This window comes from Prevotella sp. CAG:255, from assembly GCF_000431195.1.
GTDB classification, from domain to species: domain Bacteria; phylum Bacteroidota; class Bacteroidia; order Bacteroidales; family Bacteroidaceae; genus Prevotella; species Prevotella rara.
In genome coordinates this window covers 57,672-115,342 of record NZ_HF986806.1, presented here as the reverse complement: position 1 = coordinate 115,342, position 57,671 = coordinate 57,672, and the positions used below count along the sequence as shown (strand labels likewise).

Here is a 57,671-nt window from a genome sequence, read left to right as displayed (position 1 = left end):
ATCCCGTATCTGGCAAAGAATGCCGGATTCGACAGGATTGGCGAAAAAGTGGTTCATCACCAGTCGCGCAAATACGGCAAGTCGAAATTCGGCCTCAACCGCTTCTTCAACGGCTATCTCGACCTTATAACATTGTGGTTCCTGAGCAGCTTCGGACGCAAGCCGATGCACGTGTTCGGCTTCCTCGGCACAATAATGTTCTTCATAGGCTTCATTGCAGCAGCCATTATCGGCATAGACAAGCTGGTGGCAGTGTCAAACGGTCAGCAGATGCGCCTCGTAACCGATACGCCTTACTTCTATATATCGCTGACAATGATGATTATAGGCACACAACTGTTTCTTGCCGGATTCCTCGGCGACCTCATCAGCCGCAACTCTTCAGACAGGAACGACTATCAGATATCTGAAGAAATAAGATGTGGCGAAAACAGAAAATAACACATAGAAAACAACAACGCCACATAAAGCTGCTACAAGAACAAGCATGCCATGACAGGAATTAAGATAAAAATGATAAAGTCGGTCACGACAAAGGCAAGCCGCAAGGCACGCAGACTATTGCGTCCCTCACTGGCCGCACTGCCGCTATACTTCATAACGCTGCTGATAACCACCGCAGCGTGTTCGTCTATCGACTGCCCGCTCAACAGCCTTGTTTACACACAATATCAGCTGATGACGCCCGACGGCAAGGTTGACACACTGGCAGACACGCTCACAATATTCACAAACCGTGTTGACGGCAACGACTCTGTGCTGATAAACCGCAGCGTAAAGACCACCGAATTCTCGCTACCGATAAGCTATGCGCAGAACCAGGACGTGTTTTTCATCGAAACGAAGGACACTTTATACAAGACTACAAAACTTGACACAGTGACCGTAGAGAAAGAGAACAAGCCCCACTTCGAGTCGGTTGACTGCGCACCGGCATTCTTCCACAAGATAACATCCGTAAGCTGCACGCACAACGCCATCGACTCGATAACAATAAACAATCAGGACGTGAACTATGACACATCGAAGAAACATTTTTTCATATATTTCAAGCATAGCAATTAGCCTGATGCTCCTACTGGCCTCAACGGCCAACGCGCAGGAAAAGAACGTGGAGAAGAAAGACAGCGTGCCCCTGTTAAGGGGCTTTGCCGTATCAGTAGACCTGGTCGGACCGGCACAGATGTTTCTTGGCGACTACGGACAGTATGAAGCCGCGCTGCGAATAAACCTGCGCGACAAATACTTCCCTGTGTTTGAGCTTGGCCTCGGCAAGGCAGACCACGACAACGACGTCACCAAAATATCATACAAGACAAGCGCACCATACGCAAAAATCGGTATCGACTTCAACCTGCTAAAGAACAAGCACGACATATACAGGCTTTATGCCGGCGCGAGATACGCTTTCACTTCGTTTAAATACGACCTGTCGCATCCAGACATCACCGACCCCGTATGGGGAAGCACTGCCGTATATTCAGCGAAAGGCGTGAAATGCAATTACCACTGGATTGAAGCAGTAATAGGAGTAGACGCAAAGATATGGGGACCTCTGCATCTTGGATGGAGCGTAAGGTACAAGAGCAGAATAGCCTACGATGACGGCGAACTGGGCAACTCATGGTATGTGCCCGGATTCGGAAAGACCGGAGGATCTAACATCGGAGGCACATTCAACGTATCGATAGACATATAAACTTCTGAAAGACAATAGACTAAAACAAGAACAGCGATGAACAGAGAAAAAAGCAAGAAGAAACTGGCCCTGCAGCTGGCTTTTCTCATATTTCTAATCATAGGGACAATAATCATCGTGCGGCAGCAGCGCACAATGCCTTATCAGCACAACACAGGATTCATATTCGGTACGGTGTACAACATCACATACCAAAGCGACAAGAACCTGCAGAAAGAAATTGAGGCAGAGCTGCAGAAGGTTGACGCATCGCTGTCTCCGTTCAACAAAAGTTCAATAATATCACAAGTAAACCGCAACGAGAAGGTTGAAGTGAACAGCATGTTCACAGACGTGTTTAACCTTGCACAAAAAATATCAGAAGAAACAGGCGGAGCCTTCGACATAACAGTGGCTCCACTGGTAAACGCATGGGGCTTCGGATTCAAGAACGACACGAAGCCCACGCCAGCGGCAATAGACAGTCTGAAACAGATTATAGGCTACAAGAAAGTAAGACTTGACGGGAAACAAATAGTAAAGAACGACAAGCGCATAATGCTCGACTGCAGCGCCATTGCCAAAGGCTACGGAAGCGACGCCGTGGCCCGACTGCTGAGGAGCAAAGGCATAGAAAACTTTATGGTAGAAATAGGCGGAGAGATTGTTACACGCGGCATCAACGAGAAAAGACTGCCCTGGAAAATCGGCGTCACCAAGCCCGTTGACGACTCGCTAAACACAAATCAGGAAATACAGACCATACTGAACGTAACCAACAAAGCAATGGCTACAAGCGGAAACTACCGCAACTTCTACTACAAAGACGGCAAGAAATATGCCCACACCATCGACCCCATAACAGGCTATCCTGTACAGCACAACATATTGTCGGCAACTGTTTTGGCCGACAACTGCGCCACGGCCGACGCCTATGCCACAGCCTTCATGGTGATGGGACTTGAAAAGGCAAAAGCCATTCTTGACAGGCATCCCGAACTGATGGTATATTTTATCTATTCAGACAAAAACGGCAAAAATGCCGTATGGTATTCGCCGTCGCTAAAAAACAAGATTGCAGAATAACAACAGCGCATACACATGCACACGGAGCTACAAGAACACCTGCTTGAACTTCCGCTCTTTCAGGGCATGAGCCGGAACGACCTGGAGCAGATACTCTCGGAAACGAAATTCAGGCAACTGTCGTTCGCAAGAGGAAAAGTAATTGTGCATGAAGGCGAAACCTGCAACAAACTCTATTTTCTGGTTAAAGGTCAGATAACAACCACATGCCATTCGGACGACAAGAGCTACTCGATAACCGAAACACTCGCAGCCCCCAACATACTTCAGCCCGAAAGGATTTTCGGACTGATGCAGCGCTATACAAGAACGTTTGCGGCAAAGACAAACTGCGACCTGATATGCCTGGGAAAGAAAGAAGTGATGCTCATGTCTGACAATTACGAAATATTCAGACTAAACCTGCTTAACATCATCTGCACGCTGTCGCAACGCTCAGACAGACAGATGTGGAAACTACGTCCGAAAGGCATAAGGCAAAAGATAGCCCGATTCATCGAAGAGAGAAGCCTGAGACCTGCTGGAGAGAAGATTGTAAACATAAAGATGGAGCGGCTCGCTGAAGAGATCAGCGAGAGCCGTCTCAACGTATCGAAAGCTCTGAAAGCCATGAACGACGAAGGGATAATATCGCTCAGAAGAGGTGAATTCTGCGTTCATGCTTTCGAAAGAATGCTCATGTAGGAAGCTTATCAGCCAATTTGATATACAAGCGGCAGACAAAAGCCGACATATAACAAATATTAGCTAAATTTTTCTTCCGTATTATTATTCAGAAGAAAGAAAATTACTACCTTTGTAAACAAAAATTAGGGAAACGTGAGTATGAATGAAGAGAGAATAGAAGAGCAACGCAAAAATCCTTTTTTTGAACAATATAACACGCCGCACGACACCGTGCCATTCGAGAAAATACGCCTTGAAGACTTTGAGGAGGCCTTCATGGAGGGCATACGCCGTGACGACGAACAGATTGAGAAGACTATAAACAATCCTGACAAGGCTACTTTTGACAACACGATAATCAACGTGGACGAAGATAAGGACGGATATTACGACTTGCTGTCGCGCGTGTCAACCGTGTTTTTCAATCTTCTCAGTGCTGAGACCAACGACGAGATGGACGCGCTGGCGCAGAAGCTGCAGCCCATACTGACAAAGCATGCCAACGACGTAAGGCTCAACAAACGCCTGTTTGAGCGCATAAAGGCCGTGCACATGCACCACCGCAAGCTCACGCCTGAAGAAAAGAGACTGCTCGACAACTGCTACGACGGATTTGTACGCAGCGGAGCACTGCTCGACGACGAGGGCAAGGAGAAACTGCGCAAGCTTACCGAGGAGGCAAGCATGCTGTCGCTGCAGTTCTCTCAGAATCTGCTCAAAGAGAACAAGGCATATACGCTGCACATAACTGACGAACAACAGCTCGACGGACTGCCCGACACGGCACGCGAGGCTGCTGCCGTTGCTGCAAAGGAGCGCAATCTTGAAGGCTGGGTGTTTACGCTCGACTTTCCAAGCTACAGTCCGTTCATGACATATTCTACATGCCGCGAACTGCGCAAGCAGATGTATATGGCACGCAACACGGTGTGTACACACGAGAATACAGAAAACAATCTTGAAATATGCAAGCGTCTGGTTAATCTGAGACGCGAGATAGCACAGCTGCTCGGCTTCAAGACATACGCCGAATACGTGCTTAAGAACCGCATGGCCGGAAACGCACGCAACGTGTATAAGCTGCTCGACGACCTCATAGACGCTTACAAGCCTACTGCCGTAAAGGAAGTGAGCGACATCGAGAAACTGGCAAAGAAGACTGAAGGCAAAGACTTCAAGGTGATGCCGTGGGACTTCAGCTATTATTCTCACAAGCTGCAGCTCAAGAAGTTCAACATCGACTCTGAGATGCTTCGCCCGTATTTCGAACTGTCAAAGGTCATTCTGGGCGTGTTCGGACTTGCCAACAGGCTCTACGGCATAACATTCAAGGAGAACAAAGACATACAGGTTTACCACCCTGACGTGAAAGCCTACGAGGTGTTCGACAAGGACGGCTCTTATCTTGCCGTGTTCTACGCCGACTTCCATCCGCGCAAGGGCAAACAGGGCGGTGCATGGATGACAGAATATCAGGGACAATGGATCGACCGCAAGGGCGAAAACGTAAGGCCTCATGTAAGCGTGGTGATGAACCTGACGAAGCCTACGGACGAAAAGCCGGCACTGCTGACACTGGGCGAAGTTGAAACATTCCTGCATGAGTTCGGGCACTCGCTCCACGGCATGTTCGCAAACACAAGATTCGAGAGCCTTTCAGGCACCAATGTATGGTGGGACTTCGTAGAGTTGCCGTCACAGTTTATGGAAAACTTCTCAGTTGAGAAAGAATTTCTGCGCACGTTCGCCTTCCACTATCAGACAGGCGAGCCTCTGCCCGACGAGCTGATCGACCGCATTGTGAAGAGCCGCAACTTCATGGCAGCATACGCATGTCTGCGCCAGGTAAGTTTTGGACTTCTCGACATGGCCTACTATACAAAGAAAGAGACGTTCGACGAAGACATCATACCGTTTGAAAAGAAAGCATGGAAGAAAGCCATGGTTACCGAACAGCTGCCCGACACCTGCATGACGGTGCAGTTCAGCCACATCATGGCTGGCGGATACGCTGCCGGCTACTACAGCTACAAATGGGCCGAAGTGCTCGACGCAGACGCCTTCAGCGTATTCAAGAAGCACGGAATCTTCAATCAGGAGACAGCGCAAAGCTTCCGCGACAACATCCTTTCAAAGGGCGGCACCGAACACCCGATGACTCTCTACAAGCGCTTTAAGGGCAGCGAACCCACAATAGACGCCCTGCTGAAGCGCAACGGCATAAAAAAGCCTTCGAACAAGAAAAAGTAAGAGAAATAACCTATTCTTCACATATAAACACAATGAACAAAGAAGAAAAACAGCGTCTGCTTGACCTGAGATACCTGCGCATGGCACGCATCTGGGCAGAAAACAGCTACTGCCAGCGCCGCAAGGTAGGAGCCCTGGTGGTTAAGGACAAAATGATTATCAGCGACGGCTATAACGGCACGCCGAGCGGCTTTGAGAATGTCTGCGAAGACGACAACAACGTTACAAAGCCCTACGTGCTGCACGCCGAAGCAAACGCCATAACAAAACTGGCGCGAAGCTCCAACAACAGCGACGGATCAACGCTATACGTAACAGCTGCTCCATGCATAGAATGCTCAAAACTGATAATTCAGGCCGGCATTAAGCGTGTAGTATATGGCGAAAGATACAGACTTGAAGACGGCATAAATCTTCTTAAAAGAGCTGACATTGAAGTTATATATCTAAATCCTGACGAACATGAATCCGAATAAATCAAACCGCATGATGCCGTTGCTGATGGCTCTTTGTGTGATTATCGGCATCATAATAGGTACGTTCTACGCTAACCACTTTTCAGGCAACCGCCTGAACATAATAAACTCGGGCAGCAACCGACTGAACAATCTGCTGCACATCATAGACGACCAGTATGTTGACGCGGTTAACATCGACTCGCTAGTTGACAAGGCCATACCTCAGATTCTGTCTGACCTCGACCCCCACTCTGTCTACATCAGTGCGAAGGACGTACAGCAGGCCACCGACGACCTGAAAGGCTCGTTCTCGGGCGTGGGCATTGAGTTTGTCATAAGAAACGACACCATACACGTGCAGGGCGTAATAAAGAACGGCCCGGCTGAACAGGCAGGCATCCTTGCCGGCGACAAGATTGTGAGCGTAGACGGAAAGCCTTTCGTAGGCAAGGTCGTAACTAACGAAGAAGCTATGCGACGCCTCAAAGGGCCTAAAGACACCAAGGTGAAAATAGGCGTGCAGCGCTACGGACAAAAGAGTATAAAATATTACACTATAACCCGAGGCGACATTCCGCAGAAGAGCGTCAGCGCAACATACATGCTCGACGACAACACTGGCTACATCAAGATAAAGAACTTCGGCGAGAACACTTATCCCGAACTTCTCATCGCCCTGGCACAGCTCTCTCAGGAAGGCTTCAGCAACCTGATAATCGACCTGCGCGACAACACAGGCGGATACCTGAAGTCGGCCGTTCAGATGGCCAACGAGTTCCTGCCCAAGAACCGCCTCATCGTATATACAGAAGGCCGCAAGTCGCCAAGACAAGACTACAAGAGCGACGGGCGCGGAAGCTATCAGAACATTCCGCTGGTAGTGCTGATAAACGAGACATCGGCATCGGCTTCAGAGATTTTTGCCGGAGCCATGCAGGACAACGACAGGGCAACAATCATAGGCCGCCGCTCGTTCGGCAAGGGTCTCGTACAGCAGCAGATCGGTTTCCCCGACGGCTCGATGATACGCTTGACCGTGGCACGCTATTACACACCGTCAGGACGATGCATACAGAAGCCATACGTGATGGGAGACGACAAAGACTACGAGGAAGACCTGCTGGTAAGATATCAGCATGGTGAATTCTTCTCACAGGACAGCATCAAGCACACCGGACCGGCTTATCACACAAGCATTGGCCGCACAGTGTACGGCGGAGGAGGCATAACGCCTGACATCTTCGTTCCGGAAGACACCTTAGGCATAACTTCATACTTCAAGGAGGCAAGCATGAGCGGACTAATACTGCAGTTTGCATTCGTCTATACCGACGACAACCGCCTGAAGCTCAACAACTTCACCGAAATGATGGAGCTTGCCGACTATCTTGTAAAGCAGAACACCGTAGACAAGTTTGCCACCTATGCCGACAAGCACGGACTGCAGCGCCGCAACCTGATGATAAAGAAATCGCACAACCTGCTCGAAAGATACATCAACAGCCGGATTATATACAACATCATGGACGAGGAAGACTGGATTGAATATCTCAATCTTGACGACAACGTGATAAAGGCTGCGCTGAATGTGTTTAAGAACAATGCGGCATTCCCCAAAAAGCCGGAGTCAAAAGACAAGAAAAAGGACGGCAAGACGGCCATGACGGGAACGACAGTACCATACGTTGACATGAAGATGAATCTAAAAGCATAACCATGGAAAAAAAGGAACTGCGAAAACTCATACGCGAGAGGAAACGGCAATTCACCGGAAAGCAACTGGAAGAATTGTCGCTTCCGATCATGAACAGGCTGCTCGGCATGAGCGAGGTGGCCAATGCCGACACTATATTAATGTACTACTCGCTGCCTGACGAAGTGTTCACTCACGACACAGTGGAACTGCTGGCCCGGCAAGGCAAGACGGTGCTGCTGCCAAAGGTAATTGACGGCGAGAACATGGAAATAAGGGTGTATGAAAGCAAGGAAGACCTGGCTGAGGGCAGCTACGGCATAATGGAGCCCAACGGAAAACTCTTCACCGACTACGCCAAGATTACTACGGCTGTCGTGCCCGGCATGAGCTTCGATGCAGACAACAACCGGCTGGGACGCGGAAAGGGGTATTACGACAGGTTTCTGAAGAATATTCCACAGGCCTACAAGATAGGCGTATGCTTCGACTTTCAGAAAGAGAAAGAAATTCCTCATGAGGAAAACGACATAAAGATGGACACCGTTATCTGAGAATAACGGTGTCTTTCTTTTTATATAGCAACGCAGAAAATGCATAAAGGCATATTGCTGCCCATAACACAAAACGATGCGGACAAACCGGAAAAAGTTTTTTTGCAGAAACTCGTCACTCGTCACATCTACACATAACAAACTGACAATCAACGATTTAAAGTGTGACGAGTTATGATTTTAAAACGTCACACATGATTATCCGTGACGAGTCGGGATTTCAACTCATCACACTCTAACCACTTCATTATCAGGCAGATGGAAAGGAATGTGACGAGTGACGAGTTTCTGCAAAAAATATTTTCGTGTATTCTCATTCCTCTCCTTCCTGATTTTGGTTGACTTCAAACAGCCGTTTTACTGATTTTAGATGACACAAGCATGCTGCATTTATGGTAAAAGTTGTCTCACCTACAGACATATGCTATAATCAGTTGCCTGAACCCCATTATACCCGAGAAAGGATATGCCTGCATATAAATCACAAAAGAAGGCATATCATAACGCAAAAGGGCACATATCACGATATAAAAGGACACATATTACAACGCAAAAGCATGCCTTTCGCAGATCAAAAGGCATGCTAATGCTAACATGAAGAATAAAAATAATGTTATAAAAATCTATAAACCTTATAAAATGAAAATATGTGATTATTACCTATTGAACTAAACCGCACTCAGGCATCATATCAGTCCTCTCACCCTATCGTCGAAAGCAGAAAGGGCAGCCTTGGCACCCTCGCCCATCGCAATTATAATCTGCTTGTAAGGCACGTCGGTAACGTCGCCGGCAGCATACACGCCTGCTATAGAGGTTCTGCAATAAGCATCTGTCTTTATCTCCTTCCGCGGCGTAAGTTCCAGCTGACCTTCAAACGACTTGCTGTTTGCTGCCAGTCCTATCTGCACAAATATGCCGTCGAGCTCCACGGTCTTCACCTCTTCGGTCTTGCGGTCTTTCACCTCAATGGCCGTCACCTTCTTGCCGTCGCCAATCACTCTCATTGTCTGCATCGACGTGAATATCTCAACATTGTCAAGGCTTCTGGCCTTATCCTGAAGCACAGTGTCGGCACGCAACTCATCTGCAAACTCAAGTACGGTTACCTTTGAACATATTCCGGCAAGGTCTATGGCTGCCTCTATGCCCGAATTGCCTCCGCCGATGACAGCAACATGCCGGCCTTTATAGAACGGACCGTCGCAATGAGGACAGAAAGCCACTCCGCGGCCAATATAGTCGGCCTCACCTTCTACGCCCAGTCTGCGCCAGCTTGCACCTGTTGCTATTATCACTGCCGGCGAAACAAAGCTCTCGCCTCCTGCCGCATGGATATACTTCTGCTTACCGCCCAGTTCGGCTTTCACCACCGTTCTGTTTTCAAACACGTCAATGGCATAATGTCCGAGATGGCTCATCAGGTCGGATGCCAGCTTGTCGCCCGTGGTGTGAGGCACCGAGATAAGGTTCTCTATCCCGACAGTGTCTTTAACCTGACCGCCGACACGCTCGCCTACAACGGCTACACGAAGCCCCTTGCGAGCCGAATAGATTGCGGCAGACGCACCGGCTGGTCCTCCGCCAACAACTACAACGTCATAGCTTCGCTCAACAGGCTCGAAGCTGTAGGCAGTCTGAGCAGTGCCGAATTTTTCTTCAAGTTTAGACAGCAATGCCGACAAGTCGCCACGGCCTACATGGATAAGCTCGTCGCCGGCATAAACAGACGGTACACCCTGTATGCCGAGACGCTCAACCTCGTCCTGCCACAGTGCCCCGTCGATAACTTCATGACTCACCGACGGATTGAGCAGTGCCACAACATTCAGCGCCTGAACCACGTCAGGACAGTTGGTACATGTAAGCGAGACATAAGTGCGCAGCTTTATATCACCACCGATGGCCCTGATGCGGCGCGCAACGATATCGTCGGGCATGTTCTTTCCCTGTCCGTCGGCATTGAGAACTGCAAGCAGCAGCGATGAGAACTCATGGCCGCCGGGGATGCCACGGAACACGATGCCTGTGTCGGCGCCGTCTTTATATAATGTAAACTCAAGTCTGATACTATCCTCTACGGTCAGTTCAAGCTTCAGCTTGTCTGAACATGAGCAGAAATCCTTCAAGAAGTCGCCAAACTCCTCTGCCTTTGTATGCGCAGCGCCACAAACGGCCTTAATTCCTATTTCAGACTTCAGTCCGCCCAAAAGCGATTTAACCTGATCTAATATACCTTTATCCAACATACCCGTTCTGTTTTTTCTATAAATTAAAAAATGCTGTCCGTAAAAGTCAAGAAAGGCCGGATTCGTTGACATGTCATATCAGAAAATCCGACCGAACAATAAAGACTAAATCTTACCAACCAAGTCTATACTGGGTTTCAGTGTTTCGCTGCCAGCCTTCCATTTAGCCGGACAAACCTCGCCGTCGTGTGTTGCCACAAACTGTGCAGCCTCAACCTTGCGCAAGAGCTCGTCGGCATTACGGCCTATGCTGTTATCTTGTATCTCTGCAATCTTTATAAGTCCTTCCGGGTTCACGAGGAATGTTCCGCGATAAGCCACGCCTTCGTCCTCCTTCATCACACCGAATCCGCGGCAGAGCACGCCTGTGGGGTCGGCAAGCATTGCATATTCAATCTTCTTTATGCTGTCTGAAGCATCGTGCCATGCCTTGTGGACAAAATGTGTATCAGTGCTGACAGAGAACACCTCCACGCCCATCTGCTTCAGCTGTTCATACTTGCCTGCGAGGTCAACGAGCTCGGTAGGACAAACAAAAGTGAAGTCGGCAGGATAGAAGAAGAATAAAGCCCACTTGCCTTTCAAATCCTCGTTGCTAACTGTCTTGAAACTTCCATTCTGAAAAGCCTGTACCTTGAACTCAGGCATCTGTGCATTGATAATTGGTTCCATATTTCTATAAGTTTTTTAAATTGTTATTATTAAATTTCAGCTCTATGTCGTTTTGACATTGCAAAGATAGTTTGCGACACAAAACAAAGCAAACAGATTTTTTCTATTGCATGATAGACAAAACCTATAACGGCCCCGTAAAGCACATACAGACATGGATCTACACCTGCCTGAAACAAGGCAAAACACACTGCTGCAGGGACTAAGCCGCATGCGGCAGCGGAACATACAAAACGGCATACCCACAAATGATGACAGCACAAAAATATTCGGCTCAAAAATTTATCTTTTCAGAATTTATGTGTATGTTTGCGGCCTGAAGACAAAAAGCAACAGCAACATGACACTACAACAAATGGAATATATCGTGGCCGTCTACAGACTGCGCCACTTTGCCAAGGCAGCCGAATACTGCAAGGTAACGCAACCCACACTTAGCTCCATGATACAAAAGCTTGAAGACGAGCTGGGCATAAAGATATTCGACCGCACGGCACAGCCCGTTACTCCTACCGACATAGGACAGAGAGTGATAGAGCAGTCGTGGAAGGTGCTGATACGCGCAAGAAAGATAAAAGACATTGTTGCTGAGGCCAAGCAGGCTCTTGGCGGAACATTCAGGATAGGCATACTGCCCACCATAGCGCCTTATCTGCTGCCGCGCTTCTTTCCTCAGCTTACATCGCAGCATCCAGAGATGGAGCTAAAGGTCATAGAGATGAAGACCGAAGAAATAAAGAGAGCCCTCGCAAGGGCCGAAATAGATGCGGCCATATTGGTAAGGCTGGACAACATGGAGCATTTTGCATCTACCACACTTTTCTACGAGCAGTTCATTGCATACGTGTCGCGCGAGGACAGGCTGTTTGAGAAAAAGAGCATACGCACGGCCGACCTTAACAACGAATTTATATGGCTGCTCGACGAGGGGCACTGCTTCCGCGACCAGCTGGTAAAATTCTGCGACCTTAAGGAGGCACGCACAAGCAAGACAACATATAGCCTGGGGAGCATAGAGACATTCATGCGCATGGTTGAGAACGGCAAGGGCATAACCTTCATACCCGAACTTGCCCTGCCGCAGCTTTCCGACAGGCAGCGAGAACTGATACGCCCCTTCGCCATCCCAATACCGACAAGAGAGATTATCATGATGACGACAAAGAGCTTCGTAAGGCATGCCGTGCTCAACATGCTCATAGATACAATAAAAAGCAGCGTGCCCGAAAACATGCTGAAACTGAACAACACCGAGCAGAGGGTGTAATACAACGTCTGCAACATCGGCGCATAAGGGCCTGCATGGTCAAGCGGTCTGACTCATAACGCAAAAAGACTCACCCATGTCGGCCCTTATGCCGTTATCACCGGCACAGTGCTATTCGGAACTCTTATCACCTTAACCTGCAAAAAGTTAATATAACACAACGCTGCCGGCACAAAACACAAAGGTATACCTTATTATATAATACGACAAAAAAAGTGCGCAATGTCATAATTGTAACACAAATGAAACATCTGTTTAAAACCGCTGTAACACGTATTTTCTACTTTTGCAGCGTGAAATAAAACGGAATCACTCATAACAAATTACAGTTTATGACAGAAATTTATTTTTTAATTGTCGCATTTCTGCTTTTGCTTGCAGTCTTCGACCTGTTTGTTGGCGTCAGCAACGACGCGGTTAACTTTTTAAACTCGGCCATTGGCGCCAAAGTAGCCAAATACCGTACGGTGCTGATAGTTGCCTCCGTCGGTGTACTTATCGGAGCCGTGATGAGCGCCGGAATGATGGACGTGGCACGCCATGGCATAATGAGGCCGGAGAACTACACCTTTCAGGAAGTAATGACGATATTCCTGGCCGTAATGGTTACTGACGTCATCATACTCGACGTGTTCAACACTCTCGGTATGCCTACGTCAACCACAGTATCGCTTGTGTTCGAGCTTCTCGGAGGTACATTCATCCTGGCTATGCTGAAGATGCATGCCGATCCGTCACTCACCATCTACGACCTGCTTAACAGCGACAAGGCGCTGAGCGTAATCATTGCCATATTCGTGTCGGTGGCCATCGCCTTCTTCTTCGGAATTATCGTGCAATGGATTTCACGACTGATCTTTACATTCAACTACAAGAAACACCTGCGCTACACAATAGCCATATTCGGCGGTATAGCGTTCACAACACTTACATACTTCATCCTTATCAAGGGTATCGGCAAGTCGCCGTATATCGCTGAGACAGCGCGTACATGGATTGAGGAGAACACATCAATGCTGATGATTATCACACTGATAGCCTCAACAATACTCATGGAGATAATCCATCTTCTGCGCATCAACGTGTTCAAGCTGATTGTGCTTCTCGGCACATTCGCCCTTGCCATGGCTTTCGCAGGCAACGACCTTGTAAACTTCATCGGTGTGCCTCTTGCCGGTCTCGACTCTCTTAACGACTTCCTTGCCAACGGTCACGGCAACTACGACTCATTCATGATGGACTCACTCATGACATCAGCCAAGAGTCCTCTGCTCTATCTGCTTATTGCCGGAATCATAATGATCATAGCAATGGCCACATCAAAGAAGGCACAGAACGTGGTTAAGACCAGCGTTGACCTGAGCCGTCAGGATGAGGGCGACGAGATGTTCGGATCATCACGCGTGGCACGCAGTATGGTAAGAGCCACACAGGACATCGGCGAAACCGTATCAAAGATAATACCTGCCAAAGCCATCAAATGGATTGACAGCAGATTCAACAAAGAAGAAGTGATACTTGCTCAGGGCGCAGCATTCGACGAGGTGCGTGCAGCTGTCAACCTGGTGCTTGCAGCATTGCTCATCGTAGTTGGTACAAACTATAAATTGCCTCTTTCAACAACATACGTTACATTCATGGTTGCCATGGGTAGCTCACTTGCCGACCGCGCATGGAGCCGCGAAAGCGCCGTGTTCCGCGTAACAGGTGTAATATCAGTAATCGGCGGATGGTTCGTAACAGCCGGCGTTGCCTTTGCAGTCTGCGCAATAGTATGTGCCCTGATGCACTTCGGCGGATTCATCGTAATGATTGCCTTCATGTGCCTCGACATCTACCTGCTCTGGAGAAGCAACCGCAACTATGCAAAGAAGGTGAAGGAGGAGAAGAAAGACGACGTGTTCCAGCTGATGATGCGCACAAAGGACAAAGAGATTGTATGGGATCTGCTGTCAAAGCATGTTGCCCGCACACAGAGCTTCGTAACAAGATTTGCCCTTGAGCAGTACAACCGCATAGTTGAAGGCATCAGCAACGAGAGCCTGCGCGAACTGCGCCACTGCGGAAATGCACTGAAAGAGGAGCAGTCGCAGCTGAAGAAATTCCGCCGCAAGGAACTTCTTGCAATGAGACGCATACCGGGAGACATAGCTATCGAGCGCAACACATGGTTCCATCTGGGAGCCAACAGCAACCAGCAGTTTATCTACTGTCTGAAACGTATGCTCGACCCTATAAAGGAGCACGTTGACAACAACTTCAACCCGCTGCCTAAGGTTTATCTCAACGAGCTTGAAAGCGTGCGCCGCAAGATAAGCGAACTGATGAACCACACAGAGCAGATGATTTCGACCAACAGATACGACCTGTATCAGGAGACTCTCGCCATAGCAGAGGAACTTAAGGAAGAGCTGTCAGCAATGCGCAAAAATGTGATAGACCACATGTATCAGGACAACAGCACAAACCTGAAAGTGTCGCTGCTCTATCTTAACATTCTGCAGGAGAGCCAGGAGTTTGTCAGCATCATGCGCCATCAGCTGCGCGCCGCAAGAAAGTTTCTTGAGGAAAGACAATAATAATATTCTCAGATAATCAAAACTGTTTAAACTGGGGTTGGCAACGGCCGTAAGGCCTGAGCCAACCTTTTTTCGTTTTTTATCCTGACCAGCCGTTGTCATCCTGCCGTATCTTTACGCTGCATCAGGCAGGCAAGTATCTGCTTTCTTTACCGGCAATACTGCCTATGCAGATAAAAGCAGACCGCAAGACAACCAAGGAAATTAAAAAGACTGACAACAGCATCAATATGCAGAGTGAGCAGAACAACATACTGACCGACGTCCGACGAGATTCATAGTCTGACTTGCCAGATTATTTATTAATCCTGAAAAAAGTCTGATGGCGTGCAACTTTTTCAGCTTCTGTTACGTCTTAATGATATAAAGAACAAAATAAAAATATGAAGAATATGAATATCAGACTACTTTTATTGCCGTTGATGGCCATTGCGCTACAGGCATGCAAGACGGAGAATGCCGTAAAGAACAGTGAAAATTATGTAGAGAGAAACATAAACGTGAACGACTTTACCGACATCAGCATTGAAGGAAGCAACAACGTCTACTTCATACAGGGGAACAAAACTTCCGTAAAAGTATCAGGAAATGAGGAAGACATAAAACGGATGAAGATATACAGCAAGGACAACACGCTGCACATCAAGGAAGAGTCGAAAAGCATATCACTGATGTCACTGCTAAGAAATCCGCGCAAGGATGTCAACGTATATGTAACCTCGCCCAACATAAGAGGCGTGTCTGTTCTCGGCTCGGGCAACTTCAGCGCCAAAGAGGGCATCGACACCGACAGGCTGAAGCTGAAGATAACCGGAAGCGGAGACATTTCTATCAACAGCATAATATGCAACGAATCGTCAATAGGCGTCGTGGGCAGCGGAAGCATTGAAATAAACAGTCTCACTACGGCACAAAGCGACATGGGCATTCCTGGCTCAGGCTCGATAAGCATCAGCAACGCAACAATTAAAAACGTTACCGGCAGCATAACCGGATCGGGCTCTATAGAGCTTAACAATGCAAACATCGGCTATGCAAAAAGCAAAATAACAGGTTCGGGCTCTATCGACATTCAAGGCAAGGTGGATAAACATGATGAGAGCGTAACCGGATCAGGGAGCGTAAATGTGAGATAAGCACCGACCGGATGTGTGCATAAATACTGAAGAATTATTATTTACCAAAATGTTTTCTGCCGGATGTGTTACTCCCTTAATCGCCGGAACATCTTGCCTGAAACAAGACCCGGACGACGTAGACACACCGGCAGAAAACATTAATCAGCAATATGCGGCAATCAGATCTGCACATAATGCCATAAGAAAAGCAGCAGACAGACCTGCATGAAGGCGCAGATTGCGCCGGGTTCAGCTGCCCCGATAAGTAGAATATCCGTAAGGCGAAAGCGTTATCGGCACGTGGTAATGACTATCGTCCTTTATCTCGAACACCACGTCGATAAATGGATAGAAAGTGTCTTGTGCCTGCGACTCGAAATACGGGGCAACGTAATATGTAAGTTTATACACGCCACAGTTGTCAGCACCTGTCCTTTTCTCAAGAAAATCCTTAACGCGTCCGTTCCCGTCGGTAATTCTTTCCTCCATGACGCTCCAGTTATTTTCACCTGACAGCTTAGACAACACAATCTTTACGCCCTGCGCAGGGCGACCGGTGTTAATGTCAAGTATATGACTCGACAACTGATAAACCTTGTCTTGAGCCATGACCGAAGATAAAGACATCATGAGCGCAATGACCGTAAGAATAACATTTTTTCTCATTACCTTAAAATTTTAGAGGTTAATATCAAATAAAACAAACAATGTTTACTCGCAATGAGCCGAAACACCGAAAGGTTTTTAGCTTGCACCACATCTCTGTCTGCCAATATACACGTGCCTACAATCAGCGTATGACATAACAGAAAGAGAAACGGGCACTACCGCCGACGGCAAAGATAGCGAAATATTTTATATACAGGCATCATGACCTAATATTTTTTCAACTACATTACTTTTAACTCAAATCATAATGAAAGCATCTGTCGCCATATGCTTTCATTATGATTTTTGTCGACGTTGCACAACGAGGGTATTTGAAAATTAAAATCATTTATCCGAAAATAGCGCAGAATTAGTGTGCAGACGTAAAGCATATTAAATCAGCGTGTTAGTTCAAATCCTGGCAATCTGTGCAACAAATCATCACATAAAATCCATATAAAAGGCAGCAAAATGCACTGCAAACTCACTGCTTTTGAAGTCAGAAACGTGGCTTTTGGAACGGTAAAAGGCATGCTTTTACAAAAAGAAACGTAACATTTGCCGCATTTTGTAAACATGATTTACCAAAAGCACTGATATGAACGACAAAGCATTTCTATTTCACACAAAAACTCAGACATAATCCGTCTGACACTTTGCTATGATTATCCGGCAGACATATTGCAATATGATGTACGGCGAGCACAAGCGCCTCATCAATCCATAACCATCCTTTATACTATAAGGTCACCACACACTCCATGCCGTGCATGACACAAATGATGAATATACTATCTGAAATGCAGGCTGATACAGCTGCTACCAGTGCTGCCACACCTATATAAATATATATAAACGAACGGCATTGCCGCCGCTTGACGACATTACAGAACGGCACAAACCACAATAACAGACCTGCCGACATATTAAATTTTATTAATGACACTGATATGCAGATAAAATAACAAGGATATTCAAACACATTAATTTTAGGCACATTCAGAGCGGAAATGCGGCTAAGATATTGTAATTATAACCTTTATGCAAAAACAAAAATACACTAAAAAGTTTTCTACTTTCACCAATAATGGCTAACTTTGCGCACTCATTGAGTAAAAAGATATCTTTATGAAATATGCCATTATTGCCGCCGGCGAAGGTTCACGGTTGGCAAAAGAGGGCGTAAATGCCCCCAAACCTCTGGTCAAAGTCAACGGCGTTTGCCTGATTGACCGGCTGATTAGCGTGTTCATGGATAACCACGCGGAACAAATAATCGTAATATGCAACAGCAACATGACTGCCGTCAGCCAGCATCTGGCAGAGCTGAAGGAGAAAGGTCTTAACGGAACAGCCGTGCCGCTTGAATATATAGTGAAAAGCACGCCGAGCTCGATGCACAGCTTCTACGAAATAAGCAAATATCTTGAAGACGGCCCGTTCTGCCTGACCACGGTAGACACTATATTCCACGAAAAAGAATTTGCACAATACATCAAAGAGTTTAACGAATGTGTTGAGAACGGAACAGCCGACGGAATGATGGGCGTAACCGACTTTATCGACGACGAAAAGCCGCTGTATGTAGGAGCAGACAGCGACATGAACATAACGGGATTCTTCGACGAGCATAACGGCTGCAAGCTTATTTCCGGCGGAATCTACGGACTTACCCCCGGAGCAATAACTATCCTGCGGCAGTGTATAGAACGCGGAGACAGCCGCATGCGCAACTTTCAGCGCGCGCTCGTTGCAGCAGGATGCCGCCTGAAGGCAAGGCTCTTCAGCAAGGTGCTCGACATTGACCATGCCGGCGACATAGCCAAGGCTGAAAAGTTTTTGAACGGAGAGTCATGAAGAAGGTGATAGCTATATACCGTGCCGAAAAGTTCTCACCTAACTCCGTTGAAAAAGACAAGGCCATAATGGACGCCGTATGCTCAAGACTTCAGGCAAAAGGGCACGAAACAACAGCCGTAAAGGAAGAGCAACTGGGCGAATGCGGACACGCTGACATGATTCTTACCATGGGACGCCTCAGCTCTACGCTAAACTTTCTGGAGGAACAGCAGCGTCTAGGCACAACGGTTATCAACTCGCCCGAAGGCGTAAGGGCATGCGCAAGAGCCAACATAGACAGCGTGATGCGCAGCAACGGCATACCCGTGGCACCGCTCACCGGCAAAAGCGGCTACTGGATTAAGCGCGGCGACGAAGCAGCACAGAGCAAAGACGACGTGGTGTTCGCGGCAGACGAGACTGAAAGAGACAACAAAATAGCCGTTTTTGCGGCAAGAGGCATAACGCAGATTGTGGTAACCGCACACGTCATGGGCGACCTCGTGAAATTCTACGGCGTCAGGGGCACCGACTTTTTCAGGACATATTATCCTGGTGACGACGGCGTGTCGAAATTCGGCGACGAGCGTGTCAACGGCAAGCCTGCCCACTATGAGTTTGACACCGCACACCTTAAGGCCGACGCCGAGAAGGCTGCATCGCTGATAAACATCGACATATACGGAGGCGACTGCATTGTGCGCGAGGACGGCTCGTATGCAATAATAGACTTTAACGACTGGCCCAGCTTTTCAAGATGCCGCGAAGAGGCAGCCGAGGCCATGGCAGAGATAATCTGCAAAAAGATGTAACGTTATAAAAAACAGAAAGAAACTTATGAGCAATTTTAAAGAGATGCTTAACGCATCACTGAAATCACAAGATACGGAAGAGTGGCTCGACGTTCACTTCACGCGCCCCATCGGACTGATGTTCGCCCTGATGTGGAAGAAGCTAGGCGTCCACCCTAACACGATAACAATACTGTCAATATTCTTGGGCGTCGGCGCCGGATGGATGTTCTCATACACAGACATAATGCACAACATTGCAGGCATCGTGCTGCTTATGTTTGCCAACTTCTGCGACTCAACCGACGGACAGCTTGCACGTCTTACGGGACAGAAGACGCTTCTTGGCCGAGTGCTCGACGGCTTCTCAGGAGACGTGTGGTTCTTTGCAATATATGCAGCCCTTTCATACCGCATGATGGGACAGACCATCCCCGGACTTGACATACAATGGGGCCTGTGGATATGGGTCATTGCCTTCATTGCCGGAGTGATGTGCCATTCGCCTCAGAGCTCGCTTTCCGACTATTACCGTCAGATACACCTGTTTTTCCTTAAAGGCAAGGAAGGCAGTGAACTCGACACTTACGAAAGTCAGATAAAGATATACAAGTCGCTGCCCAAGCGCGGAGCCTTGTTCGAGCATCTGTTCTACTACAACTACGCCAACTACTGCAAGAGTCAGGAGAAACGTTCGCCTGCTTTTCAGAAGATGATAAAGGTGATGAAAGAAAAATACGGCAGCGCATCGCAGGTGCCGGCCGACATCAGAGAGGAGTTTCTTGAGGGAAGCCGTCCGCTGATGAAGTACACCAACATCCTGACTTTCAATACGCGCGCAATATGCATCTACGTTACATGCCTGCTCGGCTGCCCGTGGGTGTACATGCTCATAGAGATAACGCTGATGAACATTCTGTATATCTACATGCACAAGAAGCATGAATCACTGTGCAAGAAAATAACAAAAAAGATTCAATGACAAAAGGATATATCTTCGACTACGGCGGCACGCTCGACACAGCCGGCCGCCACTGGGGCAAGGTGCTATGGCATGCCTACAGCCGCCACAACATACCTGTAACTGAAGAACAGTTTCGCGAGGCATACGTTCATGCAGAACGCACGTTAGGCTCACACCCCATAATTCAGCCAGAATACACTTTCCACAAAACGCTCGACACAAAACTGCGCATAGAGATGGAATATCTCATGGCAGAAGGCTACTGGAACGTGTCAGAGGATGAATATGTAAAAAGCCATAAGACCATACTCGAAGACCTTTATGAAGAGGTGAAGAGAGAGACGAGTCACAGCCGCGAGGTGCTGACCCGCATAAACGAGAATCATCCGATGGTGCTCGTGAGCAACTTCTACGGCAACATCAGCGTGGTGCTTAAGGAGTTCGGACTCGACAATCTGTTTCTTAATATTATAGAGTCGGCCGTCGTTGGCATACGCAAACCCGACCCACGCATATTCACTCTCGGCGTAGAGGCATTGAAGCTAAATCCCGCCGACACAACCGTAGTAGGCGACAGCTTCTACAAGGACATCACACCTGCCAAGAAAGCCGGATGCAAGACTATATGGTTCAAAGGCGAAGGCTGGACCGACGAAAAATATGATGAGACCATACCTGACAAGATCATAACCGACCTGAGTCAGATTCTTTAATGCAAAGGACACCGGACCCTTCATACGCTAAAAACAACAACGGTTCAAAATAAACAGAAAATCATATAATGAAAAATATTCTGATATTACTTCTTTTAATACTGGCACAGGCAGCAGGCGCACAGACAATAACAGGTGTTGTTGTTGAAGAATCCACCGGCGACACCATTCCGTTTCCCAGCGTGCAATATAAAAAAGAGAAGATTGCAACGTCGGGAAATGCCTACGGACGCTTCTCTATAAAGCGTCTTAACGGTGAGAAGCTAACGTTCAGCGCCGTTGGATATCAGGAACTCACCATTCTGATAGGCCCGAACACGCCTTCAGAAATGAAAATCACGCTCAAAACTGACACCAAGCAGCTGAAAGGCGTAACGGTGAAGACGAAGCGAAGCAAATACAGCCGCAAGAATAATCCGGCCGTAGAGCTGATGAAGCGTGTCATTGCGGCTAAGAAACGCACCGACCTTGCCAACCACGACTATTATCAGTTTAACAAATATCAGAAAATAACGTTCGCCATAAACGACATTAAGCCTACCGAGCTTGAGAACGAAAAACTGAAAAAGAAAAAATGGCTGATTAACCAGATTGAGACCTGTCCGTACAACAACAAACTCATTCTGCCGTTGTCTGTCGACGAGACTGTTACAAGAAACATATACAGAAAAGACCCTAAGACCGAGAAGTCGATAATAATGGGACAAAGTTCATCGGGTGTCAACGACCTGATTGAGACAGGAGACATCCTGAATAACGTGCTAAAAGACGTATTCACAGACGTAGACCTGTATGACGACCAGATCCGTCTGCTGCAATATCCGTTTACAAGCCCTATCGGCAAGGACGCCATATCATTTTACCGTTTCTACATTGTCGACACCGTATACGTTGACAGAGACAAGTGTTTCCATCTGCAGTTCCTGCCCAACAACCAGCAGGACTTCGGATTCAGGGGCGAAATATGGATTCTGGCCGACTCAACGCTGCACGTAAAACGATGCAACCTGACGCTTCCAAAGAAAAGCGATGTCAACTTTGTCGACAATCTTCAGATTATACAGGAATACACCCGCCTGCCCGAAGGTGACTGGGCTTTGACAACCGACGACATGTTCGTTGAAATGTCGATAGCCAAGTTCCTAACCAAAGCCATAGTCATACGAACAACACGAATGAGCGACTATGCCTTTGACGAACTGCCCGACAAGCTGTTTAAGGGCAAGACGAAAGTGTTGCATGAGTCTAATGCCATGATGCGCGACGAAGCTTTCTGGGACAAATACCGAAGCGTAGAGCTGACAAAAAGTGAAAGTTCGATGGATGCATTCATCAACAATCTGAGTCAGCAGAAAGCCTTCAAGTATATCATCTTTGGTGTAAGGGCATTCATAGAGAACTTTGTTGAGACAGGAAGTCAGAATCATCCGAGTAAGGTTGACATAGGACCTATCAACACGATGATAAGCTCTAACTTCATTGACGGAGTGCGCACTCGTATCAGCGCACAGACAACGGCTAACCTCAACCCGCACTGGTTCCTGTCTGGATATTATGCACGCGGATGGGACAGCCGCAAGAACTATTACAAGGGCGAGCTGACATACTCGTTTAACAAGAAGGAATATCTTCCGCGAGAGTTCCCGAAACGCACGCTGACATTCACTTCTACTTACGACGTATGTTCACCTTCAGACAAATTCATGCACACCGACAAGGATAACGTGTTCACGGCTCTGAAATGGACTAAGGTTGAAAAAATGATGTTCTACAACCGCCAGCAGCTCTCGTTCGAACGTGAAGAGGAATGGGGATTCAGAACGACCATAAGCCTGAAGACAGAAGAGAACGAAGCCTGCGGCGACCTTTTCTTCAAGCCTTTGTCTATGGTCGGCATGGAAGACGCCATGACCGGACAGGGAAAATTCAGGACAACCGAAGCACGCATTGAACTGAGATATGCTCCGGGTGAGACATTCATAAATACGAAGCAGCGCCGTCTGCCCGTGAACCTCGACGCACCAGTATTCACACTGTCGCACACCACAGGTATAAAAGGTTTCCTCGGAGGCGACTACGACTACAACTTCACTGAAGCAAGCATATACAAGCGCCTGTGGCTGAACAGCTGGGGAAAGATTGACATCCTGGCAAAAGGCGGCATACAATGGAACAAGGTGCCGTTCCCGCTGCTCATAATGCCGGCCGCCAACCTGTCGTATATCATCAGTGACGAAACATTCAACCTGATAAACAACATGGAGTTCCTTAACGACAGATACGCAAGCCTTGACATATCGTGGGACTTGAACGGAAAGATATTCAACCGCATACCGCTCCTCAAGAAACTAAAGTGGCGCGAGTGGCTTGGCATAAAATGCCTTTGGGGCACACTTACCGACAAGAACAACCCTACCCTGGCAGCAAACGCAGGCGACGGTATGTTAATGGAATTCCCGGAAGGTTCATACATAATGGACAGCAAGCGTCCGTATATTGAGCTAATTGCCGGAATCCACAATATATTCAAGATTATACATATTCAGTATGTACACCGTCTGAACTACAACCATCTGCCTACGGCAACCAAGAACGGCGTAAGGCTTATGATGCGACTTACGTTCTAAGACATGGTGACACTGAAATCAGATAACAACCATAAATAATTTATTGCCTATGAGAAAGATTAAAAATCCATGGATGGATAAGGAAGGATACAACTGTTTTGGATGCAGCCCCGACAATCCGATAGGTGTACATATGGAGTTTTTTGAAGACGGCGACAACATAATAAGCTTCTGGAAACCGCAGACCCACTATCAGGGATGGATAGACACCATGCACGGAGGCATATTGTGCACGCTCATTGACGAAATAGCCGGATGGGTGATTTTCAGAAAACTGCAGACAAGCGGAATGACCACTCATCTCGAAATAAGATACAAGAAGCCGGTAATGACAACAGAACCGCAAATCACGCTGAGGGCGCACATAGCCGAACAAAGACGCAACCTGGTAACTATTGAGGTTACGCTCGAAAACTCAAAAGGCGAGATATGCACGGAAGGTAAAGCCACATACTTTGCATTCAACAAAGAAAAAGCAAAAGAAATGGGATTCACTTCATGTGAACTTGAGGGCGAAGAGCTTCTGCCCATGTAACCTCTTTTTCTGCAACAAAAGTATAAATTAAATTGTCTCGACATAGCACAAACCCTTAAGCTAACTACAGAACGGCTTAAGGGTTTGTGTTTTTTCACACATTCTGCCCCAAATGGGAGAAACAATATACTCACCATCTGACCGGACATCAGGAAACTGTCATACCCACAACCGGTGCCGCAGGCGCAAATCCCGGTATCAGTCTACACGCTTCAATAGTGCTCCTGAAAACAATATTTCACCACTGTCAGCAACGTCTTTACATCTACGCATAACCTTCAGTATGCCATAAAACCGGCAATGAGCCATTGCTATTTGAGCGATTTTTATTAAAGTTACGTAAACGTTTGCGTATTTTATTTTTTTTGATTACATTTGCAATAATCATTTAACTATTCCTTCAACAATTCGACAAACACAGGTAGCAATGGCAGCACGCAGAACGTCTTTAAAAGAAATGGCTGAACAGTTGGGAGTCAGCATTGCGACAGTGTCGCGCGCATTAAGAAACAGCCACGAAGTAGGTGAGGAAATGAGAACTCGCGTACAAGAGCTTGCCAAGAAGCTCAACTACCGCCCTAACCCATTCGCACAAAGCCTGAGGCAACAGAAGCCTAAAGTAATAGGCGTTGTTGTGCCGAATCTGGTAACACATTATTATGCGGCCGTACTCGACGGAATAGAAGATTTTGCAACGAAGGCCGGATATGCCGTTGTGGCAGCCAACAGCCATGAAGACCATATTAGAGAAGAAAAAGCCATTGACAACTTTGTCAGCATGTACGTTGAAGGCATTATAGCATGTCTGGCGCAGGATACAGTGGATTATTCTCACTTCACAGAAATCAACAAGATGGGTATACCGCTGGTATTCTTTGCCCGCACTTGCCTTCCTGACATATTCTCATCTGTCGTGTCAAACGGAGATGAAGCCGCACTTCAGGCTACACGCCACCTTATCGACACCGGCAGCAAGCGCATCGCATTTATCGGCGGACCAACACATCTCGACATGGTCAAGCGCCGCAAACACGGCTACCTGGAGGCTCTGCGCGAAAGAAACATCACAATTGACCGCTCTATTGTCATCAACGGCAACATCGACTACGAAAGTGCGCGAAACGAAACTCTGAAATTGCTCAAACGCGAAGACAGGCCAGACGCAATCCTTGCCTTCAACGACATCATAACCTATGCTGCCTTTGACGCAATAAAGACCCTCGGACTGCACATACCTAAGGACGTAGCCATCATAGGCTTTACCGAAGCAGAGTCGTCCGCCTTTGTAACGCCAAAGCTTTCGGCTATAATGGACCAGGCGCATCTTACAGGCGAGAAAGCATGCGACCTGCTTCTGAGAAACATCCGCGGCGATAAAAAGATTTACAAAGAAATCGTACCGATGATTCTAAAAATACGCGAAAGTTCTAACAAGCAAGAATAGGCTTGCTGCAAAATGATGACACAATCTGATTGCTGCTATGTTTTTTTAAAAGCAATCAAGCACATCGCTACACATGTCGAAATGCGGCATGCGAAAAAAGATATCAGAAGAACTTTATGTCGACAATGATATTGGCGCCCACCTCCATGTTCAGATTCTTCACAAGTCTGTCTCTCATCATCGTAAGATCAGCACGCAGCGCCGGATTAAGAATCTTGACGAACAACGTCTGGTTCTTGATAAACTTTTCTGCCGTATATCCGGCAATAACCTTACCTACAACCTTATCCCACGAGTCGATGAGACGCTTCTGCTGCAGTGGCGTTTCTAGTCCGTCCTGCCTCAAACATTTCTGCAGGATATCCGCCAGAGTCTGAACATCACGCTTAAACATCGGCAACCTCCTTTGGCATAATGTCGCCGTTATCAACATAAAAGAGCCTGTAATCAAGCGACGAACTGCTCAATATACGGTCAAGATGGTCGCGGTTGGTGTCTGTCAGGAAAATCTGCCCGAATTCGTCTCCCGCAACAATCTTCACAATCTGCTCCACTCTCTGTGCATCCAGTTTGTCGAACACATCGTCAAGAAGCAGTATCGGAGTGGTCTTTGAGCCAGTGCGCTTAAGAAAATAAAACTGAGCCAGCTTCAGGGCTATGACAAAAGTCTTGTTCTGTCCCTGGCTGCCCTCACGCTTTATCGGATATCCGCCAATAAGCATTTCAAGGTCATCGCGGTGAACACCATGAAGAGAATAGCCCACGGCAAGGTCTTTCATGCGGTCGCGACGGATAACATCAAGCAACGGACCTCGCTGACAATGAGACACATAGCCCAACGAAACCTCTTCCTTATCCTGAGAGATCCGGCTGTAAAACGTCTGAAACAAAGGAGTCAGCTCGGCTATAAAGTCGTTTCTCTTGTTATAAATTGCCTCTCCGTAAAAAGCCATCTGTTCCTCAAGCAGCGACAACAATTCAATGTCAGGCCCTTCCTCTGTCTTAAGCAGCGTATTTCTCTGCTGCAGAGCCTTATTGTAACGGTTAAGGGCATCGATATAAGAATTGTCATACTGCGAAATAACCACATCCATAAGCCGGCGTCTCTCTTCGCTCCCACCCTCAATCATCACCGTGTCCGACGGCGAGACAAATATCAGAGGTATCATGCCTAGATGCATCGACAGTTTCTTATATTCTTTCTTATTACGCTTAAAATGCTTCTTTGAGCCGCGCTTCATGCCGCAAAACACAGAATCCTCATCGCCATAATCGTTTACATAAACAGCATCTAACACGAAGAAATCCTCACCGTGGCGTATCACGTTGGCGTCGCTCGTTGTGTAAGCGCTGCGGCAGAACGACATATAATATACAGCATCAAGCATGTTGGTCTTTCCCTCGCCGTTATGCCCTATGAAACAGTTCATCTTGGGCGACAAGTCGAGAGTGGCCTCCCTGATGTTCTTATAATTGACTATGGATATCTTCTTTAAAAACATATTTACCGACAAATTATCAACTTGAGGACAGCAATAAAAATCATATACCGGCAATAACACATTTACGATTGCCCAATGCTGCTTTTGTCATGCAAAGTTACTTGATTTATCAATGAAAAACAAAAAAAGTATGTAATAAATTTCACAATACCAGATAATTTACGTAATTTTGCCACGCTTTATAAACCGCTAATTATAAAAATAAATATAAATGGCAAATCTTAATGAACAGAAGGGCACAATGAACGACGCCCTCAACCAGAAAGAGGCTGTTTTCTTGAGACATAAGAAAACAATCTCAATCGCCATCGTGGCGATTATCCTTGTTGTAGCAGGTATCATCTGCTATGAGACCTATGTTTCAGGCCCAAAAGAGCAGGAAGCAAGCACAGCACTGGCTAAAGGTCAGGAGTATTTCTCTAATCAGCAATACGACAAGGCGCTGAAGGGAGACGGAGCCGGATATGTCGGATTCGTAAACATCGCATCTGACTACAGCAGCACAGATGCAGGCAACCTGGCAAACCTCTATGCAGGACTCTGCTATGCAAACCTCGACAAATGGAACGACGCAGTAACATATCTCGACAAGTTCTCTCCTGCCGATGATCAGATGATAAGCCCCTCTGCCGTAGCTGCACTTGGCAATGCTTACGCACACGTTAAGCAGCTCGACAAGGCTGTTGAATATCTCAAGAAGGCTGCAAGCATGGCCGACAGCGAAGCTGCCGACAACACCAACAACAGCATTTCGCCTATATTCCTGCTCCAGGCCGGTGAGATTCTCGAGAGCCAGGGCAAGAAGAGCGAAGCTCTGCAGATTTATCAGGATATAAAGACAAAGTATCTTAACTCTGCCGTTTCGCAGGATATTGACAAATATATTGAAAGAGTTTCTGTAAAATAATGGCTACCGCACTGCACAATCTTTCTGACTACGACTACGGTAAAGTACCCGACGCAAGCAACATGTGTTTCGGCATCGTCGTTGCCGAATGGAATCCTGAAATAACAGGAGCACTGCTCGAAGGTGCCGTAAGGACACTAGAGAAACACGGAGCACTGCCTGAAAACATACACGTAAAGACAGTTCCCGGAAGCTTCGAACTTATCTACGGCGCACACCAGATGACGCTCAACGGCGGATATGACGCAATAATCATCCTCGGAAGCGTTATCAGAGGCGAGACTCCTCACTTCGACTACATCTGTCAGGGCGTAACCTACGGCATTGCACGTCTTAACGCCAAGAGCGAGATTCCAGTAATCTACGGACTGCTCACCACCAACGACCTGCAGCAGGCTAAAGACCGCAGCGGAGGAAAGTTGGGCAACAAGGGTGACGAGTGTGCAATTGATGCCATAAAGATGGCAAAATTCTAATTTTACATAGAAACCGATAAAAGTATAAATGAGGGCAGATTTAACAAAGTCTGCCCTTTATTTTTTAACCCATATAAAACCATTCATCATTATGAAGCTAATTTCATGGAATGTAAACGGACTGCGGGCCTGTGAGGGAAAAGGTTTCAGCGACATATTCAAACAGCTCGACGCCGACTTCTTCTGTCTTCAGGAAACAAAGATGCAGGAAGGACAGCTCGACCTGAAGTTTGACGGCTATGAGTCTTACTGGAACTATGCCGAGAAAAAAGGCTACTCCGGCACAGCCATATTCACTAAACATAAGCCGCTCAGCGTAAGCTACGGACTCGGAATAGAGGAGCACGACCACGAAGGACGCGTAATAACTCTCGAGATGGAAGATTTCTACATGATAACCGTATATACGCCAAACTCTCAGGACGGACTGAAGAGGCTTGACTACAGAATGAAATGGGAAGATGACTTCCGCGAATATCTCATGCGCCTCGACAAGTTGAAGCCCGTAATAGTGTGCGGCGACATGAACGTGGCTCATAAGGAAATCGACCTGAAGAATCCGAAGACAAACAGAAAAAACGCCGGATTTACCGACGAGGAGCGCGACAAGTTCAGCCAACTGCTTGCAAGCGGCTTTACAGACACTTTCCGCTACTTCTATCCCGACAAGGAAGGCATTTACTCATGGTGGTCTTACCGCTTCAAGTCGCGTGAAAAGAATGCAGGCTGGCGTATCGACTACTTCGTCGTGTCAAACCGCCTGACAGAAAAAATAAAATCTGCAAGCATCCACACCGAGATATACGGCTCCGACCATTGTCCGGTTGAACTTGTGCTGTAAAACACTCATTATTATTGAATAGCAGGCTAAATCTGTCTTTAGATTTAGCCTGCTTTTTTATTTTCTATAAAGAACACTGAAACCAAAACTGCATTAACGACAAATAAAGCTGATAAAGCTACTCGCATAAACAATAATATTGTAATGCGATATGCCACCTTTTGCCGTGCGAAAGACGGCATATTGCGATGTGAGACATGGCATATCAGGATGCAAAAGGGGACATATTGGAAAAATGAGGAGCGTTGTTTGGATAAATAACAATATGACAAGAACGGGGGGTAATGATGATAATGTCATAAAAATCTGATATTCACAACACGGCATTAAACTAAAATTTTTAATGACATTGTCAACCAATAACAGTTATAAGTTTAACTGGAATCAACCTTAATCAGGGAAAAAACGGTGTGAAGTCAACCGAAATCAGGAAAGGACACATGCGGAGAAAAACAAAAAAGTTTTTCTGAAAAACTCATCACTCGTCACATCGGCATATAAATATCTGTAACACAACAAGATAGAGTGTGACGAGTTGGATTTTCAACTCATCACATTATGGCATTTTTATCTCCAAAATGCCTTTTGTGACTTTGGCTGACCGGGATTTTCACTGCAGTGTGACGAGTTGAAACGCCAACTCGTCACACTGCAACATATTGACAATCAACATGTTAAAAGCAAATGTGACGAGTGACGAGTTTTTTTAGGAAAAAGTATTATACTTATTGCTCTACAGATTTTATCAACCATTGTTCTATCGAACCGAGACATCCAAAGGCCTTAATAAAAGGATGCAGCAAACACGATAGCGGCAGGGCGGAACGGCGGCTGAAAGATAAAGCCAGGTACCGCATGCCACGCTGAAAAGGCTATGCACTCTTCTTGTAGCTGCATATAGCCCATGTCCACGATACGGCGGCATAAGCCAGCATGGCAAAGAACTGCATCTGAAGGTCGGCAAAGCCGCTGCCTTTAAGATAGAGCGCGCGCAGCACCTCGATGAAATAGCGCAGCGGATTGACATAGGTGATGAGCTGCGCCCACTCGGGCATGGCAGACACCGGCGTGAGCATGCCGCTCATAAGGATGAATATCACGAGGAAAAAGAACATAAGCAAAGCTGCCTGCTGCATGGTGGACGAATAGTTGGACACTATCAGACCAAGACTCGACACGATGAGCAGAAACAAGGTGGCATAGAGAAACAGCAACAGGATGCTGCCCGCCGGGAGCATTCCGTAGATGAGCCACGCAAGAAACACTGACCACGCAAGCATGAACAGACCTATGAGCCAGTAAGGTATCAGTTTGGAGAAGATAAAACTAAACCGCCCCACCGGCGTTACGTTTATCTGCTCTATCGTGCCGCTCTCCTTCTCGCCGACGATGTTCAGCGCAGGCAGAAAGCCGATAAGCAGCGTGAGCAGCATGGCCATAACAGCCGGAATCATGAACATCTTGTAGTCGAGCTGTCCGTTATAAAGAAACCTCGGCCTGACATCTGCTCCGGCAAGGCTCACGCCCGAAGCATCAATGCCGTGCTCCTCGCCAAACTGCGCTGCATAGTCGGCTATTATCTGAAGCATATATGCCTGAGCCAGCATGCCCTTCATGCCGTTGACGGCGTTGGCCTCAACATTAATGTCTGCCACGCCCGTCTTTACAAGATTCTGCTCAAAGTCGTGCCCTATCTCAACAGCCACGTCGGCACTGCCGCCGTCTATGCTGCGCATGGCTGCCGAATGACTGCCGCAATAGTCTGCCAGCGAGAAATATGCCGATGCGTCTATCTTCTGCACAAGACGCCGCGAAAAAGAACTGTGGTCGTTGTCGACGACACAGAACTTAAGGTTCTTTATCTCCTGATTGGCGGCAAACGGAACCACTATGAGCAGGACAAGAGGCAGCATGACAAACAATCTGGGCAGAATGGCGTTGCGCCTAATCTGCAAAAACTCCTTCTCTATCAAATATCTTATCACCATAACGCAGTTATAATCTTACTTTAAACAATTTAAGAGATACGCCAAGCAAAACCGCCTCCATGACAGCCATTACGGCAGCGTCGGCAGCCACATAAACGGCATCTGCCCCCTGAATCATCAGCTTGCGCGCCGCGTCGATATACCACCGCGCCGGAACAATGGCCGAGATGTCGCGCAGAACTGCCGGCATGCTCTCGAGCGGAAACACGAGTCCTGACAGGTAGATGGTGGGCACGATGAGCAGCAGCGACAGTATCATGGCCGCAATCTGCGTGCTGACAAGCGTAGAGATGAGCAGTCCGAGCGTGAGCGACACGAGTATGTAGAGCAGCGTTACACCGAGAAAGCATATCAGGCTGCCCGCCATGGGCACATGCAGCATATAGAAAGCCAGCAGCAGTATTGCCGCAAGGTTTATGCAGGATATCACGAAGTAAGGAACGAGCTTGGCAAGGATGATGCAAGCCGGCGGCAGGGGCGACGCCAGAAGCACCTCCATGGTGCCGCTCTCCTTCTCGCGCACGATGGCTATGCTGCTCATCATGGCGCAGATAAGCAACAGAATCATGCCTATAACGCCCGGCACAAAGTTGTATTCGCTCTTCTGCTGCGGATTGTAGAGCATGCGCGTAACGGGAACTATCGTGAAGCCACGGCCTACGGCATCTCCCACGACATCGCTCTTGGCTGCCGCAAGCACCTGCTCGACATACTGCACACGCACGGCAGCCTGGTTAGGCTCACTGCCGTCGGCAAGTATCTGCACACGGGCATCGCCGCCATGGCGAAGATTGTCGGCAAAGCCGCTCTCGAAAATCACCGCCACATCTATGTCGCCGCGCCTGAACATGGTTTCAACCTCCGGACGGCTGTGAGGCGCGGCTGCCATGACGAGATAACGGCTGGCGGCAATATGCCCGCAAATCTTAGACGTAACAGCGTCGTGAGACAAGTCGAGCACTGCCACGCGAACATTCTTAACCTCTGTGGTGACGGCATACCCGAACAGCACTATCAGCACTACGGGATAAACCAGCAGGATAAGCATGGTGCGCCAGTCGCGCAGGATATGGCAAAACTCCTTGTGGACAAAAGAAATAAACCGTCTCATATCATATAATTATCATTAACACGAAAAACAATACTGACTCCGCCCAGCCCTAAGTGCGCCTGGCCCTGCGGGCAAGACTGAAAAACACATCATACAGACTGTCGGCCCCGAAGCTCTTTTTGAGCGCAGCAGGAGTGTCGAGAGCCTCAATCTTTCCGTCTACCATTATTGACATTCGGTCGCAATATTCGGCCTCGTCCATATAGTGAGTGGTGACAAACACAGTTATTCCGCGGTCGGAAGCCTGATATATCTGCTCCCAAAAGCGGCGCCGGGTAACAGGGTCGACGCCTCCCGTAGGCTCATCAAGGAACACTATCTCCGGCTCATGGAATATGGCAAGCGCAAAAGCCAGCTTCTGTTTCCAGCCGAGCGGCAATGACTTTACAAGAGAGTTGCGCTCGCTCTCGAGCCCCAAGTCGACAAGCATGCCGGCAGTACGCTCGGCTATCTGTCTGCGCCCCATGCCGTATATGCCGCCGAAGAGTCGCATATTCTCAGCCACGGTCAGGTCGTCGTAGAGCGAAAACTTCTGACTCATATAGCCTATGTGGCGCTTCACCTGCTCTGCCTGCGAAGCAACGTCGAAGCCTGCCACCACTGCCCTGCCCTCCGACGGGCGGCTCAGACCGCAGAGCATGCGCATGGCCGTGGTCTTGCCGGCACCGTTGGCACCGAGAAATCCGAATATCTCGCCGCGTCTTACGCTGAAGGATATATGGTCAGTGGCAACAAAACTGCCGAAGCGCTTTGTAAGGTTTTCTGCTATTATAACTTTTTCGTCTGTCATTTTTCTGATGTTTTCATTAATGCCATAAAGCAGTCTTCAACCGAAGGGCTTATCTCCGTTATGCCGACTTCGGCGTAGCCCTTTGCCGTGAGCCACGAGCGCAGGGCGTCAGGGGTTGCACCTGGCGCGAGCGTAACATGATAGGCTGCACCGAACGAGAACGAAGTGGCAACGAGCGGACATGCCTTCAGTCCGGTCATAAGCCCGTGCATGTCGGCAGCCATGACAGCAAACAGCCTGTCGGCATAAGCCTCAACAATGCCGACAGGCGTGTCGGTCTGCATAAATCGGCCGCCCTGCATAAGCGAAATGCGGTCGCACCACGACGCCTCATCCATGTATGGCGTTGACACAAGCACGGTTAGTCCGTGTTCATCGCGCAGTTTTTTCAGCATGGTCCAGAACTCCCGGCGCGACACAGGGTCGACACCCGTTGTAGGTTCATCGAGGAACAGCACTCGCGGAGCATGGATAAGGGCGCAGCAGAGCGCAAGTTTCTGCTTCATTCCGCCCGACAGCTTGCCCGCCCTGCGGTCCTTGAAAGGCTCTATCTGACGGTAGATATCAGCCACAAGGGCATAATTTTCCTCAACAGTAGTATTGAACACAGATGCAAAGAACTTTAGATTTTCCTCTACCGAAAGATCCTGATAGAGCGAGAAGCGCCCCGGCATGTAGCCTATGCGGCGGCGTATGTCGCGATAGCCGGCCACGACATCAAGTCCGTCTACGCCAGCTTTGCCCTCATCAGGCAACAGCAACGTGGTTAGTATGCGGAAAAGAGTGGTCTTGCCGGCGCCGTCGGGACCGATGATGCCATAAATCTCGCCCTCGTCAACGCTGAATGAGAGTTGACTGAGAGCCTCAGTCTTGCCATATTTCTTGCAGAGACCGTCGGCCCATACTATGCCCCCGGCATCAGAACCTGACGTCGCCATACATTCCTATTTTAATTAGACCGTCGGTGTTTCTTACAGAAATCTTCACAGCGTAGACGAGATTTGAGCGCTCGTCGCGGGTCTGTATAGTCTTGGGAGTAAACTCCGCCTTGTCTGATATCCACGTTATCACGCCCTGATACTCGCGGCGCTTGTCATCGCCCTCGTCGGCATACACCCTGACTTTCTGCCCTGTCTTTATCGAATTGAGCTGACTGGCTGTTACATAAGCCCTGAGTTTCATGTCGACGACATCGGCTATCTTAAACAGAGGCTTGCCCGTTGTGGCATACTCGCCCTGCTCTGCGTACTTCTCGAGCACCGTGCCACTGATGGGCGACACGACATGACACTTGCGCAACTGGTCGATAACCTCGCGGCGCTGTATCTCTGTGGCAGTCATCTGACTGTTAAGACTGCTTGTGCTCTTGCCGAGCGACGACTGCTGAGCGGCAAGACGGCGGCGCAGCACACGCACGTTGCTCACTGCATCGTCGAGCATCTTGCGGTTGGCGGCATTGTCCTTCACCAGAGCCTCATAGCGGCGCTGCTCAGCCTCGGCCTTGGCCAGTTCCTGACGCGTGGCTGCTATCTGTGTCTCTATGTCCGGACGCTGCGTGGCATACACATCCTTTGTGGCACCGAGCTGCAAGGCGCGCAACTGGAGCTGAACGGTGTCGATTAGTCCGACCTGACTGCCGGCCTGAAGGCGGTCGCCCTCTTCTACGGTGAACGAGAGCAGGCGGCCGTTCTGCTCGGCAGAAACTATCACCTCTGTGGCCTCAAACATGCCCGTGGCGTCATAGTCGGAACTGCCCGAAGAACATGCCGCAAGGGCCACGGACAAGAATATAAATGCAAACTTTTTCATACGGCTAAAAGTTGTTTATGTTTTTAAGTTTATATATTTCCTGTAAAAGCTGTATCTCATGAAAGGCCTTTGTGAGCCTTGCCTCGCTCACGGCATTGATGTCGCGCAGCATCTCGTTGACGGTCTCGGTGCCGTTTGCCACCTTGACATCAGCCTTTGAGCGTATGTTTTCACGCAGGGCTATTATCTCGTCGTCCTGACTGATCTGGCGGCGCAGACTCTCTATGTTGCCGCGCTGCAGCTCGCTCTGCAGGCCGGTATTGAAGAGAAAAGCCTCACGCTCGGCCTGTATGTTGAGTCTTTCGGTCTCAATCTTGCGCTTATCGTTGGCACGTGTATACAGACTACCAAAGTTCCACGTAAGCGTTGCGCCAACTTTATAATAAGCCTCAAAGCCGTTTTTAAGCATGTTAAGTGCCGGATTGCCATAACCGCCCTGCAGGAACAGACCTAAACGCGGGCGCAGATACGTGTCGAGACTCTTGAGCTGCTGGTCGAGCAGACGGTTCTGCGCACTGTAAAGGGCGAGTTCAGGACGATTGTTGACCATGCCCGAAACATCCGACTCAGCCGGACGGACAAGGCTCACGCTGCCGGATAGCGGCTTGCCGATGAATGTTGAGAGCATCTTCAGATAAGTGGCACGCGACGTAACAAGACCCGTTTCTGTCTGAACGGCCTTCACCTGCTCCACCTTAACGGCGTCAAGGTCGGTCTGGTTGGCCACTCCCCCGCGCACCATTCCGCTTATAGCCTGATAGCTCAGCGACAGGTCGTCTTGCAGAAGCCTTACCTGTCTTATCTGTTCGTCAAGGAGCAATATGCCGAAATAAAGCTGATCTATGCGCTCGTAGACATCATAAATGGCCACGTTGACCTGCTCACGCTCCACGTCACTGCGCGCATCTTCAAGTCTCTTCGATGAGCTGACGCTGCCGCCGTCGTAAATCTGCTGACTGACATTAACGCTGACGTCATACTGGTCTTTAGGAAGCGGACTGATTTCTACGCCCGGTATGTCTACCGGAAGCCGCGTAACCTCGCTCTGATAAGAGGCGCGGGCATTGAGAGAAACCTGCGGAAGCCATGCCTTGGAGGCATTGCTCACCGACAATGAGCGACTCTGCTCAACCAGGCGAAAACGCTTTATGAGCGGATAATTGGCCCGGGCGAGCTCCCTGCACTCGTCGAGCGTTATCTGAGAGAAGGCCGACACGAACGACAAGGCCAACGCAATAAAAACAATTAAACGTTTCATATCACTGTTATTCACATATAATTAATATTTCATACCAATAAGCCCGTTGCAAGATGTAGCAACTAATGCAATACAGGCAACTAAAAGAACACAGTGCAAAGGTAGCAAATAATAACACTACAAGTATTATCCTATAAAGCTATAAAATGTCCCTTTTGTACTTAAAATATCGTAAAAAAGGTGTAGATATGAGTATTTTATTGCCTTTATTCCACATTTTCATTATTTTTGCACTCAAAAAATACGTTTTATGAAGACAAACAACATGTATCCTGAACGTTTTTCATTCTCCGAGATAAAATCCATGCTAGGAAATATCGACGAGCAGAAAAACGCACTACAGATTATAGGCCGCGACGTCGGCATGCTGCGCACAGGACACAAGCTGTTCAGTAACCTGCTTCAGACAGGCACACCTTATATTATAGAAGACTGCCGCCTGGCATTTATCAAGGCGGGAGAAGCCAGCATAACGATAAACCTGAGAGACTATAAACTGGAGAAAAACTCGATAGCATTCATAGGAAGAGGGAGCATAATACAGGTGAACCACTTTTCGAATGACTTCGAGATGTGCGGCATGATGATAAGCAACGAGAAGATGAACATGGTGTTCAGCGGAAAAATTCCGGGCGAATACAACCGCAACGCCTATAACTTTGTGGCCACACCAGGACAGAGCGACATAAACATTGCCGACAGGATGTTTCTGTCGGCATGGGAGATTGCACGACAGAAAGACTGTCCTGACGAAACTATAGACGGGATAATATATTCGCTGATCCACTACTATAAGTTTCTGAAAAACAAGCACAACGACACCGACGAACACAACAAGCCCCACAACAGGGAGATGTTCGACAGGTTTATACAGCTGGTGAGCACCTACAACAAGAAGGAGCACGCTCTGTCGTTCTATGCCGACAAGATGTGCGTAACGCCGCGCTATCTCGGCGTTGTGATTAAGGAGACCAGCGGAATAACGGCAAAAGAATGGATAGACCGCGCGCTGATAACCAACGCAAAGATTATGCTGAGATACGGCAACACACCGATAGCGCAGATAGCCGAGGAGCTAAACTTCCCCAACCCGAGTTTCTTCTGCAAGTTCTTCAAGCGCATAACCGACATAACTCCGCATGAGTTCAGACAGCGGAAATAGCCAATCAGACCGGCATACATATTCTGCAAAAATACAAAAGCATACCTTTCACACTGCAAAAGGTATGCTTTCGGCATGTAAAAGGCCGTCTTTTAGGAGCTAAAAGACGGCCTTTTACAATCTACTGATTATCAATATGTTACAACAGTCTATACACCTTCATCCTCATAGTCGGGCTGATCGCTGTTAGAGTCGATGCGCGAGTCTTTCCGAATGCTCACTCCTCCTGTACGCGAAATAGTGATGATGAGCGGCACATAGTCGTCGCTGAGCACGTCGGGGGCACCCACACTGGCTGCAAATTTCAGGTTGTCGCCGTCTGCCTTCTCAAGCACGATGCCGAGCAAGGCGCTCTTCTTGGCATACTCTTCACCGATATATGACGAGAAATCAGACTTGGTGAACTTGCGGTTGAAAAACTCTGACCCGTCAGGGCGTACGACGCTCAGCGTTATAACGTTGTCGTAATACTTGTTGCCGCTGTCGTCTACAATCAGCGGCAGACCGGTGTCTGACCTGCGGCTTATCTTGACATTATAAGAACTTCCTATCCAACTCACGGCATCCTCATAATCAGAATTCTGCATCTTCACAGGAGCTGAGGGCGCCTTCTTTACAGGTTTATGGGCAATGATGTTGCTCGGCTGTTTCTTCTCGCTGCAAGACACGGCGGCGACCGACATCAGCGCCATAAAAATCAATGTGTGCGTTAATTTCATTTCAGTATTTTAAGAATTACTCGTGCAAAGATAATGCAAATAGCACGAAGAACAAAATAAAAATAATTAAACGAGCCTTAAATTTGATTTGACGGTTACACAATGAGAAAAACAAACGGGCTTTAACATCAAAATAATATAAAAGACGCAAAAAAATAACGGTTGAATGACGCCGTAATTATAACTTTTTTGATTAACTTTGTAATCAAGTATGAAAACAATAATATTATATCTGGCACTCGCGGCAATGATGCTTACGGCATGCACAGACAGAAAGCCCGTGAAAAGAGAAGCCGAAAAGATAGACACCATACCTGTCATGGTGATGCAGATAAAGAAATGCGCCAAGCTGTACACGGCTGAATATCAGGTGCACAAGATTGTAACGCACGACGACCAGGTGAAGCTGAAAGGCTCGTTCCTGCAGCAGAAGTTCGACTTCTCCGTGCCGCTCACGACGAGAAAGATAGCCATACCGATAGACGCCACGCTGAAGGCATATATCGACTTCGGCAACTTCTCTGAAAAGAACGTAAGGCGCAACGGCGACAAGATAGAGATAATACTGCCCGACCCGAAGGTTGAGCTGACCGGAAGCCGCATTGACCACAACGAGATAAAGAAGCACGTGTCGCTGATAAGGTCGAACTTCAGCGACGCCGAAATGGCCAACTACGAGAAACAGGGACGGGCGGCGATAATCAGCAGCATACCGCGGCTGGGCATACTCGACATGGCCAAGGAGAGCGCAGCGCATGCCCTGATACCAATGATAACCAAAATGGGATACAAGGAGGAGAACATAACCATAACGTTCAGAAAGAAATTCACCGACAGCGACCTGCCGATGATTCTTGAAAATAACACTATCGAAAATGGAAGAATTCAATAATAACTACCGCCGCAAAAGGAGCAAATGGGCCAGCATGTGGCTGATGATAGGACGCCTGAAGCTATCTATAATATTCATCGTCATCCTTGTAGCCATCATTGCGTCGGCATATCTTGTCAGGTCGTGCAGGGGCAACGAGGCCACGGTATACGTAGACGACAAGATCGACATAACGCCGACACAGGTGCTGGCGATGAAAGAGATAGGCGAATGGGAGTTTCTGTCTATTGAAAACGAGGAAATGATAGACACCGTGAGGAAAGGCTTCTTTAAAGACGACGAGCTGATACGCATATACTACGGCACACTGCGCCTCGGATTCGACATGAGCGAAGCCAAGGCCGACTGGATAAAAGCCGACAAAGACACGCTCGTGATAACCCTGCCGAAGATAAAGCTGCTCGACGAGAACTTCATAGACGAAGCCCGCACAAAATCGTTCTTCGAGTCAGGCTCATGGAGCGACAAGGACAGGGCCGACATGTATAAGCGCGCCTATGCAAAAATGAAGGCAAGATGCCTTACAAAAGAAAATATAGAAAACGCACAGGACAACGCCAAAAGGCAGTTTACGCAGATGCTGAAGGCCATGGGCTTTGAGCATGTAAACATAAGCTTTGAAGGAAATCAGGCACGCTGACACCGGAAAGACCGACAGCCGGAAGGCATCAGAAGAACAGGCAGAACACTCCTGCCCCGATAAACAGGACGCCCACGCCGACACTGACCCAGCGCTGAAGAACATGCATGCGCTCCTTCATGGCCGACAAGCCGGCAAGGCCGTAAGCCACAGCCCAGGCCATAAGCACCGTAGGTATGGCTGTGGCAACAGAAAAGACTACGGGCAGCATGAATCCGCCGTGCGACTCGACAGAAAGAGGCATGAGCATGCCGAAATAAACCACGGCACTCTCTGGACAGAACGACAAGGCAAGAAGAAGCCCCAGAGCCATGCTGCCTCCGGCCCCATGGAAGCGATGTCCGCGTGAATGCACATTGGGACAATGCTCATGGCGGTGGATCAGATGGCCGAGCATGAAATATAATCCGATGACTATGAGCACCGGAGCCAGCAGACGCTCGCCCCACTCGCTGAACCAGTGGCCCAGCGACAGCATGTCGGCACCGTTGCGCAAAACAACGATAAGCACCATGCCAAGCACCGAATAGGCAATCATCCGGCCGAAGGTGTAGAAAAGTCCGTTAAGAAACACTCGGCGACGGTTAGCCACATCGCGCGCAATATAGCCCATGGCTGCAATGTTGGTGGCAAGCGGACAAGGGTGAAGTGCCACTATAAGACCAAGCAAAAACGCCGTCAACAAAGGAAACTGAGTATGCTCTATTATGCCGTGTATCCAATCCATATCATCTGAAAATAATAAGAATAAAAAACAAAAACAAGCCTGAAAACCATGCAGCAGCTTGCCACATTAAGCATAGGCATCGCTTTTCGGCATGCAAAGATAATGCAAGTTGAGAGCAGAACAAAACAAATTTGGCTGTTTTTTGACAAAGCCGGCCCGACAAGTTGTATGCCAGTCAATGTCAAAACATATAAAAACAAAAGCTAAACAGCATGACGCCACATGCCGCGAAACCGCACGGACAAGCCACATGCAACATCATATAACGGATATGAAAAAGTCAAACGGAATAAAAGTAAAAAAAATTTGGCTTTTAATTATAAATGAATTAATTTTGCAGAAATTATAGATATAAAAATTGCATGAGCACTGATAATTTAACGAAGATTCTCACCACGACAACAGAACGACTGTCAAAGCCGGAATCTCATAAGGAATTATTTCACCGGCATCGTGACGGGGATCGGCTTCCTTCAGGCAAGACGCTTAAAGAAATCATAGAGCTTTCGCGTTCTATCTTGTGTCCCGGATATTATGGGAAGCCGACGGTAAATATCAGAACAATCACATATCATATCGGAATTAACATAGAGCGGCTGCACAAGTTGCTGTCTGACCAGATTGCAGCAGGCCTGTGCTTTGTAGCCCAAAAGACATAGAACTGCAAAAAAGGAAATATAAAAAATCAAATTAACCCAATAAAACAACCACTCGCAAAATAACAAAGAAAAACCTTTATAATGGAACAAGAATTTGAACTCATCGCCAAAACGTTCATGGGTCTGGAGCCCGTTTTGGCACAGGAGCTGACAGAGCTTGGAGCTAACAATGTGCAGACAGGACGACGCATGGTGTCGTTCACCGGTAACAAGGAAATGATGTATCGGGCTAACTTTCAGTTGCACACGGCAATAAGAATTTTGAAACCTATTGCACACTTCAAGGCAGACACGGCCGACAAGGTGTATGACGAAATAAAGAAAATAGACTGGACACAGTATCTCGACCTGAAAAAGAGTTTCTCGGTTGACTCGGTTGTGTTCTCTGAGGAATTCAGACATTCCAAATTTGTGTCTTACAAGGTGAAAGATGCCATAGTAGACCAGTTCCGCGAAAAATTCGGAAAGCGTCCTAACATATCAGTGGCCAACCCGGACATTCGCCTGAACATGCACATCGCCGAAGACCAGTGTACGCTGTCGCTCGACTCGAGTGGTGAAAGTCTTCACAGAAGAGGATACAGACAGGAGTCTGTCGAGGCTCCTCTCAATGAGGTTCTCGCTGCCGGAATGATTCTTATGACCGGCTGGAGAGGCGAAACAGACTTTGTTGACCCGATGTGCGGATCGGGAACTCTGCCTATAGAGGCTGCCCTGATAGCCCACAACATGGCCCCAGGTCTGTTCAGAAAGGAATATGCCTTCGAGAAATGGCCCGACTTTGACCGCGACCTCTTCGACCAGATTTACAACGACGACTCTAATGAGCGCGAATTTACTCACCACATATATGGCTATGACATCGACCTTGCAGCCGTTACAAAGGCGCGTCTCAACGTCAAGGCTGCCGGCATGACAAAATGCATAACCATAGAACAGGCTGACATAAAGAACTTTAAGCAGCCTGCTGAAAAGGCTATAATGGTGACAAACCCGCCTTATGGTGAAAGAATATCTACACCCGACCTGCTGGGAACTTACCGCACTATAGGCGAAATACTGAAACATCAGTTTAAAGAGAACGATGCATGGGTGCTCAGTTATCGCGAGGAGTGCTTCGACCAGATAGGCCTGAAACCATCAATAAAGATACCTCTCTACAACGGTTCGCTTGAGTGCGAATTCCGTAAATATCAGATATTTGACGGCAAGCTGAAAGACTTCAGAAGCGAAGGAAACATCCTGAAGACCGAAGAAGAGAAACGCGCCATGGCCGACAAGCACCGCTTCAAGAAAAACCGCGAGTTCAAGAAGCGCATTGAAGAGGAAGATGACAACGAGGAAGGCGACATCCGCACGTTCAAATTCCACAAGATTTCGTTCAAAGACAGCGGCGACGGCGGACGCGAGCGCAGAAAAGGCGGCCGTGAGCGCAGAGACTTTGACGACCATAAGGATTTTAGCTACGACAAGCGCAAGGGCCGCAACTTCGACGACAACGGCGACAGGGGCGGACGCAAAGGCGGAAAAGGCTATAAAGACAACAAAGGCAAACGCGATCACCGTAAAACGTTTTGATTATGAAACATAAGAATATTGCGGCTTTAGCCAAATTGGGTTTATTTTCATTACTGATGATGCTAACAACAACAGCTGTAAATGCCCAAAAGCAGTTTACGCTCGAAGATCTTAACTTCGGCGGCAAAAACTACCATAACATGGTGCCTAAGAACAGGTATCTTACATGGTGGGGTGACCAACTCGTGAGAACAGACACGGAAGAATGCAGCCTGGTCAACAAGAAAACCGGCAAAGAGACCGTGATGTTTACTGTTGACGACATCAACAAATGGGCCGGAACAGACGACAGCACCAAAATCCGTCACCTGTTCTATGCCTCATTCCCCTATCCCGAAAAATCACTCGTACTGATCAACGGCAAGAAAGAGCGCATGCTCATCGACTTCAAGTCGAAAAAGGTTGTATGGCGCCAGAGCTGCGAAGGCGAAAGCAACGCAGAATGGAACGCCGCATCAAGAGCTGTTGCTTTTGTAAAGGATGACAACCTGTTTGTTACCGACGGCGAAGGCAAAACCACTCAGCTGACAACCGACGGAAGCAGGGAGATTGTTTACGGACAGAGCGTACACCGCGATGAATTCGGAATATATAAAGGCACATTCTGGAGTCCCGACGGACAGAGTCTAGCTTTCTACCGCATGGATCAGAGCATGGTTGCCGACTATCCGCTCGTTAACATCGACACACGCATTGCCACAGAAACGCCAATAAAATATCCTATGGCGGGAGAAACAAGCCATAAGGTTACAGTGGGCGTTTATAACCTGAAGACAGGAAAGACAATATATCTGAAAGCAGGCGACCCAACAGACCGCTATTTCACAAACATAGCATGGAGCCCCGACTGCAAGAAGGTTTATATGATAGAGCTTAACCGCGACCAGACCGACATGGCGCTCGTAAGCTATGACGCAACAACAGGCAACAAGCTCGAGACTCTCTATAAGGAACATAACGACAAATATGTTCATCCGGTAACTCCTATCACATTCTTGCCTTGGGACGACAGCAAGTTCATACTGCAGAGTGAGAAAGACGGATACAACCATCTGTATCTGTTCAATGCCAAAGGCGAGCAGCTCAAGCAGATAACAAGCGGCAAATGGCTTGTACTTGAACTCGTAGGATTCAACGAGTCGAAGAAAAGCGCAATCATACTTTCAACAGAATGCAGCCCCATCCAGAACAACCTTTATATGGTTAACATAGAGACCGGCAAGCGCACTCTGCTTGACAACGGCAAAGGCTTCCACGCTTCAACACGCGGCGCAGGCGGACATTGTGAGATGATTCTGTCAAGCACCGGAAAATATCTTTATGACAACTACAGCGAACCAGACGTACCGCGCAAGATAAACATTGTAAGCACAGGCGACGCTAAAAACGTCAACTATTTTACAGCTGCCGACCCATGGAAAGGCTACAATGTACCTGAATATTCTTGTGGAACCATCAAGGCTGCCGACGGCACCACAGACCTGTATTACAGAATGGTGAAGCCGATAGGCTTTGATCCTAACAAGAAATATCCTACCGTTGTATACGTCTACGGAGGCCCCGGCATACGCAACGTGGAGGCACGCTGGCACTATGCGAGCCGCAGCTGGGAAACATATATGGCTCAGAAGGGCTATCTGCTCTTCATCCTCGACAACAGAGGTTCGTGCGACCGCGGACGCGACTTTGAGCAGGCAACATTCCGCCACCTTGGCGTAGAGGAGATGAAAGACCAGCTCAAAGGCGTAGAATATCTGAAGAGCCTTGCTTATGTAGACACCACACGCATGGGAGTTCACGGCTGGAGTTTCGGCGGATTCATGACAACATCGCTCATGACCACCTACCCCGACGTATTTAAAGTAGGCGTTGCAGGCGGTCCGGTAATCGATTGGAAATGGTATGAAGTGATGTACGGCGAGCGTTATATGGACACACCGCAGGCCAACCCTGAAGGTTATGCAGAAACAAGCCTGATAAACAAAGCAAAGAACCTGAAAGGCAAACTGCAGATAATAATAGGCACGGTTGACCCGACTGTAGTTCCGCAGCATGCCATCTCATTCCTTAAGGCTTGCATCGAGGCAGGCACGCAGCCCGACTTCTTTGTATATCCCGGTGAGGGACACAACATGATGGGTCATCAAAGCGTACACCTGCATGAAAGAATAACACAATATTTTGAGGATTATCTAAAGTAAAAACGATAAACAAATCTTATCATAAAAATGAAGATATTATTATTGGGCGGAGGCGGCCGCGAACATGCACTGGCATGGAAAATAGCTCAAAGCGACAAAGTTGAGAAACTATATATTGCTCCGGGCAATGCCGGAACAGCCAATGTAGGCGAGAATGTTGACATAAAGGCTGACGACTTCGGATCACTGAAGGAATTTGCCGTAGAGAAAGGCATCAACATGGTTGTTGTAGGACCTGAAGATCCTCTGGTAAAAGGCATCTATGATGAATTCAAGAATGATGCACGCACAGCCAACATCCCCGTCATCGGTCCGTCAAAGCAGGGAGCTGTTCTTGAAGGATCAAAAGATTTTGCCAAAGGATTCATGCAGCGCCACAACATACCGACAGCAAGATACCAGACATTCAACGGCACAAACATTGAGGAAGGACTGAAATTTCTCGAAACGCTCCAGCCTCCATATGTTCTAAAGGCCGACGGCTTGTGTGCCGGCAAGGGTGTTCTTATTGTTCCGACACTTGAAGAAGCCAAGAAAGAATTCAAGGAAATGCTCGACGGAATGTTCGGCAACGCATCGGCAAATGTTGTAATCGAAGAATTCCTGAGCGGTATCGAATGCTCAGTATTTGTACTGACAGACGGCAAGAACTATAAAATTCTGCCTGAGGCAAAAGACTACAAGCGCATAGGCGAACACGACACAGGCCTCAACACCGGCGGAATGGGCAGCGTAACTCCTGTGCCCTTCGCAACAAAAGAATGGATGCAGAAGGTTGAAGACCGCATCATACGCCCGACCGTAGACGGACTTGCAGCAGAAGGCATCGACTATAAGGGCTTCATCTTCTTCGGTCTTATTAACGTAAACGGCGACCCGATGGTTATCGAATACAACTGCCGCATGGGCGACCCAGAGACTGAGAGCGTGATGCTGCGTCTGAAGAGCGACATCGTAGACCTCTTTGAAGGCGTGGCCAACGGCGATCTCGACAAGCGTGAAATTGAATTCGACGAGCGCGCAGCCGTATGCGTAATGCTTGTAAGCGGCGGATATCCCGAGAAATATGCCAAGGGCTACACCATCAGCGGCATTGACAAAGTTGACGGAAGCATCGTGTTCCACTCCGGTACTGCCATCAAAGACGGCAATATCGTTACGGCAGGCGGACGCGTGATAGCCGTAAGCTCTTACGGAAAAGACAAGGAAGAAGCCTTGAAGAAATCGTTTGAAGAAGCTCAGAAGATTGAGTTTAAGGACAAATACTTCCGCAGCGATATAGGACAAGACCTCTAGACGGAAGGTAACATTGAAGGTCAAGACGGTGTGTCAAAATATGTAGTTACAGGAAAAGGCTGAAATAAGTTCGTGCCCGATGAGCAGAAACAAAACAAACAGCCCGTTAAAACAGCTTTACATCTGCCTTAGTTACAAGGGAAGACTGTTAACAAATAACGGAAGCATCCTTTAACAATATTTTGTCACACCATCTTCTATTATTATAATAATGTGTTCTCATTGGAACATATATTTCCATTATAATTAAAGAATTTAAGGTTTTCAGAAGTGGTAAAAAGATTACAGAACAAAATAGCGGGAAGCCGCTTCGCACTGCCGGTGACGGCAGTTTATTCAATTATGATATGGCTGGCAGGCGGCCTCATCGCAAATCAGCTGTATCTTCATTTCCTGTTGTTCGGACTTTCTGCCTATTTGATGGTCGAACTCAACAACAGCAACTCACTCATACGCATCTACAGCCGTATGGTTTCCTGTTCGTTTATGGCACTTACGCTCATGTCTGCTTTTCTTTTCGATTCCACAGACGTGTGGGTCGTCCAGTTTTGTGTTGTTGCCACATATCTTATTCTGTTCAAATGCTATCAGAACAAGCGCTCGCAAGGCTTGGTGTTCTATGCATTTTTCTTCATCGGCATTGCCAGCATCTTTTTCATTCAGATATTATACTTCGTACCATTCCTATGGATAATGATGCGTGCCAACCTCATGTCGTTCAGCATGCGTTCGCTCCTGGCGTCACTCATCGGCATAACAGCGCCATACTGGTTTCTGTCGGGGTATTTCATCTTCAACGGCACGGCCGACCTCCTGCTCGCCCACATAGAGTCGATAGCTCAGTTTGCATCGCCATTCCAGTTTGACTTCAGCAATTATCACGTAATAGCTACTTTTGCTTACATCACGATTATCGCCGCAATAGGCAGCTTCCATTTTCTGCGCAACAGCTATAAGGACAAGATAAGAACCAGGATGATTTATGAGATTCTCATAACAATGACAGCCATAACCTTTGTCTTTATAATATTACAACCGCAGCACATAAAGCCGCTGTTAAGCATCATGACAATAAGCACGAGCATACTGGCAGCCCACTATATAGCACTGACAAACACAAAGCTGACAAACATCACGTTCTGCTGCCTGACAGCAGGTACCTTAGCACTAACAGCATATAACTTATGGATTCCCTAATAGAAATTCTGACAAACTACGGATATGTAGGAATGCTGATTTCTGCATTCCTTGCGGGCAGCATATTCCCCTTGAGCAGCGAGGTGGTTATGCTTGCGCTTCTTGCTGCCGGACTCGACCCGTGGCAGCTGGTTATTTACGGCACAATAGGCAACGTGCTCGGAAGCATGCTCAACTATGGCATCGGCATGCTCGGACGCATAGACTGGATTGAAAAATACCTGCACGTGAACAAAAAAGAACTCGACAGAGCCAAACGGTTCATGGCCGGACGTGGCGCATGGATGGGCTTTTTCTCCTTTCTTCCGGTCATAGGCGAAGGCATAACAATAGTACTCGGCCTGATGCGGTCTAACGTTGCCATAACCGTCATAAGCGTTATAATCGGAAAATTTCTGCGATATGCGCTCATCATCTACGGCGTTGAAATTTTCGTGTAGCCAAGAGTAGCGGTGCATATATGATAATGCATTGAATATCAAAAAGTTACGCGCACAACTATAAAGCATACACAGCACATATTGACATGCCGCGAGATGCGGCAGAGGGCCAAAAGCCACACAACATGTTATGCCTTAGGCAGTTACACAAACTCAAGATAATATTAAAACAAATTAATTTATTTTGTTTTATCTCTGATTTACATTATCTTTGCACGTATTTTATTGAAAATTGAAATTCATAAAAAACAGTTATATTCAATGAAACAATTTAAATTAGTGGACAATATTCTAGGCTGGTTAGCTTTTTTTATTGCAGCCTTCGTATATTGTAGCACCATTGAGCCGACAGCCAGTTTCTGGGACTGTCCGGAGTTTATTACAACAGGGTATAAGTTAGAAATCGGTCACCCGCCCGGTGCACCTTTCTTCATGCTCACAGCCAATCTGTTCTCTCAGTTTGCCAGCGACCCGTCGCAAGTGGCCCTCATGGTGAACACTATGAGCGCACTTCTCAGCGCAACATGTATTATGTTCCTCTTCTGGACCATAACACACCTGACACGCAAACTTATTCTGAAAGACTGGAGCCAGCTGACAACAGGCAAGCTCATTGCCATTGAAGCCAGCGGCCTTGTGGGAGCATTGATATATACATTCAGCGACACATTCTGGTTCAGTGCCGTTGAGGGTGAGGTTTATGCCTACTCTTCAGCGTTCACGGCCATTGTGTTCTGGCTCATATTAAAATGGGAAGACCATGCCGACGAGCCTCACAGCGACCGCTGGCTGGTGCTTATCACCTACATGACCGGACTGAGCATCGGTGTCCACCTGCTCAACCTCCTTTGTCTTCCGGCCATTGTTCTGGTGTTCTATTACCGCAAGTTCCCCAATGCCAACCTCAAGGGTTCTCTCATAGCCCTCTTCATATCGTTTGTGCTTGTTGCAGCCATCCTCTACGGCGTGGTTCCGGGCATCATCAAGGTTGGCGGATGGTTCGAGCTGTTTTTTGTCAACGTGCTGGGCTGCCCGTTCAACACCGGCGAGATTATCTACATCATACTGCTCGTGGCCATCGTCATATGGGCTATCTATGAGAGCTACAACAACAAGAACCAGAAGCGCGAGAACATTTCGTTCCTGCTCTCTGTTGCCATGCTCGGCGTGCCGTTCTACGGTTTCGGCATATCTGCCTTCATCATCGGCGTAATAGTTCTTGCTGCCCTGTGGTTCGTACTCAAATGGAAGCGCGGCAAGGAGCTGCTCGTAAGCTCACGCATCAAGCACACAGCTCTGCTGTGCATGCTTATGCTTATGATCGGATATTCAAGCTATGCCCTCATCGTCATCAGGTCTTCGGCCAACCCGCCTATGGACCAGAACTCTCCCGAGGACATCTTCACGCTGGGAAGCTACCTCAGCCGCGACCAGTATGGCGACAGCCCGCTGCTCTTCGGACAGGCTTACACCTCTCAGGTGCAGTTTGACCGCGACGGCGAATACTGCAAACCGCGCATGAAGCAGGGCGCACCTATATATCAGCGCAAGGAGAAAGCTTCTGCCGATGAAAAAGACTCTTACTTCATAGTTCGCTATAAGACCGACTACATCTATGCACAGAACATGGTGTTCCCGCGTATGTGGGATGCCGCACACGCTAGTGCATACGAGAGCTGGATGGGCGGAGTTGACGGCACACAGGTGCCTTACGACCGCTGCGGCGAGCCTATAACCGTGAAGATGCCTACACAGATGGAGAACATACGCTTCTTCCTGTCTTATCAGTGCAACTTCATGTACTGGCGCTACTTCATGTGGAACTTTGCCGGACGTCAGAACGACATTCAGGGCAACGGCGAACTTGAGCACGGCAACTGGATCTCTGGTATTCCGTTCTTCGACAACTGGCGTCTGGGCGACCAGAGCAAGCTGCCTGATGACCTGAAGAACAACAAGGGACACAACGTGTTCTATTGTCTGCCGCTGCTGCTCGGTCTCATCGGTCTGTTCTGGCAGGCTTACCGCGGACAGCGTGGCATACGCCAGTTCTGGGTAGTGTTCTTCCTGTTCTTCATGACAGGTCTGGCCATCGTCATATATCTTAACCAGACACCTATGCAGCCGCGTGAGCGCGACTATGCGTATGCAGGCTCGTTCTATGCTTTTGCCATCTGGTGCGGTATTGGCGTTGCAGCCATCATCGATCTTCTGAAGCGACTCAACATCAACGGCACTGCCGTGTCTGCAATAGTGTCTTTGCTCTGCCTGCTCGTTCCTATACAGATGGCAAGCCAGACATGGGACGACCACGACCGCAGCGGACGCTACACATGCCGCGACTTCGGACAGAACTATCTGATGTCAATGCAGGACAAGGGCAACCCGATTATATTCACAAACGGAGACAACGACACATTCCCGCTCTGGTATAATCAGGAAGTTGAGGGAGCAAGGACAGACGCACGCGTCTGCAACCTGAGCTATCTGCAGACCGACTGGTATATCGATCAGATGTGCCGCCAGGCTTACAACTCTCCTTCTGTGCCTATCACATGGCCGCGACTCGACTACTGCTCAGGCACCAACGAGTATGTTGAGGTTGTACCCGAACTGAAGCAGCAGATTCTCGACTTCTATAAGACTAACCCGAAGGAGGCAAAGGCCACATTGGGCGACAATCCGTTTGAAGTAAAGAACGTCCTCAAGCATTGGGTACGCGACGGCAAGGACGACATGCACGTCATACCTACCGACACGCTGTATCTGACCATTGACAAAGAGGCCGTAAAAAAGAGCGGCATGATGATGGCGAGCGACTCTATACCTGATCAGATGATCATCTCGCTCAAAGGCAAGAACGCTCTTTACAAAGGCGACCTGATGATGCTCGAGATGATTTCACAGTGCAACTGGACACGTCCTGTCTACGTGGCTATCACTGTTGGTCAGGAAAACTATATGAACCTTGGCGACAACTTCATACAGGAAGGTCTGGCTAACCGCATTACACCGTTCACGACAAATGCTCCGGGCATGAAGAACTTCGACACAGAGCGTGTTTACACCAACCTTATGACACGCTTTAAGTTCGGCGGTCTCGACAAGAAGGGCATCTATCTCGACGAAACAGTGATGCGCATGTGCTACACTCACAGACGTCTCTTTGCGCAGCTTGCGCTCAACCTGATACAGGAGGGCAAGAAAGACAAGGCTGCCAAGGCCCTGGCATATGCAGAGAAAGTCATACCGGCATACAATGTGCCGATGAACTATCTCAGCGGTGGTATCGACATAGCCAAGGCTTACGCCCTGCTGGGCAACAAGGCAAAGGCTAAGGAGGCCATCAACTCAGTGTTCAAGAACGCACACCAGTATATGGTTTGGTACAACTCGCTCAGCGGAAGCCGCTTTATGCAGTCGCAGCAAGACTGCATGATGCACCTCTACGTCATGAACTCTTGCATCGACATAGCCCACATGATAGACAACAAATGGGCTGAGAGCCTCATGAAGCAGTTTAACGCCGACGCTGCCACATATCAGAGCAAAGGCGGACGACTGATGGGCGAAGAATGATTTATAATTGATAATTGAGAGTTGAGAATGGATAATTATGATTGCTCTCACGACCTTTAAGCCGACTGTCAAAGAGTTGGCTTAAAGGAATATACGAGAGAATACCTCTAAAGACAAATCATAATTGGCTTACGTCGAGCTTAATTTCTCCATTCGCGACTCTCAATTATAAATTTGAATAAACTTAACATCAGAAAGAAAAAGAAAAAAGATGATTATAGAACAGCCGGCCAAATGGCTACGTTGGCTCTACCCGAGGGCAACATGGAGAATGGACAAGAACGAGAAGGCGGTATACCTCACCTTCGACGACGGGCCTATACCCGAATCAACGCCGTTTATCCTGAAGACCTTGGCCGAATATGGGGCTCACGCCACATTTTTCATGGTTGGTGAAAACGTAAGCAAGCACCCCGAGCTGTTCAGGCAAATCGTCGAAGCCGGCCATCAGGTGGGCAACCACACATACAACCACTGGGGCGGCTTTAAGCACTCTACCAAAGCCTACAGCGCAAACACCGAAAAGGCAAACCGCCTTATCAACGCGCATCTGTTCAGACCGCCGCACGGGTGGATGCTGTGGGAACAGTATTTCTGGCTGGGGCGCAAATACCGCATCGTGATGTGGGACCTCGTTACACGCGACTACAGCAAATGGCTTACTGCCGAAGACGTGCTGAAAAACGTGAAGCGATACACGCGCAACGGCTCTATCATCACGTTTCACGACTCGCTGAAGAGCATCGACAAATTGAGATACGCTCTGCCGGAGGCACTGAAATGGCTAAAAGAACAGGGATATGAGTTTAAAACTTTCGAGTGAAACGATAAAAGCCGAGGCACGCAACCTCGGCTTTTTTGCATGTGGCATAGCCAAGGCTGAGCCAGTTGAAGCCGAAGAAGCAGCAAGATTCGCTGCATGGCTCGGCCGTAAGGGCCATGCCGGCATGGACTATATGGCTGCCAACGCCGACAAGAGGCTCAACCCGCAGCTGCTCATGCCCGGCGTAAAGAGCATCGTCTGCGTTGCGCTCAGCTACGCTCCGTCAAGCCGCATACCCGCCGACGAGCCACAGCTCGCCGCCTATGCCCTGGGCCAAGACTATCATTACATAATGAAAGACAAGCTGCGCAAGCTGGCCTCAACGCTCGGACTAACTGAACGCACAGACAACAACGCCACACTGGCGGCAACACTCCCCAAAGCAAACAAACCATGCAGCGCAAATGCCGCCTCACAATCCTCACTCAGCAGCAGCCCAAATAACCTACCCGTCCACAACCAAAAGAGTAATCAAAATTTTCAATTCTCAATTCTCAATTCTCAAATCCCCACCTTCCGCGCCTTTTGCGACACGGCTCCGGTGCTCGAACGCTATTGGGCTATGAAGGCCGGACTTGGTTGGATTGGGCGCAACCATCAGCTTATAATCCCCCATGCCGGCAGCATGTTCTTCCTCGGAGAGCTGTTTGTCGACGCAGAACTTGAATACGACAGCCCCCTGCCCTCACGTTGCGGCAACTGTCACGCCTGCACAGACGCCTGCCCCACCGGCGCCCTGCATCTGACAGACGACAGCCGGCGCACAGAGTTCAACTCAGACCGCTGCCTCTCTTACCTGACCATTGAGAGCCGGGGCGACATTCCGCAGGAATATGCCTGCAAGATGGACAACTGCATCTACGGCTGCGACCGCTGCCAGGACGCCTGCCCATGGAACAGGTTTGCGCAGGGCACAACAGAAGAGCAGCTCCGCCCGCGCGAAGAACTGCTCAACATGACGCGCGAGAAATGGACATCACTTACAGTGGACGACTATCGCCGGCTCTTCAAGTGCAGCGCCGTAAAGCGTGCCAAATACGACGGACTGATGCGCAACATAAAGGCTGCGCTGCAAGATAACGACAACAATAACAATGACAAGATATGAAACAGATCAGCAAAGACATCGTGCTGGCGGCCGTGGTGAGAAGTTTCTTCAAATACTTCGTCACCGGAATAATAGAGTCGCAGCACGGCACCGACATCCAGAACGGCTTTGAGCCGATAAACGTAAAGAAAACCATGCTCAACCATTATGAGCACATTTCGCGCTATTTCAATCGCGAGGCATTCTTTGCCCTGATGCGCCTCAACTTCGCAACAGAGGAGATGGAGCAGCAGCTGCGCGAGTTTATGAAGCCCGGAACCAGCGACATGGAGCTTGTCCGCTTTGCCTGTCGCACTGACGACTTCTATCAGGCCATGGTGAACGAATATAAGCGCAACTTCGAACTGCTGTTGTGCGGCCGTCTGGAGCAGCAGGATGAGCACGACGCCAACTACACACGCCTGCCCGAAGGCGGCACGATAGACGCCGAAATGGCAGAAAAGATTATCGGCGAAATTGCTGCACACGCTTACTCGCACGGCAAGAACATCGGCAAAACCCATTGACCGCGAGAGCTGATTAATAAGGGTAAGAATTCCCAAACAGCACCTTTATCCACACAAATCACAATGCAAGTAAATACAACAATTTGCTTACATTGTGATTTTTTGTAAGCATCAGTAACCACATTCTTCCCGAAAAATCGCAATCAGGCACGAAAAACAGCCATTTTCAGTGTGCATCTGTAATTATCTTTATACCAACACGATATGCATATATCAATAATTATGTGCAAAAATCTCATACTGTTAAAAAACATTACTCGCCCACTTTTGGGTCGTAACTCATAGAGTAACGGTTAAAAAACCTGCCACTTTTGATAAGAAACTCACCCATCTACCTCGCCAAAAACGGCATAACAACGCACAATATCATGCTATTTGCACCTAAAAAAACATCATCTTAGCACTCAAAACGCCATAAATTGCATAACTGATCCAATAATAAGCACTAAAAATTCTCTATATTCCAACTTTCACACGACAACAACCAACTGACGTTTTGATATGTTTATCATCATTTATATCAACATAATGATTTTATCACCAGCAAAAAATAACTTATACTATATAAGTATTTTTTCATTCTACATTCATAGAATGACTTAAATAAAAAGATAAAAACATTAACGTAAATTATTATCTTAATTTATTTGGACAAACCATAAAAAAGCTATATCTTTGTGCCGACCCAGTTAGCCCGAGTGGAGGGCATTGGGTTATTTACTGATAAAGGACGTTTACGGACGTTATCTTCTGACTTTCAAATCTCGCAAATTTGAACTATCATCAAGAAGATACGGCAACGGGAACGTCCACGTGGGATGTATTATATTTGTAAGGGTGTATTACACCCCTACTTTTCTTAATATGTCACGACGTGGGCTGACTGCGTTGCTTATCCTTGATGATGGGCAATGCGAGAGCCTGAAAGTCGGGATAAGCGAGAAGTAGAAACTCCCACGTCTTTTTTAGTATCTCAATTAACCAACATTATTAGCCAGTTTTGGGAGTTCAAAAAGGCATTTTAATTTTTTTATTTTATGGAAAATGACAAAATGAAAAAAAATGAAGAACTCAAATCCAGAAGAGACTTTTTTAAAAAAGCAGCAAAAGGTATATTACCTATTTTGGGTACAGTAATATTATCAAGTATTCCGTCTGTAGCTAAATGTGAAAAAAATCCTTCCGGATGTAATTGGGCATGTGAAGGATTATGTTCAGGAAATTGTTATGGATCATGCGCTTATAGATGCTCTGGATGTAGTGGAACTTGCACAGGAACATGCTCTGGAACATGCTCTGGATCATGTAGTGGCAGCTGTTCATACTATTGCTCTTACTCAACAAGAATGGGTGGATAAAGAATCGGATTAAAATCTGATTACTAACTTATATTTTATGAAATAAATACTTAATGCTATCTTTTTCTATAAAAAATAAAAATAAATCATGGCAAGAAGGAATTGCAAAAAATATTACCTTCATTGTCACCAAAGACTGTCAGCTTGCCTGCAAATACTGCTACCTCGTAGGGAAAAACTCGAAAGAGCGTATGCCCTGGGAGGTGGCAAAACAAGCAATAGACTATATCCTCGACCATGAGAATGATATGAAAGAGGAAAGCGTTGTGTGGGACTTTATAGGCGGAGAACCTTTCCTCGAAATTGACTTGATAGACAAAATATGCGACTATCTTAAAACAGAGATGTTCCGCAGAAGCCACCACTGGTTTAACTCTTACCGCTTTTCATTCTCAACAAACGGAATAAACTATCACACGGACAAGGTGCAACGTTTCATTGAGAAGAACCACAACCATCTGTCAATAGGAATTACCATTGACGGCACAGAGCGCAAACACGACCTCAACCGCGTATATAAAGGCGACGGACGAGGCTCCTATGCCGATGTAGTGCGCAATATTCCGCTGTGGCTCAAGCAATTTCCCAATACCGGAACAAAGGTTACTATAAGCAGTGCCGACATACCTTACATCAAGGAGAGCGTGCTGCATCTTTACGGACTAGGCATTCACGAGGTGAACATCAACTGCGTGTTTGAAGACGTATGGAAGAAAAACGACGACCTGATGTTTGAAGACCAGCTGATGCAGCTCGCCGACGCAATAATAGACGGGGGATACTACCGCGATTACGCATGTTCGTTCTTCTCTGAACATTTGGGCAAACCGCTCGACTGCGTTACACAGAACCAGAACTGGTGCGGCGCTGGACGCATGCTTGCCGTAGATGCCGAAGGCAACTTCTATCCGTGTACGCGATTCGCACAATATTCTCTGCGCGACAAGAAAGCATGGATAATAGGCAACATTCATGACGGAATAGACAAGAACAGGCTGCGCCCGTTTCTTACACTCGACCGCTGCACGCAAAGCCCGCAAAAGTGTATCGACTGCGAGATGGCTGAAGGCTGCGCATGGTGTCAGGGCGAAAACTACGACGCCGCCGACACACCTACTATATACCAGCGCTCAACGGCTATATGCCTGATGCACAAAGCGCGCGTAAGGGCCAACAATTATTATTGGAACAAGTTGTTCCGCAAGTTGGAACTTGAAAACGCACGCGAGGAGTATGAGGAGAACAGACCGAAGTTGAACCAACAAACTTGCTAAAGCCATGATACAATATCTTGTTATCCTGCTCGACGACACGTCTGTGTCGTTCTGCCACTACAGCAATGGGCACAAAGAACGCAGGCTCATGCCTGCAAACACTCTAAAAGCCGGCATACTATACGGAATGAAAGAGAATCTGAACATACAGTTTGTTTATCCCAACTATGACCTGCCGGAAGAATATGATAAAATAATAGAATCGGTAGACCACAGCAAGATAAAACCGGAAAGCCACCAGGATAGTGCCGACGTGGTTGTGATTGACGGCATGGAAGAGGCAGTCAGAACTGACGTGAGAAGCGGAACAGCATACGTGCTGCGCACCGACAAGACTGGGTTGTTCGGCGGACACGACATAATAGTAAAACTTCTTCAGCATGCCGACAGGCTGAACATAACGCTGACCGACGTGGAAACATTCACCAACGACGACTTTGACAAATACAAGGCCATGCTGAAACAGCTGGCTGCAGACGTTGAAAAGATGTATGCCAAAGGACATTCACCGCAGCTCAACATACTGACAGACCGCATGATGCTCGACAAGATGAACAACTGCGGTGCGGGCGACACGACAATAACACTTGCGCCAGACGGCAACTTCTACGTATGCCCGGCATTCTATCAGCAGCCCGGCGGATATGCTGTTGGAAACCTGAAAGACGAACTCGAAATAAAGAACAGCCAGCTATACAGACTCGACCATGCACCGCTGTGCCGCATATGCGACGCATATCAGTGCCGCCGCTGCGTATGGCTCAACCGCAAAACCACGCTTGAGGTGAACACGCCGTCGCACGAACAGTGTGTTGTGGCTCATCTTGAACGCAATGCATCGCGCGAACTTCTTATTGCAATAAGAAAGCACGGAACGTTCTTGCCCGACCGTAAAGAGATTGACAAAATAGATTATTTAGACCCCTTTGACGTAAAAAAAGAATGGTAAAGAAAGTAATAGGACAGGTAACTGTCGAAGAAAAAAACGAGATTCAAACT

51 protein-coding genes and 1 pseudogene (2 of these 52 cut by a window edge) are annotated in these 57,671 nt (G+C 47.9%); 39 read left to right on the top strand and 13 right to left on the bottom strand.

The genetic code is table 11. The features are described 5' to 3' along the window. From QVO66_RS07035 to QVO66_RS06995, 9 genes are all read left to right on the top strand, one after another. Nucleotides 1-441: the end of a glycosyltransferase family 2 protein gene (locus tag QVO66_RS07035; RefSeq protein WP_021854744.1), read on the top strand. The gene continues 531 nt to the left of window position 1, outside the view; the window shows 441 of its 972 coding nt (coding positions 532-972); its start codon lies off the left edge, out of view; the stop codon is at nt 439-441. Between the two features lie 51 nt (nt 442-492). Continuing rightward, nucleotides 493-1,065 carry a DUF6452 family protein gene (locus QVO66_RS07030; protein ID WP_021854743.1) on the top strand — a complete coding sequence of 191 codons (573 nt, stop codon included), beginning with the start codon at nt 493-495 and terminating at the stop codon, nt 1,063-1,065. Nucleotides 1,066-1,069: 4 nt separating this feature from the next. Further along, nucleotides 1,070-1,699: a DUF6048 family protein gene (locus QVO66_RS07025; RefSeq protein WP_239684907.1), complete on the top strand. Its 630-nt coding sequence runs from the start codon at nt 1,070-1,072 to the stop codon at nt 1,697-1,699. 36 nt (nt 1,700-1,735) lie between these two features. Then, entirely contained in the window at nt 1,736-2,764 is a 1,029-nt protein-coding gene (locus tag QVO66_RS07020; RefSeq protein ID WP_021854741.1) for an FAD:protein FMN transferase, read from the top strand. A 15-nt stretch (nt 2,765-2,779) separates the two neighbouring features. Continuing rightward, complete coding sequence (locus QVO66_RS07015; protein WP_021854740.1) at nt 2,780-3,448, top strand: Crp/Fnr family transcriptional regulator; 669 nt, start codon at nt 2,780-2,782, stop codon at nt 3,446-3,448. Nucleotides 3,449-3,589: 141 nt separating this feature from the next. Beyond that, nucleotides 3,590-5,680, top strand: coding sequence for a M3 family metallopeptidase (locus QVO66_RS07010; protein WP_021854739.1), 2,091 nt, complete (start codon nt 3,590-3,592; stop codon nt 5,678-5,680). Between the two features lie 32 nt (nt 5,681-5,712). Next, nucleotides 5,713-6,156: a dCMP deaminase family protein gene (locus QVO66_RS07005; protein ID WP_021854738.1), complete on the top strand. Its 444-nt coding sequence runs from the start codon at nt 5,713-5,715 to the stop codon at nt 6,154-6,156. After that, nucleotides 6,143-7,852 (top strand): S41 family peptidase, encoded by a 1,710-nt coding sequence (locus tag QVO66_RS07000; protein WP_021854737.1) that lies wholly within the window; start codon nt 6,143-6,145, stop codon nt 7,850-7,852. Before QVO66_RS07005 ends, QVO66_RS07000 begins: the two co-directional genes overlap by 14 nt. A gap of 2 nt (nt 7,853-7,854) precedes the next feature. Continuing rightward, nucleotides 7,855-8,385, top strand: a complete 531-nt coding sequence (locus tag QVO66_RS06995; protein ID WP_021854736.1) for a 5-formyltetrahydrofolate cyclo-ligase — start codon at nt 7,855-7,857, stop codon at nt 8,383-8,385. 686 nt (nt 8,386-9,071) lie between these two features. On the opposite strand, the gene ahpF is transcribed toward QVO66_RS06995, so the two are convergent. Both ahpF and ahpC read right to left on the bottom strand, forming a co-directional pair. Beyond that, entirely contained in the window at nt 9,072-10,634 is a 1,563-nt protein-coding gene (gene ahpF, locus QVO66_RS06990) for an alkyl hydroperoxide reductase subunit F (protein ID WP_021854735.1), read from the bottom strand. Between the two features lie 105 nt (nt 10,635-10,739). Next, a complete protein-coding gene (gene ahpC, locus QVO66_RS06985; protein ID WP_021854734.1) occupies nt 10,740-11,306 on the bottom strand; it encodes an alkyl hydroperoxide reductase subunit C in 567 nt (188 codons plus the stop codon). A 340-nt stretch (nt 11,307-11,646) separates the two neighbouring features. On the opposite strand from ahpC, the gene QVO66_RS06980 reads away from it, so the two are divergent. The 3 genes from QVO66_RS06980 (at nt 11,647) to QVO66_RS06970 (ending at nt 16,288) form a co-directional block, all read left to right on the top strand. Then, the gene (locus QVO66_RS06980) at nt 11,647-12,573 is read left to right on the top strand and encodes a hydrogen peroxide-inducible genes activator (protein ID WP_125105278.1); all 927 of its coding nucleotides are present in this window, start codon (nt 11,647-11,649) and stop codon (nt 12,571-12,573) included. A 332-nt stretch (nt 12,574-12,905) separates the two neighbouring features. After that, on the top strand, nt 12,906-15,152 hold the full coding sequence (locus QVO66_RS06975) for an inorganic phosphate transporter (RefSeq protein ID WP_021854731.1): 2,247 nt from the start codon (nt 12,906-12,908) through the stop codon (nt 15,150-15,152). 392 nt (nt 15,153-15,544) lie between these two features. Further along, the gene (locus QVO66_RS06970; RefSeq protein ID WP_021854730.1) at nt 15,545-16,288 is read left to right on the top strand and encodes a head GIN domain-containing protein; all 744 of its coding nucleotides are present in this window, start codon (nt 15,545-15,547) and stop codon (nt 16,286-16,288) included. A gap of 231 nt (nt 16,289-16,519) precedes the next feature. On the opposite strand, the gene uraH is transcribed toward QVO66_RS06970, so the two are convergent. Beyond that, on the bottom strand, nt 16,520-16,936 hold the full coding sequence (gene uraH / locus QVO66_RS06965) for a hydroxyisourate hydrolase (protein ID WP_021854729.1): 417 nt from the start codon (nt 16,934-16,936) through the stop codon (nt 16,520-16,522). Nucleotides 16,937-18,046: 1,110 nt separating this feature from the next. Between uraH and QVO66_RS06960 the strand changes: the two genes are divergently transcribed. The 7 genes from QVO66_RS06960 to QVO66_RS06930 all read left to right on the top strand — a co-directional run bounded on the left by QVO66_RS06960 (nt 18,047) and on the right by QVO66_RS06930 (nt 25,831). Beyond that, entirely contained in the window at nt 18,047-18,775 is a 729-nt protein-coding gene (locus QVO66_RS06960) for a sugar phosphate nucleotidyltransferase (RefSeq protein ID WP_021854727.1), read from the top strand. Continuing rightward, the gene (locus QVO66_RS06955; protein ID WP_021854726.1) at nt 18,772-19,569 is read left to right on the top strand and encodes a hypothetical protein; all 798 of its coding nucleotides are present in this window, start codon (nt 18,772-18,774) and stop codon (nt 19,567-19,569) included. Before QVO66_RS06960 ends, QVO66_RS06955 begins: the two co-directional genes overlap by 4 nt. 25 nt (nt 19,570-19,594) lie before the next feature. Next, complete coding sequence (locus QVO66_RS06950; protein WP_021854725.1) at nt 19,595-20,530, top strand: CDP-alcohol phosphatidyltransferase family protein; 936 nt, start codon at nt 19,595-19,597, stop codon at nt 20,528-20,530. Continuing rightward, the gene (locus tag QVO66_RS06945; RefSeq protein ID WP_021854724.1) at nt 20,527-21,225 is read left to right on the top strand and encodes an HAD family hydrolase; all 699 of its coding nucleotides are present in this window, start codon (nt 20,527-20,529) and stop codon (nt 21,223-21,225) included. Before QVO66_RS06950 ends, QVO66_RS06945 begins: the two co-directional genes overlap by 4 nt. A gap of 68 nt (nt 21,226-21,293) precedes the next feature. Next, nucleotides 21,294-23,852 (top strand): DUF5686 family protein, encoded by a 2,559-nt coding sequence (locus QVO66_RS06940; protein WP_021854723.1) that lies wholly within the window; start codon nt 21,294-21,296, stop codon nt 23,850-23,852. Nucleotides 23,853-23,901: 49 nt separating this feature from the next. Next, nucleotides 23,902-24,387, top strand: coding sequence for a PaaI family thioesterase (locus QVO66_RS06935; protein ID WP_021854722.1), 486 nt, complete (start codon nt 23,902-23,904; stop codon nt 24,385-24,387). A 427-nt stretch (nt 24,388-24,814) separates the two neighbouring features. Further along, nucleotides 24,815-25,831 carry a LacI family DNA-binding transcriptional regulator gene (locus QVO66_RS06930; protein ID WP_021854720.1) on the top strand — a complete coding sequence of 339 codons (1,017 nt, stop codon included), beginning with the start codon at nt 24,815-24,817 and terminating at the stop codon, nt 25,829-25,831. A 103-nt stretch (nt 25,832-25,934) separates the two neighbouring features. Here QVO66_RS06930 and QVO66_RS06925 read toward each other — a convergent pair whose 3' ends face one another. Together QVO66_RS06925 and recF are read right to left on the bottom strand one after the other, a co-directional pair. Continuing rightward, the gene (locus QVO66_RS06925) at nt 25,935-26,225 is read right to left on the bottom strand and encodes a DUF721 domain-containing protein (RefSeq protein ID WP_021854719.1); all 291 of its coding nucleotides are present in this window, start codon (nt 26,223-26,225) and stop codon (nt 25,935-25,937) included. Next, the gene (recF, locus tag QVO66_RS06920; RefSeq protein ID WP_021854718.1) at nt 26,218-27,333 is read right to left on the bottom strand and encodes a DNA replication/repair protein RecF; all 1,116 of its coding nucleotides are present in this window, start codon (nt 27,331-27,333) and stop codon (nt 26,218-26,220) included. The genes QVO66_RS06925 and recF overlap by 8 nt, the downstream gene beginning before the upstream one ends. A 211-nt stretch (nt 27,334-27,544) precedes the next feature. Here recF and QVO66_RS06915 point away from each other — a divergent pair, with 211 nt between their 5' ends. From QVO66_RS06915 to QVO66_RS06905, 3 genes are all read left to right on the top strand, one after another. After that, the gene (locus QVO66_RS06915) at nt 27,545-28,240 is read left to right on the top strand and encodes a tetratricopeptide repeat protein (RefSeq protein ID WP_021854717.1); all 696 of its coding nucleotides are present in this window, start codon (nt 27,545-27,547) and stop codon (nt 28,238-28,240) included. After that, the gene (ribH, locus tag QVO66_RS06910) at nt 28,240-28,716 is read left to right on the top strand and encodes a 6,7-dimethyl-8-ribityllumazine synthase (RefSeq protein WP_021854716.1); all 477 of its coding nucleotides are present in this window, start codon (nt 28,240-28,242) and stop codon (nt 28,714-28,716) included. Before QVO66_RS06915 ends, ribH begins: the two co-directional genes overlap by 1 nt. Before the next feature lie 88 nt (nt 28,717-28,804). After that, nucleotides 28,805-29,557: an exodeoxyribonuclease III gene (locus QVO66_RS06905; RefSeq protein ID WP_288172712.1), complete on the top strand. Its 753-nt coding sequence runs from the start codon at nt 28,805-28,807 to the stop codon at nt 29,555-29,557. An 872-nt stretch (nt 29,558-30,429) separates the two neighbouring features. Here the strand turns inward: QVO66_RS06905 and QVO66_RS06900 are convergent. From QVO66_RS06900 to QVO66_RS06875, 6 genes are read right to left on the bottom strand one after another with little or no spacing between them, the layout of a single operon-like run. After that, complete coding sequence (locus QVO66_RS06900) at nt 30,430-31,542, bottom strand: ABC transporter permease (RefSeq protein WP_288172710.1); 1,113 nt, start codon at nt 31,540-31,542, stop codon at nt 30,430-30,432. 10 nt (nt 31,543-31,552) lie between these two features. Further along, nucleotides 31,553-32,656: an ABC transporter permease gene (locus tag QVO66_RS06895; protein WP_021854713.1), complete on the bottom strand. Its 1,104-nt coding sequence runs from the start codon at nt 32,654-32,656 to the stop codon at nt 31,553-31,555. 49 nt (nt 32,657-32,705) lie between these two features. Beyond that, complete coding sequence (locus QVO66_RS06890; protein WP_021854712.1) at nt 32,706-33,446, bottom strand: ABC transporter ATP-binding protein; 741 nt, start codon at nt 33,444-33,446, stop codon at nt 32,706-32,708. After that, nucleotides 33,443-34,384 carry an ABC transporter ATP-binding protein gene (locus QVO66_RS06885; protein ID WP_021854711.1) on the bottom strand — a complete coding sequence of 314 codons (942 nt, stop codon included), beginning with the start codon at nt 34,382-34,384 and terminating at the stop codon, nt 33,443-33,445. Before QVO66_RS06885 ends, QVO66_RS06890 begins: the two co-directional genes overlap by 4 nt. Beyond that, complete coding sequence (locus QVO66_RS06880; RefSeq protein WP_021854710.1) at nt 34,365-35,255, bottom strand: HlyD family secretion protein; 891 nt, start codon at nt 35,253-35,255, stop codon at nt 34,365-34,367. Before QVO66_RS06880 ends, QVO66_RS06885 begins: the two co-directional genes overlap by 20 nt. A 4-nt stretch (nt 35,256-35,259) precedes the next feature. Continuing rightward, nucleotides 35,260-36,513 (bottom strand): TolC family protein, encoded by a 1,254-nt coding sequence (locus tag QVO66_RS06875; RefSeq protein ID WP_021854709.1) that lies wholly within the window; start codon nt 36,511-36,513, stop codon nt 35,260-35,262. Between the two features lie 250 nt (nt 36,514-36,763). Here QVO66_RS06875 and QVO66_RS06870 point away from each other — a divergent pair, with 250 nt between their 5' ends. Beyond that, complete coding sequence (locus QVO66_RS06870; protein ID WP_021854708.1) at nt 36,764-37,675, top strand: AraC family transcriptional regulator; 912 nt, start codon at nt 36,764-36,766, stop codon at nt 37,673-37,675. A 149-nt stretch (nt 37,676-37,824) separates the two neighbouring features. Here the strand turns inward: QVO66_RS06870 and QVO66_RS06865 are convergent, their stop codons facing one another. Further along, nucleotides 37,825-38,394, bottom strand: a complete 570-nt coding sequence (locus QVO66_RS06865; RefSeq protein WP_021854707.1) for a DUF4738 domain-containing protein — start codon at nt 38,392-38,394, stop codon at nt 37,825-37,827. A 211-nt stretch (nt 38,395-38,605) separates the two neighbouring features. Between QVO66_RS06865 and QVO66_RS06860 the strand changes: the two genes are divergently transcribed. Both QVO66_RS06860 and QVO66_RS06855 read left to right on the top strand, forming a co-directional pair. Beyond that, a complete protein-coding gene (locus QVO66_RS06860; protein WP_021854706.1) occupies nt 38,606-39,286 on the top strand; it encodes a DUF4230 domain-containing protein in 681 nt (226 codons plus the stop codon). Continuing rightward, the gene (locus QVO66_RS06855; protein WP_021854705.1) at nt 39,270-39,926 is read left to right on the top strand and encodes a DUF4230 domain-containing protein; all 657 of its coding nucleotides are present in this window, start codon (nt 39,270-39,272) and stop codon (nt 39,924-39,926) included. The genes QVO66_RS06860 and QVO66_RS06855 overlap by 17 nt, the downstream gene beginning before the upstream one ends. Nucleotides 39,927-39,954: 28 nt before the next feature. On the opposite strand, the gene QVO66_RS06850 is transcribed toward QVO66_RS06855, so the two are convergent. After that, nucleotides 39,955-40,653 carry an aromatic aminobenezylarsenical efflux permease ArsG family transporter gene (locus QVO66_RS06850; protein WP_021854704.1) on the bottom strand — a complete coding sequence of 233 codons (699 nt, stop codon included), beginning with the start codon at nt 40,651-40,653 and terminating at the stop codon, nt 39,955-39,957. Nucleotides 40,654-41,015: 362 nt separating this feature from the next. Between QVO66_RS06850 and QVO66_RS06845 the strand changes: the two are divergent. The 14 genes and pseudogenes from QVO66_RS06845 to QVO66_RS06780 form a co-directional block, all read left to right on the top strand. After that, nucleotides 41,016-41,294 (top strand): annotated as a pseudogene (locus QVO66_RS06845) (serine acetyltransferase); the annotation flags it as partial. A gap of 99 nt (nt 41,295-41,393) precedes the next feature. Further along, complete coding sequence (locus QVO66_RS06840; protein WP_021854700.1) at nt 41,394-42,890, top strand: THUMP domain-containing class I SAM-dependent RNA methyltransferase; 1,497 nt, start codon at nt 41,394-41,396, stop codon at nt 42,888-42,890. A gap of 2 nt (nt 42,891-42,892) precedes the next feature. Continuing rightward, entirely contained in the window at nt 42,893-45,091 is a 2,199-nt protein-coding gene (locus QVO66_RS06835; protein WP_021854699.1) for a S9 family peptidase, read from the top strand. 27 nt (nt 45,092-45,118) lie between these two features. Further along, the gene (gene purD / locus QVO66_RS06830) at nt 45,119-46,387 is read left to right on the top strand and encodes a phosphoribosylamine--glycine ligase (protein WP_021854698.1); all 1,269 of its coding nucleotides are present in this window, start codon (nt 45,119-45,121) and stop codon (nt 46,385-46,387) included. A 270-nt stretch (nt 46,388-46,657) separates the two neighbouring features. Further along, a complete protein-coding gene (locus QVO66_RS06825) occupies nt 46,658-47,584 on the top strand; it encodes a hypothetical protein (protein ID WP_021854696.1) in 927 nt (308 codons plus the stop codon). Then, a complete protein-coding gene (locus QVO66_RS06820) occupies nt 47,572-48,024 on the top strand; it encodes a YqaA family protein (protein WP_021854695.1) in 453 nt (150 codons plus the stop codon). Before QVO66_RS06825 ends, QVO66_RS06820 begins: the two co-directional genes overlap by 13 nt. 261 nt (nt 48,025-48,285) lie before the next feature. After that, the gene (locus tag QVO66_RS06815) at nt 48,286-51,603 is read left to right on the top strand and encodes a DUF2723 domain-containing protein (protein WP_021854694.1); all 3,318 of its coding nucleotides are present in this window, start codon (nt 48,286-48,288) and stop codon (nt 51,601-51,603) included. A 211-nt stretch (nt 51,604-51,814) separates the two neighbouring features. After that, nucleotides 51,815-52,426 (top strand): polysaccharide deacetylase family protein, encoded by a 612-nt coding sequence (locus QVO66_RS06810; protein WP_021854693.1) that lies wholly within the window; start codon nt 51,815-51,817, stop codon nt 52,424-52,426. Beyond that, nucleotides 52,404-53,534: a tRNA epoxyqueuosine(34) reductase QueG gene (queG, locus tag QVO66_RS06805; protein ID WP_021854692.1), complete on the top strand. Its 1,131-nt coding sequence runs from the start codon at nt 52,404-52,406 to the stop codon at nt 53,532-53,534. Before QVO66_RS06810 ends, queG begins: the two co-directional genes overlap by 23 nt. Beyond that, nucleotides 53,531-54,040 (top strand): hypothetical protein, encoded by a 510-nt coding sequence (locus QVO66_RS06800; protein ID WP_021854691.1) that lies wholly within the window; start codon nt 53,531-53,533, stop codon nt 54,038-54,040. Before queG ends, QVO66_RS06800 begins: the two co-directional genes overlap by 4 nt. Before the next feature lie 1,167 nt (nt 54,041-55,207). Next, nucleotides 55,208-55,411: a hypothetical protein gene (locus QVO66_RS06795; RefSeq protein WP_288172705.1), complete on the top strand. Its 204-nt coding sequence runs from the start codon at nt 55,208-55,210 to the stop codon at nt 55,409-55,411. 40 nt (nt 55,412-55,451) lie between these two features. After that, nucleotides 55,452-56,672 carry a radical SAM peptide maturase, CXXX-repeat target family gene (locus tag QVO66_RS06790; protein WP_021854689.1) on the top strand — a complete coding sequence of 407 codons (1,221 nt, stop codon included), beginning with the start codon at nt 55,452-55,454 and terminating at the stop codon, nt 56,670-56,672. A gap of 4 nt (nt 56,673-56,676) precedes the next feature. Next, nucleotides 56,677-57,621: a CXXX repeat peptide maturase gene (locus QVO66_RS06785; protein ID WP_021854688.1), complete on the top strand. Its 945-nt coding sequence runs from the start codon at nt 56,677-56,679 to the stop codon at nt 57,619-57,621. Next, nucleotides 57,615-57,671: the 5' end (the start) of a CXXX repeat peptide modification system protein gene (locus QVO66_RS06780; RefSeq protein ID WP_021854687.1), read on the top strand. 219 nt of this gene lie beyond the right edge of the window; the window shows 57 of its 276 coding nt (coding positions 1-57); its start codon is at nt 57,615-57,617; the stop codon falls past the right edge of the window. The genes QVO66_RS06785 and QVO66_RS06780 overlap by 7 nt, the downstream gene beginning before the upstream one ends.

Bases quoted from the DNA above. Each gene is read 5' to 3' on its own strand.
- QVO66_RS07030 (WP_021854743.1), top strand. From the start codon at position 493: ATGACAGGAATTAAGATAAAAATGATAAAGTCGGTCACGACAAAGGCA.
- QVO66_RS07025 (WP_239684907.1), top strand. From the start codon at position 1,070: ATGCTCCTACTGGCCTCAACGGCCAACGCGCAGGAAAAGAACGTGGAG.
- QVO66_RS07020 (WP_021854741.1), top strand. From the start codon at position 1,736: ATGAACAGAGAAAAAAGCAAGAAGAAACTGGCCCTGCAGCTGGCTTTT.
- QVO66_RS07015 (WP_021854740.1), top strand. From the start codon at position 2,780: ATGCACACGGAGCTACAAGAACACCTGCTTGAACTTCCGCTCTTTCAG.
- QVO66_RS07010 (WP_021854739.1), top strand. From the start codon at position 3,590: ATGAATGAAGAGAGAATAGAAGAGCAACGCAAAAATCCTTTTTTTGAA.
- QVO66_RS07005 (WP_021854738.1), top strand. From the start codon at position 5,713: ATGAACAAAGAAGAAAAACAGCGTCTGCTTGACCTGAGATACCTGCGC.
- QVO66_RS07000 (WP_021854737.1), top strand. From the start codon at position 6,143: ATGAATCCGAATAAATCAAACCGCATGATGCCGTTGCTGATGGCTCTT.
- QVO66_RS06995 (WP_021854736.1), top strand. From the start codon at position 7,855: ATGGAAAAAAAGGAACTGCGAAAACTCATACGCGAGAGGAAACGGCAA.
- ahpF (WP_021854735.1), bottom strand. From the start codon at position 10,634: ATGTTGGATAAAGGTATATTAGATCAGGTTAAATCGCTTTTGGGCGGA.
- ahpC (WP_021854734.1), bottom strand. From the start codon at position 11,306: ATGGAACCAATTATCAATGCACAGATGCCTGAGTTCAAGGTACAGGCT.
- QVO66_RS06980 (WP_125105278.1), top strand. From the start codon at position 11,647: ATGACACTACAACAAATGGAATATATCGTGGCCGTCTACAGACTGCGC.
- QVO66_RS06975 (WP_021854731.1), top strand. From the start codon at position 12,906: ATGACAGAAATTTATTTTTTAATTGTCGCATTTCTGCTTTTGCTTGCA.
- QVO66_RS06970 (WP_021854730.1), top strand. From the start codon at position 15,545: ATGAATATCAGACTACTTTTATTGCCGTTGATGGCCATTGCGCTACAG.
- uraH (WP_021854729.1), bottom strand. From the start codon at position 16,936: ATGAGAAAAAATGTTATTCTTACGGTCATTGCGCTCATGATGTCTTTA.
- QVO66_RS06960 (WP_021854727.1), top strand. From the start codon at position 18,047: ATGAAATATGCCATTATTGCCGCCGGCGAAGGTTCACGGTTGGCAAAA.
- QVO66_RS06955 (WP_021854726.1), top strand. From the start codon at position 18,772: ATGAAGAAGGTGATAGCTATATACCGTGCCGAAAAGTTCTCACCTAAC.
- QVO66_RS06950 (WP_021854725.1), top strand. From the start codon at position 19,595: ATGAGCAATTTTAAAGAGATGCTTAACGCATCACTGAAATCACAAGAT.
- QVO66_RS06945 (WP_021854724.1), top strand. From the start codon at position 20,527: ATGACAAAAGGATATATCTTCGACTACGGCGGCACGCTCGACACAGCC.
- QVO66_RS06940 (WP_021854723.1), top strand. From the start codon at position 21,294: ATGAAAAATATTCTGATATTACTTCTTTTAATACTGGCACAGGCAGCA.
- QVO66_RS06935 (WP_021854722.1), top strand. From the start codon at position 23,902: ATGAGAAAGATTAAAAATCCATGGATGGATAAGGAAGGATACAACTGT.
- QVO66_RS06930 (WP_021854720.1), top strand. From the start codon at position 24,815: ATGGCAGCACGCAGAACGTCTTTAAAAGAAATGGCTGAACAGTTGGGA.
- QVO66_RS06925 (WP_021854719.1), bottom strand. From the start codon at position 26,225: ATGTTTAAGCGTGATGTTCAGACTCTGGCGGATATCCTGCAGAAATGT.
- recF (WP_021854718.1), bottom strand. From the start codon at position 27,333: ATGTTTTTAAAGAAGATATCCATAGTCAATTATAAGAACATCAGGGAG.
- QVO66_RS06915 (WP_021854717.1), top strand. From the start codon at position 27,545: ATGGCAAATCTTAATGAACAGAAGGGCACAATGAACGACGCCCTCAAC.
- ribH (WP_021854716.1), top strand. From the start codon at position 28,240: ATGGCTACCGCACTGCACAATCTTTCTGACTACGACTACGGTAAAGTA.
- QVO66_RS06895 (WP_021854713.1), bottom strand. From the start codon at position 32,656: ATGAGACGGTTTATTTCTTTTGTCCACAAGGAGTTTTGCCATATCCTG.
- QVO66_RS06890 (WP_021854712.1), bottom strand. From the start codon at position 33,446: ATGACAGACGAAAAAGTTATAATAGCAGAAAACCTTACAAAGCGCTTC.
- QVO66_RS06885 (WP_021854711.1), bottom strand. From the start codon at position 34,384: ATGGCGACGTCAGGTTCTGATGCCGGGGGCATAGTATGGGCCGACGGT.
- QVO66_RS06880 (WP_021854710.1), bottom strand. From the start codon at position 35,255: ATGAAAAAGTTTGCATTTATATTCTTGTCCGTGGCCCTTGCGGCATGT.
- QVO66_RS06875 (WP_021854709.1), bottom strand. From the start codon at position 36,513: ATGAAACGTTTAATTGTTTTTATTGCGTTGGCCTTGTCGTTCGTGTCG.
- QVO66_RS06870 (WP_021854708.1), top strand. From the start codon at position 36,764: ATGAAGACAAACAACATGTATCCTGAACGTTTTTCATTCTCCGAGATA.
- QVO66_RS06865 (WP_021854707.1), bottom strand. From the start codon at position 38,394: ATGAAATTAACGCACACATTGATTTTTATGGCGCTGATGTCGGTCGCC.
- QVO66_RS06860 (WP_021854706.1), top strand. From the start codon at position 38,606: ATGAAAACAATAATATTATATCTGGCACTCGCGGCAATGATGCTTACG.
- QVO66_RS06855 (WP_021854705.1), top strand. From the start codon at position 39,270: ATGGAAGAATTCAATAATAACTACCGCCGCAAAAGGAGCAAATGGGCC.
- QVO66_RS06850 (WP_021854704.1), bottom strand. From the start codon at position 40,653: ATGGATTGGATACACGGCATAATAGAGCATACTCAGTTTCCTTTGTTG.
- QVO66_RS06840 (WP_021854700.1), top strand. From the start codon at position 41,394: ATGGAACAAGAATTTGAACTCATCGCCAAAACGTTCATGGGTCTGGAG.
- QVO66_RS06835 (WP_021854699.1), top strand. From the start codon at position 42,893: ATGAAACATAAGAATATTGCGGCTTTAGCCAAATTGGGTTTATTTTCA.
- purD (WP_021854698.1), top strand. From the start codon at position 45,119: ATGAAGATATTATTATTGGGCGGAGGCGGCCGCGAACATGCACTGGCA.
- QVO66_RS06820 (WP_021854695.1), top strand. From the start codon at position 47,572: ATGGATTCCCTAATAGAAATTCTGACAAACTACGGATATGTAGGAATG.
- QVO66_RS06815 (WP_021854694.1), top strand. From the start codon at position 48,286: ATGAAACAATTTAAATTAGTGGACAATATTCTAGGCTGGTTAGCTTTT.
- QVO66_RS06810 (WP_021854693.1), top strand. From the start codon at position 51,815: ATGATTATAGAACAGCCGGCCAAATGGCTACGTTGGCTCTACCCGAGG.
- queG (WP_021854692.1), top strand. From the start codon at position 52,404: ATGAGTTTAAAACTTTCGAGTGAAACGATAAAAGCCGAGGCACGCAAC.
- QVO66_RS06800 (WP_021854691.1), top strand. From the start codon at position 53,531: ATGAAACAGATCAGCAAAGACATCGTGCTGGCGGCCGTGGTGAGAAGT.
- QVO66_RS06790 (WP_021854689.1), top strand. From the start codon at position 55,452: ATGCTATCTTTTTCTATAAAAAATAAAAATAAATCATGGCAAGAAGGA.
- QVO66_RS06785 (WP_021854688.1), top strand. From the start codon at position 56,677: ATGATACAATATCTTGTTATCCTGCTCGACGACACGTCTGTGTCGTTC.